This is a genomic window from Acidovorax cavernicola, assembly GCF_003581445.1.
Window position 1 is genome coordinate 1 of sequence record NZ_QXMN01000003.1, and the last position, 57,671, is coordinate 57,671.

Annotated in this window: 50 protein-coding genes and 1 tRNA gene (1 of these 51 running past the window's edge); 34 read left to right on the top strand and 17 right to left on the bottom strand. The window is 66.8% G+C overall.

Translation table 11 applies throughout. The annotated features are described in order from the left end of the window. On the bottom strand, positions 1-727 hold a 727-nt coding region (locus D3H34_RS04500; protein WP_205736671.1), incomplete at its 3' end, for an ESPR domain-containing protein. Positions 728-1,216: 489 nt separating this feature from the next. Here D3H34_RS04500 and D3H34_RS04505 point away from each other — a divergent pair. Both D3H34_RS04505 and D3H34_RS04510 read left to right on the top strand, forming a co-directional pair. Beyond that, complete coding sequence (locus D3H34_RS04505) at positions 1,217-1,795, top strand: DJ-1/PfpI family protein (protein ID WP_119552251.1); 579 nt, start codon at positions 1,217-1,219, stop codon at positions 1,793-1,795. 75 nt (positions 1,796-1,870) lie between these two features. Then, a complete protein-coding gene (locus D3H34_RS04510; protein ID WP_286185433.1) occupies positions 1,871-2,281 on the top strand; it encodes a ribbon-helix-helix domain-containing protein in 411 nt (136 codons plus the stop codon). 88 nt (positions 2,282-2,369) lie between these two features. On the opposite strand, the gene D3H34_RS04515 is transcribed toward D3H34_RS04510, so the two are convergent. From D3H34_RS04515 to D3H34_RS04535, 5 genes are all read right to left on the bottom strand, one after another. Further along, entirely contained in the window at positions 2,370-3,374 is a 1,005-nt protein-coding gene (locus tag D3H34_RS04515) for a Bug family tripartite tricarboxylate transporter substrate binding protein (RefSeq protein WP_119552252.1), read from the bottom strand. 110 nt (positions 3,375-3,484) lie between these two features. Further along, positions 3,485-4,462, bottom strand: coding sequence for a Bug family tripartite tricarboxylate transporter substrate binding protein (locus D3H34_RS04520; RefSeq protein ID WP_119552253.1), 978 nt, complete (start codon positions 4,460-4,462; stop codon positions 3,485-3,487). Beyond that, positions 4,462-5,667, bottom strand: a complete 1,206-nt coding sequence (pcaF, locus tag D3H34_RS04525) for a 3-oxoadipyl-CoA thiolase (protein ID WP_119552254.1) — start codon at positions 5,665-5,667, stop codon at positions 4,462-4,464. Before pcaF ends, D3H34_RS04520 begins: the two co-directional genes overlap by 1 nt. A 33-nt stretch (positions 5,668-5,700) precedes the next feature. Then, entirely contained in the window at positions 5,701-6,348 is a 648-nt protein-coding gene (locus D3H34_RS04530) for a 3-oxoacid CoA-transferase subunit B (RefSeq protein ID WP_119552255.1), read from the bottom strand. Further along, complete coding sequence (locus D3H34_RS04535; RefSeq protein ID WP_119552256.1) at positions 6,345-7,046, bottom strand: 3-oxoacid CoA-transferase subunit A; 702 nt, start codon at positions 7,044-7,046, stop codon at positions 6,345-6,347. Before D3H34_RS04535 ends, D3H34_RS04530 begins: the two co-directional genes overlap by 4 nt. 99 nt (positions 7,047-7,145) lie before the next feature. On the opposite strand from D3H34_RS04535, the gene D3H34_RS04540 reads away from it, so the two are divergent. Together D3H34_RS04540 and D3H34_RS04545 are read left to right on the top strand one after the other, a co-directional pair. Further along, entirely contained in the window at positions 7,146-7,949 is an 804-nt protein-coding gene (locus D3H34_RS04540) for an IclR family transcriptional regulator domain-containing protein (RefSeq protein ID WP_119552257.1), read from the top strand. Between the two features lie 76 nt (positions 7,950-8,025). Then, on the top strand, positions 8,026-9,486 hold the full coding sequence (locus D3H34_RS04545; RefSeq protein ID WP_119552258.1) for an esterase-like activity of phytase family protein: 1,461 nt from the start codon (positions 8,026-8,028) through the stop codon (positions 9,484-9,486). 36 nt (positions 9,487-9,522) lie between these two features. Here D3H34_RS04545 and D3H34_RS04550 read toward each other — a convergent pair whose 3' ends face one another. Continuing rightward, positions 9,523-10,524 carry a Bug family tripartite tricarboxylate transporter substrate binding protein gene (locus D3H34_RS04550; RefSeq protein ID WP_119552259.1) on the bottom strand — a complete coding sequence of 334 codons (1,002 nt, stop codon included), beginning with the start codon at positions 10,522-10,524 and terminating at the stop codon, positions 9,523-9,525. 216 nt (positions 10,525-10,740) lie between these two features. Between D3H34_RS04550 and D3H34_RS04555 the strand changes: the two genes are divergently transcribed. The 16 genes from D3H34_RS04555 (at position 10,741) to D3H34_RS04630 (ending at position 27,396) form a co-directional block, all read left to right on the top strand. Beyond that, positions 10,741-11,919 (top strand): nuclear transport factor 2 family protein, encoded by a 1,179-nt coding sequence (locus D3H34_RS04555; RefSeq protein WP_119552260.1) that lies wholly within the window; start codon positions 10,741-10,743, stop codon positions 11,917-11,919. Then, the gene (locus tag D3H34_RS04560) at positions 11,919-13,379 is read left to right on the top strand and encodes a L,D-transpeptidase family protein (RefSeq protein ID WP_286185434.1); all 1,461 of its coding nucleotides are present in this window, start codon (positions 11,919-11,921) and stop codon (positions 13,377-13,379) included. The genes D3H34_RS04555 and D3H34_RS04560 overlap by 1 nt, the downstream gene beginning before the upstream one ends. A 412-nt stretch (positions 13,380-13,791) precedes the next feature. Continuing rightward, positions 13,792-13,971: a Flp family type IVb pilin gene (locus D3H34_RS04565; RefSeq protein WP_119552262.1), complete on the top strand. Its 180-nt coding sequence runs from the start codon at positions 13,792-13,794 to the stop codon at positions 13,969-13,971. A gap of 17 nt (positions 13,972-13,988) precedes the next feature. Beyond that, positions 13,989-14,489 (top strand): A24 family peptidase, encoded by a 501-nt coding sequence (locus tag D3H34_RS04570; protein ID WP_119552263.1) that lies wholly within the window; start codon positions 13,989-13,991, stop codon positions 14,487-14,489. 66 nt (positions 14,490-14,555) lie between these two features. Continuing rightward, positions 14,556-15,539, top strand: coding sequence for a Flp pilus assembly protein CpaB (gene cpaB / locus D3H34_RS04575; RefSeq protein ID WP_119552264.1), 984 nt, complete (start codon positions 14,556-14,558; stop codon positions 15,537-15,539). Positions 15,540-15,591: 52 nt separating this feature from the next. Beyond that, positions 15,592-16,956, top strand: a complete 1,365-nt coding sequence (locus tag D3H34_RS04580; RefSeq protein WP_119552501.1) for a type II and III secretion system protein family protein — start codon at positions 15,592-15,594, stop codon at positions 16,954-16,956. Between the two features lie 22 nt (positions 16,957-16,978). Continuing rightward, entirely contained in the window at positions 16,979-18,265 is a 1,287-nt protein-coding gene (locus D3H34_RS04585) for a CpaE/TadZ family protein (RefSeq protein WP_119552265.1), read from the top strand. 7 nt (positions 18,266-18,272) lie between these two features. After that, complete coding sequence (locus D3H34_RS04590) at positions 18,273-19,586, top strand: TadA family conjugal transfer-associated ATPase (protein ID WP_119552266.1); 1,314 nt, start codon at positions 18,273-18,275, stop codon at positions 19,584-19,586. After that, positions 19,579-20,574 (top strand): type II secretion system F family protein, encoded by a 996-nt coding sequence (locus D3H34_RS04595; protein ID WP_119552267.1) that lies wholly within the window; start codon positions 19,579-19,581, stop codon positions 20,572-20,574. Before D3H34_RS04590 ends, D3H34_RS04595 begins: the two co-directional genes overlap by 8 nt. Continuing rightward, on the top strand, positions 20,571-21,536 hold the full coding sequence (locus D3H34_RS04600) for a type II secretion system F family protein (protein ID WP_119552268.1): 966 nt from the start codon (positions 20,571-20,573) through the stop codon (positions 21,534-21,536). Before D3H34_RS04595 ends, D3H34_RS04600 begins: the two co-directional genes overlap by 4 nt. After that, the gene (locus tag D3H34_RS04605; RefSeq protein WP_119552269.1) at positions 21,533-22,438 is read left to right on the top strand and encodes a tetratricopeptide repeat protein; all 906 of its coding nucleotides are present in this window, start codon (positions 21,533-21,535) and stop codon (positions 22,436-22,438) included. Before D3H34_RS04600 ends, D3H34_RS04605 begins: the two co-directional genes overlap by 4 nt. Further along, positions 22,435-22,899: a DUF3613 domain-containing protein gene (locus D3H34_RS04610; RefSeq protein ID WP_286185435.1), complete on the top strand. Its 465-nt coding sequence runs from the start codon at positions 22,435-22,437 to the stop codon at positions 22,897-22,899. Before D3H34_RS04605 ends, D3H34_RS04610 begins: the two co-directional genes overlap by 4 nt. Before the next feature lie 42 nt (positions 22,900-22,941). After that, positions 22,942-23,427 carry a TadE/TadG family type IV pilus assembly protein gene (locus tag D3H34_RS04615; RefSeq protein ID WP_119552271.1) on the top strand — a complete coding sequence of 162 codons (486 nt, stop codon included), beginning with the start codon at positions 22,942-22,944 and terminating at the stop codon, positions 23,425-23,427. Further along, positions 23,424-23,906, top strand: coding sequence for a TadE/TadG family type IV pilus assembly protein (locus D3H34_RS04620; RefSeq protein ID WP_119552272.1), 483 nt, complete (start codon positions 23,424-23,426; stop codon positions 23,904-23,906). Before D3H34_RS04615 ends, D3H34_RS04620 begins: the two co-directional genes overlap by 4 nt. A gap of 26 nt (positions 23,907-23,932) precedes the next feature. Continuing rightward, positions 23,933-25,972, top strand: coding sequence for a pilus assembly protein TadG-related protein (locus D3H34_RS04625; RefSeq protein ID WP_119552273.1), 2,040 nt, complete (start codon positions 23,933-23,935; stop codon positions 25,970-25,972). An 11-nt stretch (positions 25,973-25,983) separates the two neighbouring features. Next, on the top strand, positions 25,984-27,396 hold the full coding sequence (locus D3H34_RS04630) for a sigma 54-interacting transcriptional regulator (RefSeq protein ID WP_119552274.1): 1,413 nt from the start codon (positions 25,984-25,986) through the stop codon (positions 27,394-27,396). Positions 27,397-27,524: 128 nt separating this feature from the next. Here the strand turns inward: D3H34_RS04630 and D3H34_RS04635 are convergent, their stop codons facing one another. The 8 genes from D3H34_RS04635 to D3H34_RS34170 form a co-directional block, all read right to left on the bottom strand. Continuing rightward, positions 27,525-29,099 carry a TolC family protein gene (locus D3H34_RS04635; protein WP_119552275.1) on the bottom strand — a complete coding sequence of 525 codons (1,575 nt, stop codon included), beginning with the start codon at positions 29,097-29,099 and terminating at the stop codon, positions 27,525-27,527. Then, a complete protein-coding gene (locus D3H34_RS04640; protein WP_286185475.1) occupies positions 29,096-30,391 on the bottom strand; it encodes an HlyD family type I secretion periplasmic adaptor subunit in 1,296 nt (431 codons plus the stop codon). The genes D3H34_RS04635 and D3H34_RS04640 overlap by 4 nt, the downstream gene beginning before the upstream one ends. 83 nt (positions 30,392-30,474) lie before the next feature. After that, positions 30,475-32,304: a peptidase domain-containing ABC transporter gene (locus tag D3H34_RS04645; RefSeq protein WP_119552277.1), complete on the bottom strand. Its 1,830-nt coding sequence runs from the start codon at positions 32,302-32,304 to the stop codon at positions 30,475-30,477. A 91-nt stretch (positions 32,305-32,395) separates the two neighbouring features. Continuing rightward, positions 32,396-32,689, bottom strand: coding sequence for a hypothetical protein (locus D3H34_RS04650; RefSeq protein ID WP_119552278.1), 294 nt, complete (start codon positions 32,687-32,689; stop codon positions 32,396-32,398). Beyond that, positions 32,686-35,778 (bottom strand): glutamate ligase domain-containing protein, encoded by a 3,093-nt coding sequence (locus D3H34_RS04655; RefSeq protein ID WP_119552279.1) that lies wholly within the window; start codon positions 35,776-35,778, stop codon positions 32,686-32,688. Before D3H34_RS04655 ends, D3H34_RS04650 begins: the two co-directional genes overlap by 4 nt. Positions 35,779-35,889: 111 nt before the next feature. Further along, positions 35,890-36,390, bottom strand: a complete 501-nt coding sequence (locus D3H34_RS04660) for an OmpA family protein (RefSeq protein ID WP_119552280.1) — start codon at positions 36,388-36,390, stop codon at positions 35,890-35,892. A 90-nt stretch (positions 36,391-36,480) separates the two neighbouring features. Beyond that, entirely contained in the window at positions 36,481-41,166 is a 4,686-nt protein-coding gene (locus tag D3H34_RS04665; RefSeq protein WP_286185436.1) for a hypothetical protein, read from the bottom strand. Between the two features lie 26 nt (positions 41,167-41,192). Continuing rightward, positions 41,193-41,333 carry a hypothetical protein gene (locus D3H34_RS34170; RefSeq protein WP_167481121.1) on the bottom strand — a complete coding sequence of 47 codons (141 nt, stop codon included), beginning with the start codon at positions 41,331-41,333 and terminating at the stop codon, positions 41,193-41,195. Positions 41,334-41,475: 142 nt separating this feature from the next. Between D3H34_RS34170 and D3H34_RS04670 the strand changes: the two genes are divergently transcribed. Further along, complete coding sequence (locus tag D3H34_RS04670) at positions 41,476-41,907, top strand: DUF1841 family protein (protein ID WP_119552282.1); 432 nt, start codon at positions 41,476-41,478, stop codon at positions 41,905-41,907. 109 nt (positions 41,908-42,016) lie between these two features. Here D3H34_RS04670 and D3H34_RS04675 read toward each other — a convergent pair whose 3' ends face one another. Then, complete coding sequence (locus D3H34_RS04675) at positions 42,017-43,012, bottom strand: LysR substrate-binding domain-containing protein (RefSeq protein ID WP_286185437.1); 996 nt, start codon at positions 43,010-43,012, stop codon at positions 42,017-42,019. Between the two features lie 103 nt (positions 43,013-43,115). Here D3H34_RS04675 and pcaH point away from each other — a divergent pair, with 103 nt between their 5' ends. Both pcaH and pcaG read left to right on the top strand, forming a co-directional pair. After that, entirely contained in the window at positions 43,116-43,841 is a 726-nt protein-coding gene (gene pcaH / locus D3H34_RS04680; protein WP_119552283.1) for a protocatechuate 3,4-dioxygenase subunit beta, read from the top strand. Between the two features lie 11 nt (positions 43,842-43,852). Further along, complete coding sequence (pcaG, locus tag D3H34_RS04685) at positions 43,853-44,464, top strand: protocatechuate 3,4-dioxygenase subunit alpha (protein ID WP_119552284.1); 612 nt, start codon at positions 43,853-43,855, stop codon at positions 44,462-44,464. A 98-nt stretch (positions 44,465-44,562) separates the two neighbouring features. Here the strand turns inward: pcaG and D3H34_RS04690 are convergent, their stop codons facing one another. After that, a complete protein-coding gene (locus tag D3H34_RS04690) occupies positions 44,563-45,255 on the bottom strand; it encodes a c-type cytochrome (RefSeq protein WP_119552285.1) in 693 nt (230 codons plus the stop codon). 150 nt (positions 45,256-45,405) lie between these two features. Here D3H34_RS04690 and D3H34_RS04695 point away from each other — a divergent pair, with 150 nt between their 5' ends. The 11 genes from D3H34_RS04695 to D3H34_RS04740 form a co-directional block, all read left to right on the top strand. Beyond that, positions 45,406-46,260, top strand: coding sequence for an AAA family ATPase (locus D3H34_RS04695; RefSeq protein ID WP_119552286.1), 855 nt, complete (start codon positions 45,406-45,408; stop codon positions 46,258-46,260). 7 nt (positions 46,261-46,267) lie between these two features. Beyond that, on the top strand, positions 46,268-46,516 hold the full coding sequence (locus tag D3H34_RS04700; protein ID WP_119552287.1) for a hypothetical protein: 249 nt from the start codon (positions 46,268-46,270) through the stop codon (positions 46,514-46,516). A 60-nt stretch (positions 46,517-46,576) separates the two neighbouring features. Beyond that, on the top strand, positions 46,577-47,164 hold the full coding sequence (locus D3H34_RS04705; protein ID WP_119552288.1) for a GNAT family N-acetyltransferase: 588 nt from the start codon (positions 46,577-46,579) through the stop codon (positions 47,162-47,164). 34 nt (positions 47,165-47,198) lie between these two features. Next, on the top strand, positions 47,199-48,386 hold the full coding sequence (locus D3H34_RS04710) for a vWA domain-containing protein (protein WP_119552289.1): 1,188 nt from the start codon (positions 47,199-47,201) through the stop codon (positions 48,384-48,386). A gap of 60 nt (positions 48,387-48,446) precedes the next feature. After that, positions 48,447-50,384 (top strand): autotransporter assembly complex protein TamA, encoded by a 1,938-nt coding sequence (locus tag D3H34_RS04715; RefSeq protein ID WP_119552290.1) that lies wholly within the window; start codon positions 48,447-48,449, stop codon positions 50,382-50,384. Between the two features lie 8 nt (positions 50,385-50,392). Then, the gene (locus tag D3H34_RS04720; RefSeq protein WP_119552291.1) at positions 50,393-54,511 is read left to right on the top strand and encodes a translocation/assembly module TamB domain-containing protein; all 4,119 of its coding nucleotides are present in this window, start codon (positions 50,393-50,395) and stop codon (positions 54,509-54,511) included. A gap of 55 nt (positions 54,512-54,566) precedes the next feature. Further along, a tRNA-Arg gene (locus D3H34_RS04725) sits at positions 54,567-54,641 on the top strand. A 178-nt stretch (positions 54,642-54,819) separates the two neighbouring features. Then, positions 54,820-56,040, top strand: coding sequence for a tyrosine-type recombinase/integrase (locus D3H34_RS04730; RefSeq protein WP_119552292.1), 1,221 nt, complete (start codon positions 54,820-54,822; stop codon positions 56,038-56,040). Between the two features lie 88 nt (positions 56,041-56,128). Further along, positions 56,129-56,548, top strand: coding sequence for a surface-adhesin E family protein (locus D3H34_RS04735; RefSeq protein ID WP_119552293.1), 420 nt, complete (start codon positions 56,129-56,131; stop codon positions 56,546-56,548). A gap of 179 nt (positions 56,549-56,727) precedes the next feature. Next, complete coding sequence (locus D3H34_RS34175; protein ID WP_167481122.1) at positions 56,728-56,877, top strand: hypothetical protein; 150 nt, start codon at positions 56,728-56,730, stop codon at positions 56,875-56,877. 61 nt (positions 56,878-56,938) lie between these two features. Next, a protein-coding gene (locus D3H34_RS04740; RefSeq protein ID WP_119552294.1) for a hypothetical protein crosses the window boundary here: on the top strand, positions 56,939-57,671 show its 5' portion. It continues 2 nt past the right edge of the window; the window shows 733 of its 735 coding nt (coding positions 1-733); it begins with the start codon at positions 56,939-56,941; the stop codon is cut by the window's right edge — 1 of its three bases falls inside, at position 57,671.

Below are 57,671 nucleotides of genomic sequence, written 5' to 3' on the forward strand. Positions count from 1 at the left end.
CGCCTCCACCGCCCTGCGAGAAGGCGTCCCCGCCCTTGCCGCCCGCGCCGCCCGTGGAAGACCCCGTGGCCGTGTAGCTGCCGAGCGGCCCGTTGAGGATCGAGCCGTAGCCGCCGGCACCACCGCCGCCGGCCGCCCAGTACCCGTTGCCGCCCGCGCCACCGATGCCGCCGGTGTAGCTGTCGGACGAGCTGGAAATGTTGTTGGCGATCGACGCGCCCTGGAAGCCTGCGCCGCCACCACCGCCATAGCCGTTGCCATTGCTGAAGTCCCCGGTCTGGGCCTGGCCCGCGCCACCGGCGTCGCCCTGGAACGCACCGGGACCGGTGGGCGTGCTGGTGGTGCCGGCCGCGCCGCCGGTGCCCGGCGTGGCACCGGCGAAGCTGCCGATGCTGGCGTTGGCCCCGGCCGTGACGCCGCCCGGCGTCGACGATCCGCCCGCGCCGCCGAATGCATTGACCGAGGTGTCGTTGAGCCCGCCGCTGCCTCCCGTGCCGTCGCTGCCGCCGGCGCCCGCGTTCAGCGTCGCGTCACCGACCGGCTGACCGCCCGCACCGCCGGCCGCGAGCACCGGCACGACACAGACCCACAGCGCCGCCGCCGCTGCTGCCGCCACCGCGCGCGCGCCGCCCCCGCTGCATGATCGCGCAGGGCCGCGCGCGATTTCCGGCGCGGCCACCCAGGTGCCGGCACTGGGACTCCACAGGGTTCGGAAGATCTTGTTCATGACTTCAACTCCCTCTTCGTTCACTGACTGAGCAGGTTGGAATCCGTGTGCAGCAGCAATGGTTGGCTCCTTCACGCGGCGACGATTTCGGATTTGCAAGTCAAAAATGTAAGAACGCGTGCCAGTGACGCGTATCCCTGCAAGGGGGTACCCTGAACTTGGAGCAACCTGACGAAAGCGAGGCCGTGTCGCCTCTGTCATGGCGTGCGGTAGACGGTCTACCCCGCCGCGTGTCCGTGCGTAACATGTGACTTTTGGACAGCACAATCATTCGTGCCTGACCCGGCACGAGCAGCGACGCGCGGTGCGGAAGCGGGCTCCGGCTGGCGCCCCAAGAAACGGCCCGAAAGACGGCCTGGCGTTCTTCTACGGCAGCATCACAGCCCGCTGCTACCCGCTGCGGCGTCCCCCTTCGAATAATTCAGCGACGGCCTGAGCGCAATCGCGCCAGCCGGTTCCGCCACACCCAATTTGAAGGAGACAAACCCGATGGCTCGCAAGATCCTGATGCTCTGCGGCGACTACGCCGAAGACTACGAAACCATGGTGCCGTTCCAGACCCTGCTGGCCGTCGGCCACACCGTGCACGCGGTGGCGCCCGACAAGAAGGCCGGCGACTGGGTGCACACCGCCATCCACGACTTCGAAGGCGCGCAGACCTACAGCGAGAAGCCGGGCCATCGCTTCACGCTGAACGCGAACTTCGACGACGTGCGCCCGGAAACCTATGACGCGCTCGTGATTCCCGGCGGCCGCGCGCCCGAGTACCTGCGCATGCACAGCCGCGTGGTCGAGATCGCGCGCCACTTCCTTGCAGCCGACAAGCCGGTGGCCGCCGTCTGCCACGGCGCGCAGCTGCTCGCGGCCACGGGCCTCATCAAGGGCCGCAAGGTCTCGGCCTACCCGGCCTGCCAGGTCGAGGTGGAACTGGCCGGCGCGGAGTACATGGGCATCCCGGTCGACCAGGCCGTGACCGATCGCAACCTCGTCACCGCACCGGCCTGGCCGGCGCATCCGGCGTGGCTGTCGCAGTTCCTCGTGGTGCTCGGTACACGCATCGAACACTGACGACCGGGCGCGCGCGGACGACGCTACAGTGCGGCGTCGCCCCCCACACCCTCCAGCCCCCCAAGGAGATGGCCCATGTGCGAAGTCTTCATCAGCGCCGATCCGCAAAGCTACGACGCACGCACGCGCTCGGTGCGGCTGCACGGCGTGGTCACCAGCATCCGGCTCGAGAACCTGTTCTGGCAGGTGCTCGAGGAAATCGCGCAGCGCGACGGCATGGCCGTGGTGCAGCTCATCGAGCGGCTGTACGACGAGCTGGTCGCAGCGCGCGGCGAGGTCGGCAACTTCGCGTCGTTCCTGCGCGTGAGCGCGCTGCGCTACGAAGCGCTGGTGGCGCACGGCCGCATTCCGGCCGACACCTCGGTGGCGATCCGCTCGCTCGATGCGAAGGCGGTGCTGCATGCGCTGCCGCAGGGCTGGGGCGGCGCGCAATCGGGTGATGCGCGCGTGCACACGCTGCACGTGGCCGCGCGACGACAGGCCTGAGCGCGCCGCACCACACCACACACCCCAAAAGAAAAGGCACCCTCGCGGGTGCCTTGTTCGTTGCGGACGCTGCGCCGAGCGCGATCCGTCAGTCCAGCGATACGTTCGCCTTGCGGATCACGTCCGTGAAGCGCTTCGTTTCCGTCGCCACGAACTGGTCGAACTGCGGGCGCGTGGTCGGGAAGGGTTCGTAGCCGAAGCTCTTGAACTTCTCCAGCACATCGGGTTCGGCCAGGCCCTTCTCGATGTCGCGCTTGATCTTGTCCGTCACCGAAGCAGGCAGGCCCTTCGGCACGGCAATGGCGTTCCAGCCGATCACCTCGAAGCCCTTCGGGCCGCCCGATTCGCCCACGGTCGGCACATCGGGGAAAGCGGCCACGCGCTGGGGCGCGGCGGCGGCCAGGAAGCGCAGCTTGTTGGCGCGCTGCAGCGGGCCGGCGGTGGCGCTGCTGCCCAGTGCGAAGGCCAGTTCACCGGTGGCGACCGAGGTGTACAGCTGCGTGGTCTCCTTGTAGATCACGTGCTCCATCTGCGTGCCGGTGGCCGACTCGAACAGCTCCGAGCCCAGGTGCACCGGATTGCCCACCGACCACGAACCGTAGTCGAGCTTGCCGGGGTTGGCCTTGGCGTCGGCAATGAGGTCGCCCACGGTCTTGTACTTGCTGTTGGTGGCAACGGTGAAGAAGAAGTAGGTCTTGAACAGCGGCAGCAGCGCGTCGAAGTCCTTCGACGCGTCGTAGGGCAGCTTCTTGAACAGCGCCGGATACGCGGCCAGGTGCACGTTGTCGAGCACGATGATGTCGTGGCCGTCCTTGGCGCCGCGCTTGAACGCGTCGATGGCGATGAAGCCGTTGCCGCCCGGGCGGTTCTCGACCACCACCGGCTGGCCCCAGGCGCGCGAGAGCTTGTCGGCCACGAGGCGGGCCACGCCGTCCGGACCACCGCCGACCGGGAACGGCGTGATGATGCGCACGGGCTTGGTGGGAAAGGCCGCAGGCTGCTGCGCCGATGCGGTGGCTGGCACCAGCGCGGCGGTGGCGAGCGCGAGTGCGGCCAGGGTGACGTTGCGGCGCGCTGCGTTTGTCTTCTTCATTCTCTGGTCCTCTTGTTTCGGTTCTCTGGGTTTTAAAACTCTCTGGGCCTGCCCGATGTGCGCTGGGGCACCTCTTCAGGCAATTCCTTGGCGGCTGCCAGTGGCCGCGGCTACTCCGCCACCGCGCCCGAACTCTTGACGATCCGCGCCCATTTCTCGCTCTCCCGCGAAATGAGCGCTGCATAGTCGGAAGGCCCGCCCAGCAAGGGCACAGCGCCTTCCACATCCAGCCGCGACTGGAATTCCTTCTCTCCCGCCACCTGCAGCATCTGCGCCGACAGCGTCTTCACGAACGCGTCGGGCGTGCCGCGCGGCGCGAGGATCCCGTAGGTGAGCGTGCTCTCGAAGCCCGCGAGTTCGCGCAGGCCCGACTCGGCCACGGTGGGCACGTCGGGCAGCGACGGCAGGCGCTGGACGCCGGTGACGGCAATGGCGCGCAGCCGTCCGCCCTTGACCAGCGCGAGCGCGGGCGGGATGACGCTGAACATCATCTGCACCTGGCCACCGGCAAGGTCGGTGAGCGCCGGGTTGGTGCCCTTGTAGGGGATGTGATTGATCTTCGTGCCGGTGCGCTGCGCGAAGAGTTCGCCCGTGAGGTGGCCGCCGGTGCCGCTGCCGCTCGACGCGTAGTCGAGCAGGCCGGCGCGCGCCTTCGCCTCGTTGACGAGGTCGCGCACGGTGCGCACCTTCGAGGCTGCAGGCACCACGAGCACGAGCGCGGACGACGCGAACATGGCCACGGGCAGCAGGTCCTTGCGCGCGTCGAACTTCAGGCCCTTGTACAGCGCCGGGTTGATCGACACGGTGCCCGTGTGGCCCAGCAGCAGCGTGCTGCCGTCAGGCGTGCTGCGCACCACCTGCTCGGTGCCGAGGTTGCCGCCCGCGCCGGGCTTGTTGTCGACGATGACGCCCGACTGGCGCACCTCGCCCAGGCCCTTGGCCATCTGGCGCGCGAATACGTCGTTGCCGCCGCCGGCCGCGAAGGGCACGACGATGCGGATCGGCTTGCCGCCGGCCTGCTGCGCATGCGCGGGCAGGCCTGCTGCAGCGAGCATGCCCAGCAGCAGTTCGCGTCGGGCGAGACCCATCAGACGCGTTCCAGGATCACGGCAATGCCCTGCCCCACGCCGATGCACATCGTGCACAGCGCGTAGCGGCCGCCGCCCTTGTGCAGCTGGTTCACCGCGGTGGTGGCCAGGCGTGCGCCGCTGGCACCGAGCGGGTGGCCCAGCGCGATGGCGCCGCCGTTGATGTTCACGCGCGCGTCGTCGTCCTTCAGGCCCAGCAGGCGCAGCACGGCGAGACCTTGCGCGGCGAAGGCTTCGTTGAGTTCGATGACGTCGATCTGGTCGAGCGTCAGGCCGGTGAGCGCCAGCACCTTCTGCGTGGCGGGCGCCGGGCCGATGCCCATGATGCGCGGCGCGACGCCGGCCGTGGCCATGCCGACCACGCGGGCGCGCGGCGTGAGGCCATGCTTGGCGGCGCTGGCTTCGTCGGCCAGCAGCAGCGCGCAGGCGCCGTCGTTCACGCCGCTGGCATTGCCGGCGGTGACGGTGCCGTCGGGACGCACCACGCCCTTGAGCTTGGCGAGCGACTCAAGGCTGGTCTCGCGCGGATGCTCGTCCTTGTTGACGATGATCGCGTCGCCCTTCTTCTGCGGCACGCTCACGGGCACGATCTCGGCGTCGAAGAAGCCGGACTTCTGCGAGGCCACGGCGCGCAGCTGCGAGTTCAGCGCCATCAGGTCCTGCGCCTCGCGCTCGATCTTGTAGTCGGTGGCGACGTTCTCGGCCGTCTCGGGCATGGAGTCGACGCCGTATTGCGCCTTCATCAGCTTGTTGACGAAGCGCCAGCCGATGGTGGTGTCGTACACCGCGTTGTTGCGGCTGAAGGCGCTCTCGGCCTTGGGCATCACGAAGGGCGCGCGGCTCATGCTCTCGACGCCACCGGCGATCATCAAGCCGGCTTCACCCGCGCGGATGGCGCGTGCAGCGGTGCCCACGGCATCGAGGCCCGAACCGCACAGGCGGTTGATGGTGCCACCACCCACTTCGATCGGCAGGCCGGCCAGCAGCGCCGACATGCGCGCGACGTTGCGGTTGTCTTCACCGGCCTGGTTGGCGCAGCCGTAGAGCACGTCGCTCACCGCCTGCCAGTCGACGTTCTTGTTGCGCTCGATCAGTGCGCGCAGGGGTACGGCGCCGAGGTCGTCGGTGCGCACGCTGCTGAGCGAACCGCCGTAGCGGCCGAAGGGGGTACGGACAGCGTCGCAGATGAAGGCTTGATTGGTCATGTGATGTCTCTCTCTCTGATTACTTGAATGGGATCAGGCAGCGATCGGAAGACCGACCAGCTTCTCGAGTTCTTCGCGGCTCAGGCCCTCGACGGTGTCGACGAGCTTCAGGCCCTGCGGCGTGCATTCGAGCGTGGCGAGGTCGGAGTACACGCGCTTGACGCAGCCGATGCCGGTGAGCGGATAGGTGCACTCTTTCACCAGCTTGCTCGCGCCCTGCTTGGTGAGCAGGTCCATCATGACCCACGTCTGTTTCGCGCCGATGGCAAGGTCCATCGCGCCGCCGACGGCGGGAATCGCGTCTTTCTCGCCCGTGTGCCAGTTGGCGAGGTCGCCGGTGGCCGACACCTGGAACGCACCGAGCACGCAGATATCGAGGTGGCCGCCGCGCATCATCGCGAAGCTGTCGGCGTGATGAAAGAACGAGCCGCCCGGCAGCAGCGTGACGGGCTGCTTGCCGGCGTTGATGAGGTCGTAGTCTTCCTCGCCGGCCTCGGGCGCGGGGCCCATGCCGAGGATGCCGTTCTCGCTTTGCAGGATGACCTCGCGGCCCTGCGGCAGGTGGTTGGCCACCAGCGTGGGCTGGCCGATGCCGAGGTTGACGACGGCGCCGTCGAAGATGTCCTGCGCGACGCGGGCTGCCAGCTGGTCTTTGGTGCGACGGGTGTAGCTCATGGTCATGCTGCCTTCTTGAAGCCGCCGGCCTGCGTGGCCACGCGTTCGATGCGCACCACCTGGTGCACGAAGATGCCCGGGGTGACGATGGTCTCGGGGTCGAGGGTGCCGAGCTCGGCGATATCGTGCACGGTGGCGATGGTCTTCTTCGACGCCATGGCCATCACCGGGCCGAAGTTGCGTGCGGCCTTGCGATAGACCAGGTTGCCCCAGCGGTCGCCGCGCTCGGCCTTGATGAGCGCCACGTCACCGTGGATGGGGTACTCGAGCACGTACTGCTTGCCGTCGATCTCGCGGGTCTCGCGGTTGCCGGCCAGCTGCGTGCCGTAGCCCGTGGGGCAGAAGAAGGCACCGATACCGGCGCCCGCGGCGCGGATGCGCTCGGCGAGGTTGCCCTGGGGCACGAGTTCGAGTTCGAGCTTGCCGCTGCGGTACAGGCCGTCGAACACCTGGCTGTCGGCCTGACGCGGAAAGCTGCAGATGATCTTGCGCACGCGGCCGGCCTTGAGCAGCGCGGCCAGGCCAGTCTCTCCATTGCCTGCGTTGTTGTTGACGACCGTGAGGTCCTTGGCGCCCTGCTCGACGAGGCCGTCGATGAGTTCGCCTGGGATGCCGGCGGTGCCAAAGCCGCCGATGAGCACCGTGGCGCCGTCCTGGATGCCAGCGAGGGCATCGGCGACCGAGCGCGCGATCTTGTTGATCATGAATCTTGTCTCCGGGGTGGGTAAGAATTCGGTCGAACTCAAGATGTTCGTCTAAAGAACATTTGTTCGTATAATGAATTCTAAAGAGGATCGCGCACCATGGCAACCCAGCCCCCAAAACCCGAGAAGCCCGAACAGCCCGACACGCCCGCCCCCGGTGACAGCTACGTACAGTCCTTTGCGCGCGGCCTGCAGGTGATCCGTTCGTTCAGCGCGAGCGCGCCGCACCAGACGCTGAGCGAAGTGGCGGCCGGCAGCGGCCTCACGCGCGCAGGGGCGCGGCGCATTCTTCTCACGCTGCAGACATTGGGCTATGTGGTGACCGACGGCAAGCTCTTCACGCTCACGCCGCGCATCCTCGACCTGGGCTTTGCATACCTGTCGTCGATGCCGATCTGGAACCGCGCCGAACCCGTGATGGAAGCGCTGGTGCAGCAGGTGCAGGAGTCATGCTCGGCCGCCGTGCTCGACGCGACCGACATCGTCTACGTGCTGCGCGTGCCCACGCAGAAGATCATGCGCATCAGCCTGGGCGTGGGCTCGCGGCTGCCGGCGTACTGCACGTCGCTGGGCCGCCTGCTGCTGGCCGACCTGGGCGACGACGAAGTGCGCGCGCGCCTCGAGGCCTCGAACCTCGAAGCACTGACCAAGCACACCGTGACCGACATCGACGCGCTCATGGCCAAGGTGGCGCAGGCGCGCAAGCAGCAGTGGTGCCTGGTGAACCAGGAGCTGGAAGAAGGCCTGATCTCCGTGGCCGCGCCCATCGTGAACCGGCAGGGCCGCATGGTGGCCGCGCTCAACATCAGCGGGCAGGCGAATCGCACGAGTGCGAAGGTGATGCAGGAGACGATGCTGCCGGCGCTGATCGATGCGGCAGACAGGATCTCGCGCATGCTCTGACCGACGGACAGTCACGGACCGGTCACACCGGTTTTCTAGATTGCGCCCCTCACAACAAAAGACGGAGGGTCCCATCATGTCCAGTCGCTTCATCGCGTTCACCTTGCCGCGCCACCTGGCCATCGCGGCGGTTGCATCGGCCGTCCTCGCCGCATGCGGCGGCGGCGGCAGTGCCAACGGCATCGTCTTTCCGCCCGTGGCGGGCACGCCGGCACCTTCGCCGGCCCCCGCGCCCGCGCCACCACCGCCGCAGGACGGCGCCGAAGGGCTGCCGCACAAGCTCGCGGGCTGGGCTTCGTTGCCCGCCAGCTTTCGCTGGCCCGGGCCGACCACGGGTCAATTCATCACCAGCGCACTCGGCGTGACGCCGCCCTTCGTCGACGGCCAGCCGCTCCCCGGCTTCTCGGCGCTGTTGAAGAACGACGACGGCACCTGGACCGCCATGCCCGACAACGGCTACGGCAGCAAGGGCAACTCCGGGGACTTCGTGGTCGGCATCTACAACGTCAGCATCGACTTTCGCACCGTGTCGGACGGCACGGCGGTGCCTGGCACCGTGAAGGTGAACAGCCATGTCGCCTTCAACGACGCCAAGGGCTTCCTGAAGGACGGCAAGGGCGTGGACCTGAAGATCACCGCCGACTTCGCCAACTACCAGACGCTCTCGGGCAACAACCTCGTCGACAGCGGCAAGCCCGTGGACGCGCGCATCGCCAGCGGCCGGCTGCTGACGGGCTTCGATCTCGACGTCGAGTCGATCGCCCGCGCCAAGGACGGCTCTTATTTCGTGGGTGAGGAGTTCGGCCCGTACATCCTGCACTTCGACAAGAACGGCACGCTGATGGGCGACCCGGTGCCGCATCCCTTCCTGCGCAGCCCGTTCAACCCGCTGGTGATGAATGAAGGCGCCACCGCGACATCGCTGTCGAGCCGCGGCTTCGAGAGCCTCGCCTTCAATGGCGACGGCACCCGTCTCTACGCGGTGCCCGAGGCGGCGCCTTCGCTGGCCTCGCTGCGGCCGGTGGCCGACGACGAGCGCTACCTGAACTTCTTCGAGTTCGACCCCGCATCGATGCTCTACACCGGCAAGAACCCGGTCTACAGGAAGGACGGGCCGGCCAAGGACAACCAGATCGTCATCGGCGACATGACCCACATCGGCGGCAACAGGTTCGTGCTGATCGAGCGCGACAGCCTGTTCGGCGCGAAGGCGGTGGTCAAGCGCCTGTACATGGTGGACCTGGACGTCAAGGACGCCGATGGCGTGCTGAAGAAGACGCTGCTGGTCGACCTGCTGAACATCTCCGACCCGGCCGACATCGGCGGCCCGCTGGCCGGCGTCGCCAGCGGCAAGTTCAGCATGCCTTTCGACTCTGTCGAAAGCGTCGAAGTGGTGGACGAACACACGCTCGCCGTCGCGATCGACACCAACTTCCCGACCGAAGACGGCCGCGCGCCCGGCAAGCCGGACGACACCGAGGTCATCACGATCCGCTTCGAGCAGGCGCTGTTCAAGCGCAGCGCGCCGAAGAGCTGAAGCTCTCGGCGCGGGCCTCTTCAATCAACGAGGCACTCAAGCCTCGGAGTGAATGCCCTTCATGATGATCACGCCGCCCAGACGCGTGGTGTCGGCGCGCATGCGCTTGGCCAGTGCGTCCGGCGAGCCGGGCTGCGCCTGCCAGCCGGTCTTCAGCAGTTCGCCGCTCACTTCGGGCGAACTGATCACCTCGACCAGCGCGGCATTGAGCCTGGTCACGGCCGCCGGCTTCATGCTCGCCGGCGCAGCGAGCGCGGTCCAGATCTCGAGGTCGGCGCCGCGCACGTCGGCGTCGCGGATCGTCGGCAGCTCATTGACCAGCGGGCTGCGCTCGGGCGAGGTCACGCCGATGGCCTTGAGCTTGCCCGACTTCACGTGCGGCATCGCCAGGCCCGGCGGCAGCAGCGCCAGCTGGATCTCGCCCGCGAGGATGCCTGCGATCACCTGCGGATTGCCGGTGTAGGGCTTGTGCTGCGCGGTGATGGCCGCGCGGCTCTTGAGCAGTTCCATGCCCAGGTGGCCGACCGTGCCCACGCCCGGCGTGCCGTACTTGCCTGCGCTGCCCAGGTTGCGCACCCACAGCAGCAGGTCGGCCGCGGACTTGCCGGTGGCGGCGCCCGACACCACCAGCACCAGCGGCGCGGTGCCGATCAGGCCGATGGGCGCGAAGTCTTTTTCAGGATCGAAGCCGAGCGACGGATTCAGCAACTTGGCGATCGTGAGGTTGCCGTTGATCAGCGCGCCGATGGTGTGGTCGTCCGTGGCCTTGGCCACCTCGGCGGCCACGAGGTTGCCGCTCGCGCCGGGCTTGTTCTCCACCGTCACGGGCTGGCGCAGGATCTTCGAGAGCGGCTCCGCGATAGCGCGTGCCGCCAGGTCGGGCGAGGCACCGGCCGGGAAGCCCACGAGGATGCGCACGGGCTTGGTCGGCCAGGCGGCGTCGCCACCGGTGCGCTGGGCCCACGCGCCCGGGGCGAACAGCGAAGTGGCAATGGCGGCGGCGCCGCCTTCGAGCAGGCGGCGTTTGGTGATCTTCAAGGGAGACTCCAGAGGGATGGAAAAATCAGGGTAAACACGTGCGTTTTGCTTACGAGACGTTACATGATGATGCTGCGTCGCACAAGTTCAGCACAACTGTGAACAGGGCCATCGCACACCCTGTCAGCTTGGTATCCAGAGGTGACGGGCCGCATTTACAATGCCTGCCGCGTTTCTCCTTCCCTCACCACGTCCCACCACGAGGTCTTGTCCGCAATGCCCAAGAGCCCCCAGCCGCGCGCCCGCTTCAGCTTCTCCCCCACCGTGCGCGCCCTGTTCCTGGCCGCTGCGGCCTGCGGCGCCGCGCTTCCCGCGCTGGCCGCCACCGAGCACGAGGACGTCGACCGCCTGATGCAGGCCGGCAAGCTCGACGAGGCCATGACCAAGGCCGAGGCCTTCCTCAAGGACAAGCCGCGCGATCCGCAGATGCGCTTCCTCAAGGGCGTGATCCAGCTCGATACCGGCAAGCGCGCCGAGGCCATCGCCGCCTTCACCCAGCTCACGCAGGACGCGCCCGAGCTGCCCGAACCGTTCAACAACCTCGCCGTCATCTACGCGAGCCAGAACCAGTTCGACAAGGCCCGCAACGCCCTCGAAAGCGCCATTCGCACCAATCCCAGCTACGCCACCGCCCAGGAAAACCTCGGCGACGTGTACGCGCGGCTGGCCAGCCAGGCCTACAGCAAGGCGCTGCAACTCGACCAGAACAACACCGCGGTGCAGCCCAAGCTGGCCGTGATCCGCACGCTCTTCACCGCACCGCCCTCGGCCGGCTCGAAGGGCTCGACCTTGGTGGCCTCTGCCACGACGACGCCTGCACCGGCCCCGGCGGCGAAGGCACCTGCTCCGGCGCCAGCGCCTGCTCCCGCACCGGTCGCCAAGGCGCCTGCCCCGGCACCCGCGCCTGCCCCCGTCGCCAAGGCTCCCTCACCCGCCCCGGCGCCAGCACCCGCTGCCGCGCCTGTCGCACCGCCGGTCAAGGTGGCCGCAGCGCCCGCGCCGGCAGCCAAGACACCTGAACCCGCGCCCGCACCGGCACCTGCCGCGGCCCCGGCTTCCACCGCGGAGATCGAATCCGTCGTTCGCGGCTGGGCTGCAGCCTGGGCCAGCCAGGACATGGACCGCTACCTCGCCGCCTACGGCAGCGACTTCGTGCCCGCCGGCGGACAGAACCGCAAGGCCTGGGAAGAAGACCGCCGTGCCCGCATCGCCGGCAAGTCCAGCATCAGCGTGAACCTCGAGAACCTCGCGATCAAGGTCGACGGACAGACCGCCACCGCCAGGTTCCGCCAGATCTACCGCGCCGACAACCTCAACATCGCGAGCCGCAAGACGCTCGAACTGCAACGCTCTGGCAACCAGTGGCACATTCGCAAGGAAAGCGTCGGCGGCTAGTGGCAGACATCGTCCGGCGCAGCCGGCTTCAGAACTTCCCGCTCCAGCCGCGCAGCGGGAAGCTGCTCGCGGCGTTGATGGCCGCCTCCGCGCTCATGCTGGCCACGCCCGGCGCCGCGCTCGCAGCCAACAACAGCGGCACCAGCAAGACAGCCAGCACCAAGACCGGGGGCTCAAAGGCCGCCAAGGCCGGCAGCCGTGCGTCCGCCAAGGAAACCAAGAGCGGCAAAGCCGGCACCGGCAAGACACAGCTGCAGGCGAAGAGCAGCAAGCGGACCGCCGTTGCGGACAACCAGAGCGCCACTCGCCCGGCCCGCAAGACCGCAAGAACAGCCGCGCCGCTCCAGGAAGCCAACGGCGCCGAGGCACGCCTCATCGGCGTCTACGAACTGTTCGGCCGCGGCAAGACCCGCGAGGCGCTGGCCAAGGCCCGCGACCTCGTGCGCGACCATCCGAACTTCCAGCTCGCGCAGCTCGTGTACGGCGACCTGCTCGCGGCGCAAGTGCCGCCGTCGAACGCCATGCCCGACAGCGCCGGCATCGCGCGCCTGCGCGGCAACCCGGCCATGGTCGAGCTGCACGAGGAATCGCGCCGCCGCCTGCAGGCCCTGCGCGAACGGCCGCCCGCCGGCACCGTGCCCTCGCAGTTCCTCACCCTCTCGACCCGCAGCCGCTTCGCCATTGCCGTCGACGCCTCGCGCTCGCGGCTGTACCTGCTCGAGAACTCCGACAAGGGCCTGAAGCTCGTCGCCGACTACTACATCTCGGTCGGCAAGGCCGGCACCGACAAGTCCATCGAAGGCGACGCGCGCACCCCGCTGGGCGTGTACTACATCACCAGCAGCCTCGACCCGCGCTCGCTGAAAGACTTCTACGGCGCCGGCGCCCTGCCCATCAATTACCCCAACCCGTACGACCTGCGGCGCGGCAAGACCGGCAGCGGCATCTGGCTGCACGGCACCCCGCCCCAGCAGTTCGCACGGGCGCCGCTGGCCAGCGACGGCTGCGTGGTCATGGCCAACCCCGACCTCAAGCAGCTGCTGCGCAAGGTGCAGATCGGCGCCACGCCGGTCGTGACCGCGCGCAGCCTGCAATGGATTGCCGCACCGCAGGCCGAAAAAGAAACAAAGAAATTCGCCGATTCAATTACCGCCTGGAAAGATGCACGAGCCAGCGGCAATGAAGCGCAATTGAAAAAGTTCTATTTACCGGATTTCCAGCGCGCCAGCAGGAAGCCCGTCGATGCCAATTCGGTACTCCGCGACGAGTTGACCTACGCACAAGGTAAACGAGTGCAAATCAAGGACACGTCCTACCTGCACTGGCGCGACACCGAGGACACCATGATCGCCACCTTCGGCGAGGTGTTCGAGGGTGAGAAGAACGGCCGCACCCGCCGCCAGTACTGGCTCCGCCAGGCCGGCGAGTGGAAGCTCTTCCACGAAGAAATCCTCGGCTGAAGCCACGTCACCGACGGGGTCTATGCCCCAAAAGTGTGACTTATTACCCAAACGAAGCCGTCTTGTCGAGTGTTACAAATTGCACTCCAAGGCACCGTGCTACGTAACGCGTAACGGGCATGTTCCCGTAACACTCCACAAACGGACGTTCCCAAGTCCGTAACGTGTTCCCCTCGTCCATGCCAAGCTGCATGCGGTTTACAGAGGGAAACCGTCCTTTCAAGACTGTGAATAAGTGACCTTTTCTGCCCTGCTGTGGGGGCCGAACGGGGCTGGCCGTCTTCCTGCTTTACCCCTTCAGTTAGCACATCCGGGACACGATCCAGTGCGTTTCCACGGTTGATACACGGAGTTACGCTGTATAACATCCACCGTGCCAGCCTTTGTTAACACTTCCTTTCAGGAGATCACCATGCTCAGTTCTATTACTCGTTTTCTGCGCGACGAAGAAGGTGCGACCGCAATTGAATATGGAATTATTGCGGGTCTGATTTCGGTCGCAATGATCACCGCAATCATTGGCAACGATGGCATCGGCGCAAAGATCACGGCCATCTGGGGCGATATCAAGACCTCCCTGTCCTCCGTCTGAAAGCGTCGATGCGGGCAATGGCATCGATTTTCCTCGTGTGGTTGCTCTTCATCACCGTCTATGACTTCAGACAGCGCCGCGCCCCCAACTGGCTGGTGCTCGCGGGTGCTCTCTCGGCACTTGCAGCACTCGCGTTGGGCGCGGCGCCATTCGGTCAGGACTGGCCGAGCGCCCTGCTTGGCGCGGGAATCGGTTTTGGTTGCCTACTGCTTTTCTATGCTCTGGGCCTCATGGGAGCGGGTGACGTGAAATTCGCAGGCGCTCTCGGACTGTGGGTGGGCCCATGGGCCCTCCTGCCCATCTGGATTGGCGGGAGCGTCCTCGGCGCCTTGCACGCCCTTCTTTGGGTGCTTCTTCAGCGATGGCCCGTGTTCCCTCGGCTCTCGCTCATGCTCTTTGGATCACCGCCCTCCGCCGGCAGCAATCCTTCAATTACTCGGGTGCGCTTCATTCCCTATGCGGCCTATCTTGCACTGGCGGCTGCGGTATGGATGGTTTGGGGTCGACAGCGCGGGTAGTTCTTCTTTCCCGTCACCACGAGTTGTTCATCGATAGCTCCTTGATTGCCCCCTGAAACGCCACCCATGATCAACCTAACCAAAATCATCGCCGCCATCCTCGTGCTTCTGGCGCTTGCGCTCGGTGGCTATGCATGGATGCTCAGCCGCAAGGCCCCACCGCCGCCCACACAGACACCTGCTGCGATGGCAGCGCCGGGCAAGGTCAATCAGGCACAGACCTTTCCTGTCGTTGTTGCAGCGAAGGCCCTGCCAGCGGGTCAACCCATCCCGGTGGATGCACTTCGCGTCGAACGCCTGACGATCAACCCTGCGGGAGCCTTCCAGGAAACAGCGCCACTCGCCGGTCGCGTCCCGGTAATCGACCTGGGAGAAGGATCCCCCCTTCTGCAAGGGCAGCTGGTTTCAGGGCTCGCACTGCGCGTCACGGAGGGTGAGCGCGCCGTGGCAGTCAAGGCCGACGAAACCATGGGAGTGGGCAATCGCGTCCAACCCGGCGACTTCGTCGACGTGTTCCTGATGCTCAAGTCAGACGGCAAGGATATCGATCGCAGCCAGGCGCGGCTCCTGCTCTCCCGCAAACGCGTTCTCGCTTACGGCGGCGCTTCCGTCGACGGCCTGCCATCCAAGACTGACAAGAATGCCGGCTCGCAGTCACAGCAACGCCCTGAGACGGCCCGTACCGCCGTGCTAGCAATACCAGTGGAAGACGTCAACCGGCTGACACTGGCCGAGAACAGCGGACGCCTGCTGCTGGCGCTTCGCAATCCCACCGACATGTCCGAACCAGACCCGAAGCTGTTCGCGGATCTGCCGACAGCGCTGCAACCGGCCTCGCTCAAAGGCCGCGATCCGCGCCGTCCTCCGCTTGAAGGCCTGGATCGCGCACAAGCCGGCATGACCACAGTCGACTTCGTGACCGGCGGGAAACCCGGTGCCTTGCGGACCGCAACGGGAACGCCTCGTCCAGCTCCCCCCACCGAAAGGACGGGTGGCGGACTCAAGGTCGAGGTCATTCGCGGCGACCGCAGTGAAACCATCAACTACTGATTGCCCAGCAATGCGCGCAAAGCACATGCATGCCATGCCGAAAACGAACCTCATGACGACCGCCCCCCGCGCGAAGACACGCCATCCGGCGCAGCCCCTTCGCCTCGTCCTCGCGGGACTCTGCCTGCTGGCACCCAGTGCCTGGCCTATAGCCTCCACAGCTGCAGATGTTGAAACGGGATCGTCGCGGCCGGCACTTCAACTCAGACTGGACGCGGGCGCCCAGAGGGAACTGCTGATCGCCAAGGGCATCGACCGCATGGCCATCGCCGATGAGACAGTGGCTGGTGTTGCCCTGACGCGGCAGTCGCCCAACTCGCCCGCCGCGCGCTTGATCATCACGGGCAAGGCAGCCGGCAAGACCACACTCATGGTCTGGGAAAAGGGTCAGTCGAACGCAACGGTCTACGCGCTCGAAATAAGACGCCGCGCATCCGTGGTCACGGGTTCACTGAACAGCATGGATGCCCACCAGGAAGCACGCGAGACGGCCATGGCCAGCAATGGCGAGAAATCGACGCTGGTCGATCGATCCGTGGTCAATGTTCGCAGTAACACCGTGCAGGTCGAAGTCAAGATTGTCGAGTTCAATCGCAGCGTCCTCAAGCAGGCGGGGCTGAACATCTTCAGCACGCGCGCCAATTCGAATGGCTTCAGCTTCGGCGTATTCACGCCGGCGTCGCTGCGATCGGTTTCGTTTGCTCCCACCGGTGCCATCAGCGGCGAATACAACAATCCGCTGGCTCAGGCGTTCAGTCTCCTGTTCAACTTCGGCAAGGCAGGCATCGGTCTCAATGTTGGCTTCCTCGAAGGCAACGGCATGGCGCGCGTGCTTGCAGAGCCGACGCTGGTGGCACTCTCTGGCCAGAGTGCCAGCTTCCTGGCAGGTGGCGAATTGCCCGTTCCCTCCCCTCAGGGCCTGGGCACCACAAGCATCGAATACAAGCCTTTCGGGATCGGCCTGACACTGACGCCCACCGTATTGTCGAATGATCGCATCGTGTTGAAGGTGGCGCCAGAAGCCAGCGACCTGGACTACGCCAATTCACTGAGCATCAGCGGTGTCGCGGTTCCGGCCATCAGCACACGCCGTGCCGACACCACCGTTGAACTCGGCGATGGAGAGAGCTTCATCATTGGCGGACTGGTGAGCCGCACGACCACATCGAATGCCGACAAGATTCCCTTGTTGGGAGACATTCCCGTGCTCGGCACCTTCTTCAAGCAGAGCAAGTATCAGATGAGCGAGAAGGAGCTCGTCATCGTCGTCACGCCGCATCTTGTGAAGCCCATCGCGCGCGGCACCGATCTCGGCCCCTATCTTCCTGGCGGCGCCGAACAACGCGACGGTCCAGTCTGGCGCACGCACTTGCTCGGTCCGGCGTCTGGAACGGCTGTTCCGGGCTTCTCGCGTTGACGCACGCACAGTGAGCGACAAGATGAACGCCCCCCGCGAGAACCTTCCGGAGATGGGGGTCGAGACCTATCTCTTTGCCTCACCCCATGGCAGTCACATCACGTGGCTGACGGATGCGCTCGGACGCCTGGGAACCGTGGTGATGCTCTCGCCCGATGTCAAATCGCTCGACGAGAAGATTGCCTTGCTGGGGCCCGCCGCGATTTTTCTCGACTTCTCCGGCGACCATGCGGGCATGGCCGGCGAACTTCACCAGCGGCTGAAACGCGATTGGCCCGTGCTCCCAGTCCTGGCAGCAGGCGTGTCGACGGAACCCGCATCCATGTTGGCTGCGCTGCGCGCCGGTGTGGACGATTTCGTCGACTTGAGCGCTCCTCCAGCGGAGGCTGTCACCACACTGCGCAAGCTGCTTGATCAACGCAGCACCAATCCGCTGGATGGCAAGCGTGGACACGCGCTGGCGTTGCTCGGAGCCCGCGCCGGCTTGGGCGTGACCACACTCGCGACCAGCCTGTCCGTACTACTCAACGATCAGATGGCCGCGGCGCCGAGGCCCGGTGGGTCCCGCGAATCCCGGCATGGCGTCGCGCTGCTCGACCTCGGCCTGCCCTCGCGCGACGGCCTGCTCTACCTCGACACCCAGAGCAGTTTCAGCTTCGTCGACGGCGTGCACAATCTGCGCCGCCTCGACCAAACGCTGCTGCAGACCGCGTTGGCCCATCACGCAAGCGGTGTGGCCATCCTGCCTCTGCCAGCCAATCTCGCTCAAGTGCGCGAAATCTCTCACGCCGACTCGGTGGCACTGATCAAGCGGCTCGGAGACTTCTTCGACTTCCAGATCGCCGATCTCGGTGGCTTCTCGACTATCGACTTCGTTGCCCAGACGGTGAAATCCGCCCAGCGCAGCTGGGTGGTCTGCGACCAAAGCATCGGAGCCATCGTCTCCACAGCGAACATGCTGAAGGAACTGCACGCCCGCGGCATCGCAACAGACGGACTGTCGCTCGTTGTCAACAAGTTCGACGCTCACGTCGGGCTACCCGCAAAGGACATCGCGGATCGACTCGAACTGCCCCTCCTCCATGTGCTGCCTGCTCGCAGCACACAGTTGCTGGCAGCGGCGAGCCGCGGCGAAATGCTGGTGCGCACCGCGCGCAGCGACGCCTACTCGCAGGCAGTCGCCAGCCTGGCTCGGAGTCTGCAGCAGGATTGCATGCCCACCCCGGGCCACGTGCCCCTCAAGGAGTCCGGCTGGACGGCCCGGATCTCGCAGATCGTCGGCTTCCGTAAGAGCTCTAGCGAAGGTTGAAATTTCCATGTCCACCGATCTCGAATTTGCCGACGACGACCAGACGTTCATCAACTCGCAGCAATTCCAGGACATCAAGAGCTGGACACATGACCACCTCCTGAGCCGTATCGAAGAACTTGGCGCGGAATTCGGTCGCTGGTCGCGCGCGTCCATCCAGCAGTTCGTCGAACTGGAAGTCGACAGTTTCGTTCGCCTGCGCCGCGTGCCGATCAACGATCGCGAGATGCAACTCATCTCCGATGCGCTGACCAAGGAGCTCGCAGGGTTCGGACCACTGGAAGACCTGCTCAACGACCCGGCGGTCGAAGACATTCTGATCAACGGGTACCAGAACGTGTATGTGTCCCGTCACGGCATCCTGGAACGGGAAACCGTGCGCTTCGCAGACTCGGAGCACGTGATGCGCATCGTGCGCCGCATCCTTGCGCCACTGGGCCGTCGACTGGACGAGTCGAATCCGATGGTTGACGCACGCCTGCCGGACGGCGGGCGCATCAACGTCATCATCGAACCCCTTGCGATCGACGGGCTGTCGGTCTCGATCCGCAAGTTCCGCAAGGAGCCGCTCACTCCCGCCGACCTTGTCAAGCTTGGCACCTTCGATGCGGGCATGGCGCAGTTGCTCGAGATCGCCGTGCGTGCGCGCTGCAACATCCTCGTGAGCGGAGGGACCAGTTCGGGCAAGACCTCGCTGCTAAATGCACTTGCGAGCTTCATTCCCGCACGGGAGCGTGTGATCACCATCGAAGACACGGCCGAACTCTCGCTCGGCACCAGCCACGTGGTGCGACTGGAAAGCCGGCCCGGGGGCTTCGACGGGCAGGGCGTGGTCTCGATCCGTGACTTGCTACGCAACAGCCTGCGCATGCGGCCCGACCGCATCATCGTTGGTGAAGTACGCGGCGCCGAGGTCATCGAGATGATGCAGGCCATGAACACCGGCCACGAAGGCTCGATGGGCACCATTCACGCCAGTTCGCCTCGGGAGTGCCTCTACCGCCTGGAGATGCTCGCAGGTTTCGCGGGCTACCAGGGCAGCGAGGTGAGCTTGCGTCGACAGATCGCCAATGCCATCGACTTCATTGTGCAGATCGGGCGGCTTTCGAATGGGCAGCGCAGGATCATCTCGTTGAGCGAAGTGACCGGCGTCAACGACAACGTGGTAGCAATGCAGGAGCTCTACCGCTACGAACCGATCGCTTCGCCCGACGGTGAGGAACGCGATCGCTGGGTGTCCCTGGGGATCGCCCCCCACTCTCCCAAGATCACGCGCTTCCGCCAATCGCTCGCCCGGGCACAGGGAGATCACCGTGCGTGAAGCCTTACTGGTCTTGGCCTGCGTCGCGCTGCTCTTCGCTGCGGCGGGGTTGCTCCTGTGGCAATGGGCCAGGAAGCGGCAGTCCCGGAAGGCCGCCGAGCGGCATCTGAATCAGCAGATACAGGCCAGCACGGCCGCACCAACGCCATCCTCGATGCCCTTGCGGGAGTCGCCCACTGAAAGCTTGACGACCGGCATCATCAAGGATCCATGGCTGGAAACGGAGAACGCTGCCGCAACGGCCATGGCACCAGCTGGACCGCTAGAAAGCGCCCTCCCCGGCTGGCTGGTTGGCGTGATTTCTCCGCGGTCTGCGCTTCTGGCCTTGCTGATCATCGCGATTCTCGCCAGTGCCGCAGGCTTTTTCGGTGGGTGGATCACGGCCTTGAGCGCCCTCGCCCTGCTGGTTCTCCTCGCGGTATTCGCTGTGTGGTGGCTCCTGCAGAAATTCCGTCGAAAGCTGATCAGCCAGATGCCGGCCTATATCGATGCGATGGTTCGATTGATCACCATCGGCAACTCCACGCAAGCGGCCTTCCAATTGGCAATCGCCACCACCGAGACACCGCTGCGCGGGCATTTGGAACGCTCTGCATCGCTGGTGCGCGCCGGCATGGATCTGGATCGCGCGCTCCATCAGACAGCAAGCAATGTCCGCATCGAAGAGATGTATTTGCTGGCCTCCATTCTCGGGCTGGGCGTGCGCTACGGCGGGCGCTCTGACCTGCTGCTGGAACGCGTCGCCAACTTCATGCGCGACCGCGAACAGGCAGAGCACGAGCTCGCAGCCATGTCTTCGGAAACCCGGCTTTCCGCCTGGATCCTCGGACTGCTTCCCATGAGTGTGGCGACCTTCTTCATCCTGACCAATCCCAGTTACTTCATGGGCATGTGGAACGACGGCACCGGTCGGACCATGGTGGTCTTCGCCGCGGGGTTCCAGTTGCTCGGTGCCGCCCTGCTCTATCGGCTGGCGAGGCTGACATGACGTTCACATCCGATCAATTGACGATCTTCAGCCTTGCCTTGCTGGCGCTGGGATTGATGGCCGGCGCGGGGGCATTGATCGCCACGGAATTGCGACGGGCCCGAAGCGGCCACGTCATTGGTCGAGCCATCGATCAGGCCGCCAGAGACCCGGGGCTGGTGCCGCCTCCCTCGCTCGACACAGAAGATCCAGCGGCCACGGCCAGATCTGACATCGAACTTCCATTCCATTGGCTGGACTCGCGATTCGGTCGCGCGCTGGTGGCGGACGAGGACCGGGACCTCATCGACCAGTGCGGCCTCTCGTCGAAACGGGCGCAGCTGATCTTTCTTGTAGCGCGCGTCCTGCTCGCCCTCCTGCTCCCCATCCTTGCATATGTGCTCTGGAGTGCGGGCCATTCGCAACGCACGGTGATCATCGGGCTCGCTGCTGCGTTCGTCCTGGGCTTCATGGCCCCCAAGTGGGTGCTTGGCCGGTTTGCCGCATCGCGGCGCCAACGCGTAAACCAGGAACTTCCTCTTTTTATCGACCTGCTTCGCCTTCTCCAAGGCGTCGGCCTCAGTCTCGACCAAAGCCTGCAGATCATGGCAAGCGACTTCTCTCATGTGCTGCGCGTGCTCGGCTACGAGCTGAATCTGGCCAACAACCAATACAGCCGTGGACGCAGCCGGGAACACTCGCTGAACCGCCTGGCAACCCTACACAGGAACGAAAACCTTCGCGGGCTGGTTTCCCTGCTGGTACAGGTCGACAAGCATGGTGGCGCCGTGCAAGAGCCGCTGCGCATCTTCAGCGACCGCCTGCGCGAGCATCGGCGTTCCGAAATGAAGGAGCGGATCGGGAAGATCACCGTGAAGATGACAGCGGTCATGGTGACGACGCTGCTCCCCGCGCTGGTCATCGTCACGGCGGGGCCGGCCTTCCTCGCGATATTCCGCTCACTGGGAGCCGCTGCCAAATGAACAAGCCCTCCAACGCACGCGTGCTGCGCCGCGCCGGCACGCTCGCCCTGAGCGCACTCATCGCGTGGACCATCGCCGGCTGCGCCAGCGTGAAGGACCAGTACGCAGCCAGCGCAGACGCACAACAGCGCGCAGCCGCTGAGCTTGCCGCAGACGCCAAGGCGGGCGCTACGGTCGACACCCAGGCCACCTACCTGAAGCTCGTCGACCAGATGCAGAAGGAAGACCTCTGGTTCGCTTCGCTCGCACACATCGATGCACTCGAGCAGCGCTGGGGCATCTCACCGGAATCCACGCGCGTACGTGCCGACGCGCTGCGTCAGACCGGACAGGCCGTACTCGCAGAGGCCGCCTACAAGCATCTCCTGACTACCCCCCTGGAAAGCGCTGGCTATCGGGGCCTAGGCCTGCTGGCCGGGGCCCGCGGCAGCTATGCCGAAGCGGCCCAGTTGCTCGGCCAGGCACAGCGCCGCAGTCCGACCGACGCGTTGCTTCTCAGTGATCTGGGCTACGCGAACCTCAAGGCCGGCCGCCTGGAAGATGCACGCCTTCCTCTCATGCAGGCGCTGCAACTTCGCCCCGACAGCGCGCAGGCACAAGCCAATCTCGCGCTCTATCTGGAGGTAACCAATCAACAAGACCAGGCACGCGCCTTGATGGACGCGAATCGCATGCCCGAAGCCACGCGACGCGCCGTCCGTGAGGCGGCACAGCAGATTCGCGTCTTGCCCCCTTCTCCCGGTCCCATCGCGGTGTTCCCCTCCGCGATTGCAGAGCCCGCGACGACGCCGCTGACGTTGAAGCGATCGCGCTGGTCTGGCACCGGAGGCCCGATGCAGGCGACAGCCTCCGTCGTTGAAGCACCTTTGACATTGAACTCGCCCTCACGAGGTACACCATGAATCACACAACCGCCCGACGAGGCATGCCATGGAGCGTAGCCCCCTTGGTTGCGACACTTTTCCTCGTGACCTCTGTGGCCTTCGCCCAGGACAACAAGGTGGATGCCAAGACTGCAGCAGCCACCGTGGTGACCACGGATCCGGCAAGGCTTGGCAGTGCCTCCACATCCGTCGTGGCGCCCAAGCCGGCACAGCCCGCCGAAGACACAACAGCAAGCGAACCCGAAGAGGCCTACCAGCCCGCACTGGCGGTCGGTGATGCAACGCAAGGCCTGCTCGCTTGGCAGCGAAGCGGGGACGTGGCGTCACGCGTCCCGCGTCCGATTGCCGGCAACGTCGCGAGCCGGAGCTACGAGCGCTACATCAAGAGCTTCGAACACCCGATTCCCGAACGCCTGGGATCAACCGTTGCCAACCCCAACAACGGTGCCGGCGGGAATTCCACCTCGAAGTCACGCTAGGCGGCGATAGGTCAACTTCCTCCACGACGAGCAGGCAAGGCGATGCGTATCTGCAGCAACACGAAAGCCCAACATGCCCAAAGCGGTGTGTATGCGATCGAGTTCGCCTTTGTCTTCCTGATTGTTTTTGCGCTTCTCTACGCAGTGGCCTGCTATGGCTTCCTTCTGACCATGCGGATGAGCCTGCAGAATGCAGCGGAAGACGGAGCGCGGGCCGGTCTTCGTTATCAGAGCAACCTGAACGACAGGAAGACACAGGCCGGCGACGTGGCCGAGGATCGTACGGATTGGCTTCCTCCAGCGCTCAAGGCCAACCGAAGCGTAGCTGCCAATATTTGCGTCGCCGGCTCGGACGATTGCGCGCAAGCCAACCCGACTTGCGGGCCTGCCTGGAACAATCGCTGCCAGATGGTCGTGACCGTGACGGTCAGCGGCATCGACACGCTGTTTCCCGCATTGCCCAGCTTTGCAATGCCCGACCGTATCGCGGGCAAGGCCAGCATGCTGCTCGACGGAAGGTCATCATGAAGCCCGGCCCGTCACTTCAAGGGCAGGCGCGGCGCCAACAGCGCGGCGTCGCGGCCATCGAGTTTGCGCTGGTGTTCAGCGTTCTGTTCGTCGGCATCTATGGCCTGGTGGCCTTCTGCGGCGTACTTTATGTTCAGCAGGTCGTCTCGCGGGCCGCGGAAGACGGCGCTCGGGCAGCACAGATCCTGGGAAGCAATACAGTCCCCGCGGACCTGCAGACGAACGTGCGGACTGCAATCTACCGTTCGTTGGCCCTGTCTGCGATCACTCCCGCAGCGGCGGGCGCAACCCCATCGACCCGAGAGACATGGATTCGGACCCAGATGGCAACGACCCCACCTACCGTCAATCTGCTTGCCACAGAGGTCGAGGTCCGGGTGAGCTATCCCTATCGCGCCAATCCGCTGGTGCCGGTGCTTCCTTTCACCGCAAGCTGGATGCCTGACCGCCTGTCCGGCAAGGCGACGGCGACCCGATAGTTCTTCCTCTTACCCGGGGTAACGCCATGCAGCCAATCAATCGAGGATCCACCCGACGCCAGAAAGGGTCGGTGGTCATCAACGCAGCCATCGCGCTCAGCCTGCTCGTCATCGTGCTGGTGGGCACCGAACTTGGCTACCTTTTTTTCCTGAAGCGCGAGCTCCAGAAGACCGTCGACCTCGCGGCGCTTGCGGGTGCTCAGGCACTGCGCCCCTCCGCGTGTGACGTCGCGCGACGAGCGGCGCAGGACAATGCGACGAAGAACTTCCCGGGAGGCATCGCCCCCCTGGCAGACGCGGAAGTAGTGTGTGGCAACTGGGATCCCGTGTTCAACGCCCCGCCACAGCACTTCGCCTCGCCAGTGGCAGGCGAGAAACTCAATGCCGTACGGATCTCGATCACGCGTAATCCGACGCTCCTTCCCTTTTCCTTCACAGGCACATCCGACCGGACCATTGCAGTCTCTGCACTCGCTTATCAGTCCATTCCGCAGGCGATGCTGAGCATTCGAAGCACCCTGCTCACACTGGATCAGGTCCAGTCGCCGCTGCTGGACGCAGTGTTCGGGAAACTGCTCGGCGGGAGCGTGGCACTCACTGTGGCGGGCTGGCAAGGCCTGGTCACGACCCAGGTCAATCTTCTTTCATTCCTGGATGCTCTGGCATTGCAGGTCGGGCTGCAGGCAGGCCAGTATGAACAGGTTCTCGGTACAAAGGTCACGGCAGGGAAGATGCTGCAGGCATTGGCCTCTGTCCTGGAAAAGAATGGTTCCCTTGCACAAGCCGCGCTCACCGGTTTCAACAACATGGTGGGACTGACGACTCAAGTTTCCAACGTGGAACTCACCGTTGCCGAGATCCTTGGAATTGCAACAGGCACACCCAGCAGTGCCTTGGACCTGAGCCTCCAGGCGTTCCAGCTGACCCAGGCCTTCGTGCAACTCGCCAACAGCCAGCACGCCGCGACCGTCAGCGCCCCGTCGGATCTTCTCGGCCTCGCCAATGTGCGTACGACGGTCAAGGTCATCGAGCCACCGCAGCTGTCTGCCATCGGCAGCCCCGAACTCGCCATGCAAGACCCGTTGGGGCCCAACGGGATTCGCGTCCGCACGGCCCAGGTGCGCGCACTGATCTCCGTGGATTTCACCAAGGCACTGAACAGCCTCACCGATCTGGTCAACCAGGTGCTTGCCCTCACCCAGCCCGTGACTGACCTTCTCAACAGCCTCCTGCATCTGGACCTCGTCGGAGCGCTGAGCAATGTCCTGTGCATCGGATGCGAATACAAGACCACCGATCTGCGCCTGGTTTCCTCGCCGTTCCGAATCGACGTGAACATCGATGTGGCAGCCGGCAAGGCACGTGTCGACAGGTACAGCTGTGCATCCGGCGGCAGCAGTAAGACGCTTTCGGTCATTGCAGATACATCCGCCGTGAATCTGCGCGTTGGAAAGATCGGCAACACTCCGGAAGACGCTGCGGCACAGGCTTTCTCCAGCAAGGACCCTCCGAACGTCGAGCCGATTCCTCTGGTCGACATCGGTGCGATGACCGTCCGAAAGACCTGCATTGCCTTTATCTGCGGCTACTCCTGGAAAAAGGGCGCCGGCTGGACTGACGACAAGACCAAGGCGGACCGGGAAGCCTTTGCCGGTGGAGGTATCGGCCTGATGACCAACGCCCCTGTACTCGGTGCGACAGACACTCTTGACTTCGCGGCCCCAGCAGATTCGGGCTTGCCTAATATTTCAGCGTCCCAGATTCCGACACCATATCAACCCGTTGTTGCCGGCGATATCGTTGCCAGTCTCAGTCAAACGCTGGCGAACATCGATATCCACATGTACAAGCCCTCAGTCGATAGTGCGTTGGGCGATCTTTTGTTCGGTGTCGGAAGCACCATCGACGCAGTGGTCAACCTGCTGCGCCAAACCATTTCCTCCGTACTTTCGCCCCTGCTGGATCCCTTGGTCAATACACTGATCGGCGCGTTGGGCATCGACCTCGCAAAGACGGAGGTAGGTGCCAGGCTTTCGTGTCAGGGTGGCGCGCAACTGGTCTATTGAACCCTTCTTAAATGAGTGCCTCCAACTTCGACGAACTCGACCTCTTTGTCTGGGAAGGCAAAGCCGACATCCTCGACCGCATTGCGCGGTGCATGGCGAGCTTCGATGTGGAAGTCATCCGGGCCGATGGCCTGCCGCCTCCGCCGCAGGATCGCGGTGTCGCGTTGCGTCCTTCCGTCGCGATCATCAGCGTCACGGTCATCGATGGCGGGGGGCTTCCTCATGCCACGGAGCTGCTGCAAGGCATGCCGGTGATCTGGGTGGCGGCGGCTTCGCGCGAGCGTGACTCACGCACGTATCCGCCCGAGTACCTGCACGTCCTGCCCTACGACTTCACTTGCGCCGAGTTGCGCACGATGGTGGCCAAGCTGGTTCGGCAGTTGCGGGCGCGCGATGTCGCGCCGCAGGCGCCCGATGTGCTGGTGGCGCATTCCGATGCGATGAAGGGGCTGCTGGCCGAAGTGGGCGCCTTTGCGGACTGCAACCATCCGGTGCTGGTGCGTGGCGAGACCGGCGTGGGCAAGGAGCGCATTGCGCAGCAGCTTCACATCGGGCATCAGCAGTACGGCAAGGGTGCGTTCGTGGCGGTGAACTGCGGGGCGATTCCCGATGGGCTCTTCGAGTCGCTGTTCTTCGGTCACACGAAGGGCTCGTTCACCGGTGCCGTGCATGCGCATCGCGGCTACTTCGAGCAGGCCACGGGCGGTACGTTGTTTCTTGACGAGATCGGTGACCTGCCGCGCTACCAGCAGGTGAAGCTGCTGCGCGTGCTGGAAGACAACGCGGTGACGCGGCTGGGGGCGACCTCGCCGATTCGCGTGGACTTCCGGCTGGTGGCGGCGACGAACCGCAACCTGCGCGAGATGGTGGCGAGCGGCGAGTTTCGCGCCGATCTGTTCTATCGACTCGCGGTCATCGAGCTGCATGTGCCCAGCCTGGAAGAGCGTGGCGAGATCGACAAGATCGCGATCTTCAAGGCGCTGCTGACGAACGTGCTCGGCGACGAGCTCGAAGCCTTGGGTGAAACGCCGCACTGGCTCAGCGATGCGGTGGCCGAGACTTACTTTCCGGGCAACGTGCGGCAGCTGCGCAATCTCGCGGAGCGCGTGGGCGTGATCGCGCGGCAGTTGCACGGCTGGGACCAGAACCTGATCCAGCGCGCGATCGCGCTCACGCGCGGCACGCCGGCGCCGGCTGCGCTGGCGACCGATCGCAACGGTACAGGGGTCGCGCTCGATGCGAATGGAGACCGCAAGGGCTGGAACAGCAGCGAGCGCAACCGCATCATCGCGGCGCTCGAGATCAACGACTGGAAGCGCCAGGACACGGCGCAGCATCTGGGCATCAGCCGCAAGGTGCTGTGGGAGAAGATGCGCAAGTACCAGATCCTCGACGGCGAGCCCGGCATCCCAGAAGAAACTTAGCTCGCCCCCAGGCTGCGCGGCACTTCGTGTCCGCTTCGCCTACCCCCTACCGGGGGCAACACCTGAGGCCCGGCAAAGCCGGTTCCTCGGTGTTTCGCGAAGGGGCCTCGCTTCGCTTGCCTCGTGGACTAGTTGGTGCCGAGCCTTGTGGTTCTGCGCAGCGGCGGGTTCGCGAACGATGCACCTGGCGAGCGGTCGACCGTGGGCTCGCTGGCGCAGGTCGTGTTGCTCGAGATGCACAGCGCGCCCAGCAGGCCATCCTCGGTCAGCGGGGTGCGGCTGGGAGGTCCGAAGATGCGGTCGATCCAGCCGTTGCTGCCGATGGGGTCGATGCGCAGTTCGCCGGTGGTGCGGGCCAGGCGCAGTTCGGAGATGCGCAGGTCGAACACGCCGTCGATGTAGTCGAACAGCAGGGTGTAGTAGTCGAGCTGGGCATCGAGCACCTGGGGCAGGGTCTCTCGGCCGAACTCCATGAGGCGGCGGCGGCCGCGGAAGGCCTGGCCGGAGGTGCTGACGGCTTCCATCAACTGGCGCTCGCGTTCGCGGCCGGCCACGGTACGGGACCACGACGACGCGGTGAGCTCCAGCAGGTTGAGCTTCACGCCCTCCATCTTGGCTTCCTGGTTCGCGACTTCGGCCAGGGCGCCCTTGAGCTTGAGCTGACGGTCGAAGCCGTTGCCGAAGTTCCAGTTGAGTTCGAACGCGGCGCGCGTGGGGTCTTGCGGCGACACGCCGCGCGGATCCTTGCTCTTCACGACGACGGCATCGAGCGTGGGGTAGAGGCTGGCTTCCGTCTGTTCGACCAGGGCCCGGGCGCGCGCGACGCGGCCCTGGGCTTCGGCGAGTTCGGTGCTGCGCGCTTCGGCGCGGCGCAGCGCTTCTTCCTGCGAGCCGATGCGCCATTGCGGCGGCGCGGCGAGCACGGGCAGCGACGAGGGGTTGGGCGAGAACTTGAAGTAGTTGCGGAACTTGGCCATGGCCTCGTCGCGCTGAGCCTCGAAGTCGGACTCGCGCGCGGCCACGAGGGCCCGCCGAGAAGCCGCCATGTTCAGGTCGTTGTCACCGCTCACTCCGAGCGCGACGCGGCGTGCCTCGGCCTTCGACAGCTCGGCCACGACCTCGGTGGCGCGGTGCGCGATCTGCTTCTTCAGGTCGAAGCGTTGCACCTGCAGGTAGGCGGTGAGCGCGTCCAGCACCACCTTCTGCGAGGTGGTGATGACCGCCTCGTCGTCGGCCTGGTTGGCCAGCTCGGCGGCGCGCTGCGCGGCGCTCATGGCGCCGCCGTCGATCAGACTCACGCGCGCTTCGGCAGTGAGCACGGTGTAGTTCTCGCTCTTCGCGTCCTTGGCGCCGCTGTTGTAGGTACCTGACGAGGTGCCGATCTTGAAGCGCGGGTAGCGCGCCATGCGGGCCGCGTCCACACCGAAGCTGCTGGTGGTGGCCGCGGCCTGCGCGGTCTGCACCTCGGGGTATTCCTGCGACAGCGTGATGAGCGCCTGCTTCACGCGCTGCGCGGAGCTCGCGGCACCGACGGAAGGCGACGACAGGCGACGCGACAACGCGAGCGTCGCGGGTGGCCCGTCCGCCTCCAATGACTGTTGGGCATAGGCGGTGGGCGGCAGCGCCATGCTGACGCACAGGGTGGCACAGACCACGCCGGGGGCGATGCGCCCGCGCCGTCCCGGCAAGACGGGCGTCCTCATGGCTCGCGGAAGGCTTCGCGCCGAAGTTTGAGCACAGGCCGCAGGATGTACCAGATGAACGGATCGGTCCCCACACGCAGATCGACTTCAGACTCCATGCCGGCGGTGATGCGGTTCTCCTTGCGACCCACATGCGACTGCGACATGCTGATGAGCAGCCGGTAGTACGGCGCGCCCTGGGAGATGGCCGCATCGCGGTCGGCGTCGGCCGCCACGAGCTTGACCTTGCCGTCCACGGCACCGTAGCGCAGGTAGTCGTAGGCGGTGATCTTCACGCGCGCCAGCTGCCCCACTTCGACAAAGCCGCGGTCGTTCGGGTTGAGGCGCGCCTCGACCATGATCTCGTCCTCGTCGGGCACGACCTCCAGGATGGCTTCGCCGGGCTTCACGACCCAGCCGGGGCTGCTGCTGCGCAGGCCCTTCACGATGCCTTCCGCCGGCGCTTTCACGACGGTGCGCGAGCGTTGCGTGCGTGCGCGTGCGAGGTCTTCGCTCAGGCTGGCGAACTGGCGCTCGACGGTGGCGAGTTCGTCCGACGCGCGGCGACGGAAACGCCCTTCGGCCTCGGCCATCTTGGCCTGTGCCTCGGTGATGGCGGCCTGCGCCGAGATCACGCCCTGGCGCGTCACGGCGAGTTCGCTGCGCACGCCTTCGACCTGGCGGCGCTTCTCGAGCACCTCGACCTGGCCAACGAGTTTTTCGCTGAGCAGCTGCTCGGAAATCTCGAGTTCCTTCTGCGACAGCTCCAGCCGGTCGCCCAGGCCCTTGGCCTTGGCCTGCTGTTCGAGCTGCTTGCTGCGCGCCTGCTCCAGGCCCGACACGGCACCGGCCATGACGCCGCGCTGTTCGAGCGCGCGCGCCTGGTAGGCGCCGACCTCGCCTTCGAGCACGGCTTCGTCGATGTCGGGGTCGAAGGCATCGCGCTTGAGCGGCTGGCCGCGGCTCTCGGCAATGAGCCGCACGCGGGTGGCCTGCGTGGCGGCGTAGCGCGCGGTGAGCTCCTCGAAGTTCAGGCCGCTGCCGCCCAGGTCGATCTCGACCAGCGACTGGCCCTGCTTGACCTTGTCGCCCTCTTTCACGAGCACGTTGCTGACGATGCCGCCTTCCAGATGCTGGATCGACTTGACGCGGTCGGAGGGGATCACGCGGCCCGGTGCGACGACCACGGTTTCCATCGGGAAACCCAGCCCCACCATCGCCAGCAGCGCCACGGCACCGCCGATGATCCACTGGCGCCGCCGGCCTTGCGGCGTGGTCTGCGCCGCCTGTTTCTCGCTCTCGCCCTGAAGCACCTGCGGCAAGTCTGGTTTCAAAATCCCGTACCCCTGTCTCTGTCTGTCAGTCGGTCAATCGATCGCTCAATTGATCAAGTCACTCAGGCCATCGAGCGCGACGCGGCGGAGACGCCGGCATTGCCGCCGCCTTCGTCCGCATCGCCCAGCGCCACCAGCGGCTTCTTCACGCCGAACAGCTTGGGCACCATGACGGCGGCGGAGCCGATCTCCACGTTGCCCTGGCCGGTGACGTGATAGACGGCGGTGGCCGCCGACACGATGCGCAGCGAATGCGTGACCACGACCACGGTGCGCACCTTGGCGACCGCGAGCATGGTGGCGAGCAGGTTGCGCTCGCTTTGAAAGTCGAGGTCGTTGCTCGGCTCGTCGAGCACCAGCACCGACGGCTTGCGCAGGAAGCTCATGGCGAGCGCGAGCTTGCGCCGCTCGCCCACCGAGAAGCCGGTGCCGCCCTCGCCCACCACGGTGCGGTAGCCGTCGGGCAGGCGCGAGATGAAGTCGTGCGCGCCCGAGAGCTTGCAGGCCGCGACGATCTGCTCGTCGCTCTGGCCCGGCGCGCCGCGGCGCATGGTGTCGACCAGCGGGCCGCCGAACCAGTAGACCTCCTGCGAGAGGTAGCTGATCCAGCGCGACAGTTCTTCGCGGCCGAACTGCGAGAGGTCGTACTCGCCGATGCTCACCACGCCGTGCGTGGGCGTGTACAGGCCCGACAGCAGCTTCACGAGCGTCGACTTGCCCGCGCCGTTGCGCCCGACGATCACATGCAGGCCGCCGGGGCCGATGTCGAGGTCGACGTTCTCCAGCACGGGCTGCGGGGCGTCCTCGGTGAAGCTGAAGCTCACGTCCTTCAGCGTGACGCGGCCCAGCGGCTGCGGCAGCGCCATGCCGGTGGGCGCTTTCTCGACCGGCTCGCCGAGCACGGTTTCCAGGCGTTTGGCGGCTTCCTTGGCGGTGGCCAGCGCGCGCCAGTTCGAGACCAGCCCGGCCACCGGCTGCAGCGCCTTCAGCGCGAGCATGTTGGAGGCAACGAGGCCGCCCACCGTCATCCACTGCTGCATGACGGAGACGGCGCCCACGGTGACGACGATCACCGAGAACACGGTGAGCAGCACGGTGGTGCCGTCGCGCGCGGTTTCGATCTGGCCGTTCTTGCCGAAGCTCTCGCTGAGCCAGGCGTTGTAGGTCTGCTGCCAGACGTCGATGGTGGGGCCGTCGTTCGACTGCGCCTTGAGCGTCTCGCGCGCATGACAGATCTCGGAGGTGATGCGGTCGAGCCCGCGCCCGCGCTGCACTTCTTCGACGCGGCCGGCGCGCACTTCGTCGGCCCACCACCAGGCCAGGAACGACATGATGGCCAGGAAGGCCGCCACCACAGGCAGCACCGGCAGCGCAACGATGCCGATCACCACCAGCGCGAAGATCGCCATCGGCAGATCGAAGATCGATTGCGCGAGCCCGCCGGTGACGGTGCCGCGCACGGCGCCCACATCGCGGAAGAACAGCTGCCAGGCCGAGGCCGGCCGCGCTTCCAATGCGCGCAGCGGGCGACCGAGCATGGAGTGCAGCAGCGCGCTCGACACGCCGTGATCGACGGTCGCACCCGCGTTGCGCAGCAGGCGCGAGCGCCGCGTGCGCAGCCAGAACTCGATGCACAGGAAGAACAGGATGCCGCACACCAGCGCAGCGAGCGTCGAGACGCCGCTGCGCGAGAGCACGCGGTCATACACCTGGAGCAGGAAGATCGAAGGCAGCAGGCCGAACAGGCTGATGGGCAGCGAGAGCCACGCCGCGCTCTTGACGAGGGGGTAGGCCGCGCGGAACGCATCGTTCAACGCGCCGGCATACGGACTGGCACCGGGAGTGTCCGGCCTGTCGGCAACCAGCTGACTGGGCAAGAGGAACTTGATCATGGAGAAACACCGATCCGTCGGGCAACGACGCCTGCACCATTATCAACTGTTACCCGTCTGTTACAAGGCAAAAATTCGCCTCTGATGCCTCTCAGCATCGGTGTGCGCGAACCTGCGCCGGACCGGTCGATTCCATGTCGCGCGTTCCTTGCGGCGCGGCGCTTTCCCTGAGCGTGCAATTCATCGTCTTGTGGTTGTAACTGTGGCTGGCAGTGCGCGCGGATGTGCCCGGCAGGCCTTCGGCAAAAACGAGCGCGATGTTGGCGCACAGCAGCATGAGCAGCACCCAGGCGCACAGCAGCTGCAGCCAGCCCAGCCACCAGCGCCGCGGCGGTGCCTCGCGTTCGGATTCATAGGGAATGTGGACCAGTGCGTTCCATCTCATGGCAGTGCTTTCAAGACCCGGGCAAGCCGGGAAAGACCGACACCCGCGGAGCTCTTGGCCAGCACCCAGTCGCCTGGTTGCAGCAGCCCGCCGAGTGCGGTGGAGAGGTCGGACACATCGACAAACCAATGGGAGCGGACCTTGGTGCGGATGCGCGTGTGAAGCGCCCGCATCAAGGGACCGCAAAGCAGCACGCGATCGGGCTGCGATGCCAGCAACTCGGCCTCCAGATCGAGGTGATGGCGCTGGGCCGCGGGGCCCAGCTCCTGCATGTCGCCCAGGATGGCCACCCGGCGCGCAGGCTCGCAGGGGGCTTGTGACAGCAACTCAAGCGCCGCCCGCATCGAACTCGGGTTGGCGTCGTAGGTTTCATCGATCAGCTTGAAGCTTCCGCCGCCGATGTGAATGGTGTGCAGCGCACCGCGTCCGCCCGGCGGCTCGAAGTGCGCAAAGGGCTCGACCGCCGCCGCCAGCGGCAGGCGCAGCGCCTGCAATGCGGCCAGCGCGGCCACGGCGCTCGCGCCCATGTGGCGGCCCGGCGCGTTCAGACGCAGCTGGAAAGGCTCGCCGGCCACCTCCGCCTGCACCTCGCCGTGGTCGAAGGCGAGCAGGCGCACGTCGGCGTCCTTGTGCTCGCCGTAGGTCACGATCTGCAGCTGGTGCGCCATCGCCGCTTCGGCGAAGGTCGCGAACTCGGGCATGTCGCGGTTGAGCACCACGCGGTCGCCCGCGGCCATGGCCTGGAACATGCGGCAGTCCAGCCGCGCAGCGGCCTCCGACGGGCCGCGGTGTTTCTGCGACGCCGCCGAGATCCCGGTCACCACGATGAGCGAGGGCCGCATGAGCTGCGCCGAAGCCGGCATGTGCGATGAGCCCATCTCGAGCACCCAGTACGCGGCATGGCGGGGCATGCAGGTGAGGTTCCAGGCGATGCCCGACGGCAGGCTGATGTTGCCTTCGGGCTGCGCCACTTCGCCCCATACGGTGAGCGCGCCGGCCAGCATGGCGGCCACGGTGCTGCTGCCCGCGCCGCTGCCGAGCACGCCGCAGACGCGGCCGGTGAACTCGGTGCGCGCATGGTCGCCCAGCTCGAGCACGGCCTGCAGCACGTTCGCCACCTGCAGCACGGGCACGCGCTTGTCCAGGTGCGGCTTGGGGTCGGTGCACAGCACGGCGGCAGCGGGCTGCAGCACGCCCTTGAGCGTGACGGCGGCCAGCGGCGTCTTCGACGGCCGGGCCTGGTGGTCGAACACGACACGGCCCTTGCGCATGAAGGTGCGCTGCGCCACGCCGGTGGCGCGCCAGCCGTCCTCGGGCTTGACCACCCATTCGCCGCCGGTGACGCGTGCCATCTCGCTGGCGGTCCACACCGCACCGTCGTCGCGCGAACCGCTGCCACCGCCGCCGGGGCCCGCGCCGCCGGGCTGGCTGCGCCGGTCCAGCAGGTAGCGGTGGTAGGCCGCGAAGCCCGTCACGTACTGCTCGACGTCGTCGATGCGCACGCGGAACGAGTGGTGCCGCACGAAGAAGGCGCCGACGACCGTGGACGGCCGGCGGAAGTACATCGCCATCTCGGGCCAGAAGAAGCCGTTGAGCAGGTAGTGCGCGCGGTAGTCGAGCGCGCGGTAGAACTTCTCGGTGTCCAGCTCGTCGAGCAGGTGCCGCATGGCGGGCATGCTTTCCAGGCGCTGCAGCATCTGCTGCGCGGCCAGCATGAGGCTGAGCAGCGTGGGGAAGGTGGTCTTGCGATCGAGCACGAAGTCCAGGTAGCCCGCCACGTTCTGCAGCCCGAAGCGGAAGTAGCGCTCCTGCGGGCTCCACTGCGTGAGCTCGTTCACGCAGCCGCTGAGCCAGTGATCGTGCGACTGCCAGTGCTGGCTCGCAATGAAATGGTCGAAGGCCTTTTCGACAGCCGCCAGCCAGCGCGGATCGCGCGTGAGGCCGTACAGCCGCATCAGGCCAAAGGCCGCCTCGCCGTCGTAGAAGATGACGCGCGAGGCCTGCTTGAGCGTCAGGTCGGCCGCGTGCAGCACGTGGTCGAAGCGCCCGCTCGCCGGGTCTTGCAACGCCACGATGCCCAGCGCGAGCTTCTCGAGCAGCGGCAGCCAGTGGCGCGTTTCCATCAGCTCGCAGTAGCGAACGAACATGCGCACGCAGGCGGCGTTGCCGCCCAGGCGGATCTCGCCGCCGGTGTCGACCAGGTACGCGACCTCGCGGCCGTCGGGCAGCGTGTAGTCGCGGATCAGCGCGTCGGTCAGGTGGTCGATGGCACGGTCGATGGCCGCGCGCAGCGTGTCGTCGCGCGTGAGCTCCCAGGCCTCGAGCATGGCGTGCACGGTGCCTGCATGGCGCATCGCGTCGTAGGTCGGGATGCGGCGGTCGAAGCACGGAAAGTAGCCGTACACGAAGAGGCCGTCGCTCTGCATCTGGCGCGCCAGGTACGACGAACCGCTGCGCACCAGGTCGAGCACCGACTGCGGGTTGAGCGCCGGCAACTGGCGGCGGCCCGCGTCGAGCCCCGTGCCCACGAGCTTGTGCACCACGCCGTCGGGCTGGCAGAACACGCCGACCGTGGCCAGCAGGTAGACGGTGCGCTCCGTCGGCGTTTCCAGCGGCAGCGTGCGCTCGAAGCGGGCCTGCGCGTAGACGTCGAAGTTGCGCGCGTTCACCACCGAATGCGCGACGGTCGAGTCGCCGCACAGCATGGCGTTGGCATTGAGTTCCTGCTCGGTGAAGGCGAAGTCGAAGTCCTGGTCGAAAGCCAGGCCGAGCCGGAAGTAGTTGCGCTTGACCGCAGTGAGCTGGGTCTTGAACTGCGTCCAGTCCATGGGACTGGCGCCCTCGACCCAGTCGATGCGCAGCCAGGGCGAGACGATGCCGCGCTCGCGCACCCATCGCTCGACCAGCGCGGCGCCTTCGCGCCAGGCGGTTTCGAAGTCGTCGGCCCGCGCATGCACGACGTGCGCACGCTGGGAGCCGTCGCTCACCGAGAAGAAGAGCGTGAAGGCCGGGTACGGGGCGGGCAACGCCGCGCACACGGACACCAGGCGCTCGTGGCAGGCGTGGAGCTGGTCTGAGAAGGACATCATTCGGCCCCGGTCGAATGCGGGCGAAGGCCGGTCGCGTCCGTCATCTGCTCTCGCCTGGATGACGTGATCGCGGACCGGAAGCCGCCCGTTGAATCATCGCGTGCTCCCGATTCAGCGGTAGCTGAATTCGGCGCGACGATTGAGCTGATGGCCCTCCTCGGTGGTGGCAAGCGATGCGGGCTTTTCAATGCCCCAGCTGATGGCTTCGATGCGTTCGCCCGGCACGCCCATTTGCGTGAGCATGCGTTGCACGGCTTCGGCGCGGCGCTGGCCGAGCGCGAGGTTGTACTCGCGGCCGCCGCGCAGGTCGGTGTGCCCTTCGATCACGACCCGGCTCGCCGGCCGGTTGCGCATGAAGCCCGCGTGCGCCTCGACGATGCTGCGGTCGCCGGGCCGGACGTCGTACCTGTCGAAGTCGAAGTAGACGATCTTCGCCAGTGTGTTCGTCACCGGCGGTGGTGGCGGTGCCGGCTCCACCTTGGGCACTTCGCGCACGCTCTTGTTGGAGTAGTAGTAGGTCGCGTCGTCGCGACCGCCCTTGGGAGGCACACCGCAGGCGGCGAGGCTGGCACCCATGGCCACGAGGGCCAGTATCCGGAAATTCTTGTTCATGACGGTCCTTTCGTGGGACAGGCCGCGAACGGCCTGTCCCTTTCTGCTTGCTATCGAGGTTTCCCTTCCTCCTTCTTCGTGTCCCTTGGATCAGCCCAGCAGGCCGTGCAGGATGTTGGTCACGGGGGCCAGGGCGCCACCGGCCGGGCTGCTGTGGTCGAGCAGGCTGGTGATCGGGGTGAGCACGTTGTCGAGCACCGGGGCCACCGTGTGTTCGACCGTGTCCACCACACCGCTCACGACCGCGGCCACCGGGGCCGTCGCCGGCGTGCCGGCGAGGATGTCGGTCACCGGAGCTGCCACGCTGGTCACGGTGTCGACCACCGTCGAGACCAGCGAGCCGCCGGAGCCAGCCGCGCCCGTCACGCTGTCGAGGATGCTGGTGACCGGCTCCAGGATGCCGGCGACCGGTTCGCTGCCACCCGTCAGGCCGCCGAGCAGGCCACCCACGAGTCCGTCCGCGCCGAGCAGGCTGCCGACCAGGCCGTCGTCACCGAGCACGCCGCCGAGCAGGCCGCCGGCGTCGCCACCCGTCACGCCGCCCAGGACACCACCCAGCAGGCCGTCGTCGCCGAGGATGCCGCCGAGCAAGCCGCCAGCGTCGCCGCCGGTCACGCCGCCCAGGACACCACCCAGCAGGCCGTCGTCACCGAGGACGCCGTCGAGCAGACCGCCAGCGTCGCCACCGGTCACGCCACCCAGGACACCACCCAGCAGGCCGTCGTCGCCGAGGATGCCGTCGAGCAAGCCGCCAGCGTCACCACCGGTCACGCCACCGAGGACACCACCGAGCAGGCCGTCGTCACCGAGGATGCCGTCGAGCAGGCCGCCGGCGTCGCCACCGGTCCCGCCACCGAGGACGCCACCCAGCAGGCCGTCGTCGCCGAGGATGCCGTCGAGCAGGCCGCCGGCGTCGCCACCGGTCACACCACCGAGGACACCACCCAGCAGGCCGTCGTCGCCGAGGATGCCGTCGAGGAGACCGCCAGCGTCGCCACCGGTCACGCCGCCGAGGACACCGCCCAGGAGGCCGTCGTCACCCAGCACGCCGCCGAGCAAACCACCGTCACCGCCGAGGACACCGCCCAAGAGGCCGTCGTCACCCAGCACGCCGCCGAGCAGGCCACCGTCACCGCCGAGGACGCCGCCCAGGAGGCCATCGTCACCCAACACGCCACCGAGCAGGCCGCCGTCGCCGCCGAGGACGCCACCCAGAAGGCCGTCGTCACCCAGCACGCCACCGAGCAGACCGCCTTCGCCGCCGAGGACGCCACCCAGAAGGCCGTCGTCACCCAGCACGCCGCCGAGCAGGCCGCCGTCGCCGCCGAGCAAGCCACCCAGCAGACCGTCATCGCCCAGCACACCGCCAAGCAGACCACCGTCGCCGCCGAGGACGCCGCCCAGGAGGCCATCGTCACCCAGCACGCCGCCGAGCAGACCACCGTCGCCGCCGAGGACGCCGCCCAGGAGGCCGTCGTCACCCAGCACGCCGCCGAGCAGACCGCCTTCGCCGCCGAGGACGCCGCCCAGCAGGCCGTCGTCACCCAGCACGCCACCGAGCAGACCGCCTTCGCCGCCGAGCAAGCCACCCAGCAGACCGTCGTCACCCAGCACGCCACCGAGCAGACCGCCTTCGCCGCCGAGCAAGCCACCCAGCAGACCGTCGTCACCCAGCACGCCGCCGAGCAGACCGCCTTCACCGCCGAGCAAGCCGCCCAGCAGACCGTCGTCACCCAGCACACCGCCAAGCAGGCCACCGTCGCCTCCGAGCAAGCCGCCCAGGAGGCCATCGTCACCCAGCACACCGCCGAGCAGGCCACCGTCGCCGCCGAGGACGCCGCCCAGGAGGCCGTCGTCACCCAGCACACCGCCGAGCAGGCCGTCGCCACCGATCAGGTGGGCCACGCCGTCGGTCACGAAGTCGACCTGGGTGTCCACCGCGTTCAGCAGGCCGTTCGTCGCGCCGGCGCCGAGCAGCTGGTCCACCAGCGGGCTGGCCAGGCCACCCACGCCGTCCGTCACGTTGTCGACCAGGCCGTCGGCCGGATCGAGCACGTTCGGGTTGTTCGGCGTGAAGCTGGAACCGAGCACCGGCGCCAGCAGGCCGTCGACCGTGTCGGTCAGGCTGTCGGTCAGTTGCGAGACCGGGGCCAGCACGTCGCCCAGGCCGAGGTCGCCGAGCACGCCGTTGTTCAAGCCGTCCACCAGGCCGGCAACCACGCTGTCGGTCGGGTCGAGCAGGGCCGCGCCGGTGCCGGGGGTGCCGCCACCGATGCCGCCGAGCACACCGCCCAGCAGGCCGCCGACGAGGCCGTCTTCGCCGAGCAGGCCACCCACGGGGCCGTCTTCACCCAGCAGACCGCCGACCACGCCGTCCGGTCCGAGCAGGCCGCCGACGCCGTCGCCGCCGAGCAGGCCACCCAGCGGGCCGTTCTCGCCCAGCAGGCCGCCGAGCAGGCCGTCGTCACCGAGCAGACCGCCGATGGGGCCGGTGCCGCCGAGCAGACCGCCGACCAGGCCGTTGTCACCCAGCACGCCGCCGAGCACACCGTCTTCGCCGAGCAGGCCGCCGATGGGGCCAGCGTCGCCGAGCAGGCCGCCCAGGAGGCCGTCGTCACCCAGCACGCCGCCGAGCGGGCCGTCGCTGCCCAGCACACCGCCCAGCAGGCCGTCGTCGCTCAGCAGGCCGCCGAGCAGACCGTCGTCACCGAGCAGGCCGCCCAGAGGCCCGTCTTCGCCGATGACGCCGCCGAGCAGGCCGCCCAGCAGACCGTCGTCACCGCCGAGCAGACCACCCAGCGGGCTGTCCGCGAGCAGGCCGGAGAGCGCGCCGTCCTGACCGAGCAGGTTGTCGACGAGGCCGCCCTGGCCGAGCAGTTCGCCGGTGAGGCCGTCGGAACCCAGCACGTTGGACAGCACGCCGTCGCCGCCGAGCAGGCCGCCCACGAGGCCGTCTTCACCCAGCAGGCCGCCCAGGGCGCTGTCGTCGCCGAGCAGGCCGCCCAGCAGGCCGTCCGCACCGAGCAGGCCGCCAGTGAGGTCGCCCAGCGCGCCGTCGCCGAGCAGGCCACCGACGAGGCCGTCGTCGCCCAGCACGGTGTCCAGCAGGCCGCCGACCGCGCTGCCTTCGCCGATGAGGCCGCCCACGACGCCGTCCGGTGCCAGCAGGCCGCCGACCAGGCCGTCTTCGGCCAGCAGGCCTTGCACGAGGCTGCCTTCGCCGACCACGTTCTCGAGCAGGCCGCCGAGGGCGCCGTCGTCACCCAGCAGCTGGTCGGTCACGCCGCCCAGGCCGAGCGCATCGGTCAGGCCGCTGACGATGCCGTTGTCGCCGACGAGGTTGCCCAGTGCGTTGTCGAGCGCGTCGGTCACGTAGTCGACCTGGCCGAGCAGGCCGGCCGTGATGGCCCCGGCCGCGCCGGCACCCAGCAGCGGATCGAGCAGCGGGCTCAGCGTGCCGCCCAGCGGATCGGTGATGCTGCCGACGAGGTCGTCCACCGGGTCGAACTGGTTCGGGTTGTTCGCCTGGAACTCTTCGCCGAGCAGCGGGGCGAGCACGTCGTCGACGACGTCGGTCAGGTTGTCCGCCACATCGGTCACCGGGGCCAGCGCACCGCCCAGGCCGAGCGCGTCGTCCAGGCCGTCGAGCACCTCACCCACGACACCGTCGGCGGGGTCGAGCAGGTGGTCGGCGTCTGCGTCGGAGTCGCTGTCCGAATCGCTGTCCGAATCGCTGTCAGAGTCAGAGTCGGAGTCCGAGTCGCTGTCAGAGTCCGAATCAGAGTCGCTGTCCGAATCGCTGTCCGAGTCAGAGTCGCTGTCAGAGTCGGAGTCACTGTCTGAATCCGAGTCGCTATCTGAATCGCTATCCGAGTCGGAGTCCGAGTCCGAGTCGCTGTCAGAGTCCGAATCAGAGTCGCTGTCCGAATCGCTGTCAGAGTCACTGTCCGAATCCGAGTCGCTATCCGAGTCAGAGTCCGAGTCCGAATCGCTATCCGAATCCGAGTCGCTATCCGAATCCGAGTCGCTATCCGAATCCGAGTCGCTATCCGAATCCGAATCCGAATCCGAATCGCTGTCGCTGTCGCTGTCAGAGTCCGAGTCACTGTCCGAGTCGGAATCGGAGTCCGAATCCGAATCGGCGTCCGCATCGGAGTCGCCGCCCGGGCCGCCCACGAACAGCGGGAAGCCGGTGGTGCCACCGTCGCCGCCACCACCACTGAGCGCGGCACCCAGCGCCGCGGCGCCCAGGGCGCCCAGCGCGAATTCGCCGAGGCCGATGCCGCTGCCGGCCGCGGTCTTCTTGGTCACTGCCAGAGCGGCTGCGTCAGCATCGCTGTCCGGCGGGGTCACCTGCAGATCGCCCGAGGCGACATCCACATTCACTTGCTCGAGGCCACCGGGCAGCTTGGTCGAACCGATGGTCGCATCGGTGCCGCTGGTGAAGACGCCGGCCAGCGGCGCCTTGTTGGTGGCCGATCCGGGGAACAGCACGTTGGCCTGACCGCCGTCCGGCACGATCACGCGGTCACCGGCCATCAGGGTCTGATTGCCGTCCACCGGAATGCGGACACCCTCGCGCATCACGGCAACGCCGGGCGTAGCATTGGACAATGTGCCCACGCTGGAAGACGCCACGGCCGCAGGCGCGGCGGAAGCGCCAGCGCTCATGCCCGGCGTGCCTAGCGGCGTGACGGTGGCTTGGGCGAGAACCACGGGCGCGCCAGTGGCGGCGAGCCCTTCGGTCGAAACGGTCGATGCTTGTGGAGCGGTCATGGCAGCCTCTGTGACAAAAGATGCCTTCACAGGGGCAACTTGCGTGCCGCTTTTTCGCCGCCTTGCCAACGGCGCGCCATCGGCGCTTCAAGTGTTTGATTTGTATGGGTATTTTTTTGAAAACAGCAGTACACATCGCCGTTCGAAACAGCCCGCGCAGAGGTCATTTCGCGATTCGTTACGTAACGATGTAACGCCTCGTACCCGGAACGCCGGCGGTATCCCGCGCACCCTCCACCGTCCTTGCGCCCCCGCTGCAGCGCCCGCTTCTTCTCTTTCTTTTCCCTCTTCTCTTCCTCTCTTCTATATATGTTCAATCCCTCCCAGGAAGACGTGCGCCGCTTCTTCTGCGACGTGTACGCCAAGCACCGGCAGGGCCTGCCGATGGAGCCGCTGGAAACCATCGCGGCCGGCTGGATCGACGAGCACCCCGAGTACCACGAAGACCTGATCGACGCCGACGCAGCCGTGGCGCGGGTCTACGACGGCGCCAACGGGCGCGAGAACCCGTTCCTGCATCTGTCGATGCACCTGTCGATCAGCGAGCAGTGCTCGATCGATCAGCCGCGCGGCATCCGCCAGGCCGTCGAGCTGCTGGCTGCGCGCCGCGGCTCGCTGCTGCATGCGCATCACGACGCCATGGAATGCCTGGGCCAGATGATGTGGGAGGCTCAGCGCGCCGGGCGCCCGCCCGATGGCGAGGGCTACGTCGCGTGCGTGCAGCGCCGCGCAACCAAATAAGCTCGCCCCCAGTCTTCGCGCACTTCGTGTCGCTTCGCCAACCCCCTACCGGGGGCAACACCGACGGCCCGGCAAAGCCGGTTCCGTGGTGTTCCGCGAAGAGACCGCGCTACTTCAATCGCCTCGGAGATATCTGAGGCAAGGCCCCTTGCTGCTTCGCCGCTTCGCGCAGCAGCCCGGCCATCGCGGCGCGCAACGGTGACGGCTCGGCCTCGCTGCGCTGCAGGAGGCCGACCGGCTCCTCGGTGCCTGCGGTCTCGATGGGCAGGCGCACCAGACGGCCGTCGGCCAGCTCGCTGCGCGCGGCGCCCAGCGGCGTGATCCACACCGCATCCGACACCCCGACCAGCGCGCGCGCCACCGCCACGTCGAGCGTCTGCAATGCGTTGCGCGGCAACGCAAGGCCGCGCGCCGACAGGAAGCTCTCGGTGTTGTGGCGCGGGATCGTGCCCTCGCCGTACACCACCAGCGGATAGCCCAGCACTTCGAGCACCGACGCGGCCTTGGGGTCGCGCGCGAGCGGATGGCCCGCGCGCACGGCGAACACCAGCGGCTCGGTGTGCAGCAGCTCGAAGCTCAGGCCACCCATGAGGCGCGGATCGCTCATGCGGCCCACGACAAGGTCGAGCTCGCCGGCGCGCAGCTCGTCGAGCAGCACGGCGTTGGCCGCGCTCTTCACCAGGATCTGCACCGCCGGCCAGCCCTCGCGCAGCCGCGCCAGCGCCACCGGCAAGAGCGCGGGCGCCACGCTCGGCAAGGCGCCGATGCGCAGGCGCTCGATGCGTCCGCCCTCCGAGGGCGCCACGGCCTGGGCACTGGCGTCGAGCGCTTCGAGCACGCGCAGGGCGTGGGCCAGCAGTTGTTCGCCGGCCGGCGTGAGGCCCTGCACGCCGCGGCGGCCGGCCTGGCTGCGCTCCACGAGGCGCGTGCCGACCACGGCCTCGAGCTCCGACAGCGTCTTCGACACCGCCGGCTGGCTCAGCGCCAGCCGCTCGGCCGCGCGCGCCAGGTGGCGCTCCTGCGCGACCGCGACGAAGGCGCGCAGGTGCCGCAGCTGCACGTTGCGCACGAAATCCTGGCGAAGCTCGGCGGGAGACTTTTTCAATGCCTTCTGGTTATTAAAACTGGAACAATCTTCAATTTACATCATTGATTGCGACTTCTACAGTGCGGGCTTCGGATTCGTCCCACGACAGGAGACAACGTACATGTCAACCAAGACCAGCGGCGCCCAGCCCACCCTCACCCCGCGCGACTGGGCGGCCCACCCCAGCTACATCTACCCCGGCTACAAGTCGACCGGCAAGCGCGGCCCGCAGAAGCCGCTGATCCCGCTCAAGGCCTCGCTCGGCGAGCTGCAGCAGCCCGTGTACGGGCACGACAGCATCGGCGAGTTCGACCACGACCTCACGCGCAACGCGCGCGTCAACGGCGAGCCGCTGGGCGAACGCATGATCCTCACGGGCCAGGTGCTCGACGAGCGCCGCCGCCCGGTGGCCAACACGCTGGTCGAGCTCTGGCAGGCCAACGCCTCGGGCCGCTACGTGCACAAGGTCGACCAGCACGACGCACCGCTCGATCCCAACTTCCTGGGCGCAGGCCGCTGCCTGACCGACAGCGAAGGCCGCTACCGCTTCCTCACCATCAAGCCCGGCGCCTACCCCTGGGGCAACCACCCGAACGCCTGGCGCCCGCAGCACATCCACCTGTCGCTGTTCGGCCAGAGCTTCGCCAGCCGCCTCGTGACGCAGATGTACTTCCCCGGCGACCCGCTGCTGCAGTACGACCCGATGGTCACCGGCACGCCCGAGCGCTACCGCAACCGCCTGATCGCCGACTTCAGCCTCGACATCACCGAGGAAGGCTACGCGCTGGGCTACCAGTTCGACATGGTGCTGCGCGGCGCCGACGAGACGCCGTTCGAGAACCGTTGAAAGGATTCCCCATGCCATTGATGACCGCCCAGGAAGCCGACTTCGGCCAGACCCCCTCCCAGACCGTCGGCCCCTACTTCGCCTACGGCCTCACCGCCACGCAGTACGGCTACAACTTCAACCAGCCCTTCGACGCCGTGGTGGCGCTGGACACCGCCAGCGGCCAGCGCATCCGCCTCGAAGGCCGGGTGCTCGACGGCGACGGCAACCCGATCAACGACGCGCTGGTCGAGATCAGCCAGCCCGACGGCGAAGGCCGCTACCCGCAGACGCCCGACGAGGCGCGCGCGCTGGGCTTTCGCGCCTTCGGCCGTGTGGGCACGGGCACCGACGCGCAGAACCGCTTCGTGTTCCACACCGTCAAGCCCGGCGCCGAATCGCCCGGCGAAGCGCCGCACATCAACGTGATCGTGCTGATGCGCGGCCTGCTGCTGCATGCGTTCACCCGCGTGTACTTCAGCGACGAGGCCGAAGCCAACGCCAAGGACGCCGTGCTGCAGAGCGTGCCGGCCGAGCGCCGCCACACGCTGATCGCCGAGCGCATCGAACAAGGCGGCGCGGTGACGTATCGCTTCGACATCCGCATGCAAGGTGCGGACGAGACGGCCTTCTTCGACGTCTAGGAAGGTGTGACCCCCGGGAAAGTCCCGACGAAAAAAAGCCCGCATCAGCGGGCTTTTTCTTTGGGGCAGCGGGTCGAAACCCGTCTTGCGCTGTCTGTTTACTGGGGCGCGTGATGCAGGCGCGACTCCGGCACGACCTTCAGTTCACCGGGCAGCGAGCTGATGTAGGTGGCCAGGGTCTTGAGTTCGGCGTTGGTGAACTTCTTGGGTTCGACCTGCGCGGCCATCACGGCGTTCGAGCGGCCCAGGTGGGGGTTGTTCTTCACGCGGTACGACTTCAGCGCCACGAACAGGTAGTCGGCGTGCTGGCCGGCCAGCTTGGGCACGGTGCCGTCGTTCGGCGTGTTGAAGTTGGCGCCGTGGCACTTGGTGCAGCTGTTGTCCTTGTCGCGCGCGATGAGCGCCTGGACGTTCTCGGAAGCGGCCTTGGCGGGCGTGGCCGCAGGCGCGTCGCCTTCCTTGATGCCCAGCTGGCTGTAATAGGCCGAGAGGTCGGCGATGTCCTGTTCGGTGAGGGTGTCGGCGATGGCGCGCATCGTCGGGTGCTTGCGGTCACCGCCCTTGTACGCGGTGAGCGCGGCCGAGATGTAGGTGGCGCTCTGGCCCGCGATCATCGGCACCTTGTGGATCTCGGGGAAGCTGGCCTGGTAGCCGATGATGCCGTGGCAGCCCACGCACATCTGGACCTTCTTGGCTCCGTCCTGGGCCTTGCCAGTGACTTGTTGGGCTTGGGCCGAGACCGTCACGCAAGCGACAGCAAGGGCAAACATCGTGGTCAACAACTTGTTCATTTTGCGCGCACAATCTCGTGGAGATACAGTTTTTCGAATCAACTTTCGATTATATGCAAGGGTCCCCCGGGAACCTCGCACAGGCTGCACAAGAGACTGCGCAATGCCGATCGAGTGTGTTCTTTTCTCCACCCTGCCTCCGCTCCACTCATGAAATTCAAGGGCTCAGACAACTACGTCGCCACTCAGGACCTGATGCTGGCGGTCAATGCGGCCATCACACTCCAGCGCCCGCTGCTCGTCAAGGGCGAACCCGGCACCGGCAAGACGATGCTGGCCGAAGAAGTGGCACAGGCGCTCGACATGCCGCTGCTGCAGTGGCACATCAAGTCGACCACCAAGGCGCAACAGGGCCTGTATGAGTACGACGCCGTGAGCCGCCTGCGCGACTCGCAACTGTCCGACGTGGACGGCGGCGAGCGCGTGAAGGACATCCAGAACTACATCGTCAAGGGCGTGCTCTGGCAGGCCTTCACGGCCGACAAGCCGGTCGCGCTGCTGATCGACGAGATCGACAAGGCCGACATCGAATTCCCGAACGACCTGCTGCGCGAAATCGACCGCATGGAGTTCTACTGCTACGAGACGCGCGAGCTCATCCGCGCCAAGCACCGTCCGCTGGTGTTCATCACCTCGAACAACGAGAAGGAACTGCCCGACGCCTTCCTGCGCCGCTGCTTCTTCCACTACATCAAGTTCCCCGATGCCGAGACGATGAAGCACATCGTCGCCGTGCACTTCCCGGGCCTGAAGCAGGAACTGCTCACGTCCGCGATGAAGACCTTCTACGACGTGCGCAACCTGCCCGGCCTGAAGAAGAAGCCCTCGACCTCCGAACTGCTCGACTGGCTCAAGCTGCTGGTGGCCGAAGACATTCCGCTCGAAGCCCTGCAGAGCAAGGACGACAAGGTCGCCGTGCCGCCGCTGGTGGGCGCGCTGCTCAAGAACGAGCAGGACGTGACGCTGTTCGAGAAGCTCGTCTTCATGCAGCGCAACAACCGCTGAGCCACGCATGAGCGGGCAACGTCATCCCACCAAACAACTGATGAAGCTGGGCATCGCCCAGGCGGTGCTGTTCGTGCTGGGCGCACTGCTCGGGCGTGGGCTGGGCCTGCTGCTGGGGCTCGACGCCTTCGGCACCGACAGCAAGTACGGCACGCGCGAGATCATCGGCATCGCGTTGATCGGCATCGGTGGCGGCGCGGGCGCACAGGCGGCACGCGTCTGGTACACCGGCAAGTACGGCGACCCGCGCGGCTGAGTTCGCACGCAGGCGCGCACGAGCCCCTCACACCACCCCGAACAGAGAGCCGGAGAAAAGATGGCGTTCGTCGAACCAGTCACGCTGAAGGCCCGCGGCATCGCGCTGGTGCCGCTCGCACTCACTCACGAAGAAGGCCTGCGCGCCGCGGCCGCCGACGGCGAGCTGTGGAAGCTGCGCGTCACCTCCGTGCCCGAGCCGAAAGACACGCGCGCGTACATCGAGACCGCACTGAAGACCGCCGACCGCTTCGCCTTCGCCGTCACCGACGAGGCCACCGGCACGGTGCTGGGCAGCACGAGCTTTCACGACATCCTGCCGGGCGTGAAGCGCGTGGAGATCGGCTACACGTGGTACGCCGAGCGCTGCCAGCGCACCCACGTCAACACCACCTGCAAGCTGCTGATGCTCACGCACGCGTTCGATACGCTGGGCTGCAACGTGGTGGGCTGGCGCACCGACAACTTCAACTTCGCCTCGCAGCGCGCCATCGAGCGCCTGGGCGCGAAGAAGGACGGCGTGATCCGCGGCCACGTGATGCGCCGCGACGGCACCATCCGCGACACCGTCATGTACAGCCTGCGCTCGGGCGAATGGCCCGAAGTGAAGGCCCAGCTGCAGTACCTGCTCGACAGGCCGCGCGGCTGACGCTGACGGCGACGACACACAAGGAGCGCTCCCCATGCTCATCGACTTCTTCTACACGCTGCGTTCGGCCAAGCTGCCGGTATCGGTCAAGGAATACCTCACGCTGCTCGAGGCCCTGAAGTCCGACGTGGTGGGCCCGAACTCCGACGGCGCCTACGGCATCGACGACTTCTACTACCTCTCGCGCACCGCGCTCGTGAAGGACGAGAAGCACTACGACAAGTTCGACCGCGCCTTCGCCGCCTACTTCAAGGGCGTCGAGATGCTGACCGACTTCACGAAGGAAGTGCCGCTCGACTGGCTCAAGAAGACGCTGGAGCGCGAGTTCACCGCCGAAGAAAAAGCCAAGATCGAGAAGATGGGCTGGGACGAGCTCATGGAAACGCTCAAGAAGCGCTTCGAGGAGCAGAAGGAGCGCCACGAGGGCGGCAGCAAGTGGATCGGCACCGGCGGCACTTCGCCCTTCGGCAACGGTGGCTACAACCCGCAGGGCATCCGCATCGGCGGCGCCGGCAAGAACAGGAGCGCCGTGAAGGTGTGGGACCAGCGCGCCTACAAGGACTACGACGACACGCAGGAACTGGGCACGCGCAACATCAAGGTCGCGCTGCGGCGCCTGCGCAAGTTCGCGCGCGAAGGCCACGACGAAGAGCTCGACCTGGACAACACCATCCACTCGACCGCCGCCAACGCCGGCTACCTCGACATCAAGATGCGGCCCGAGCGCCACAACAACGTCAAGGTGCTGCTGCTGATGGACGTGGGCGGCACGATGGACGAGCACATCCAGCGCGTCGAAGAACTGTTCTCGGCCGTGAAGACCGAGTTCAAGCACCTGGAGTTCTATTACTTCCACAACTGCGTCTACGACTTCATGTGGAAGAACAACAAGCGCCGCTTCTCCGAGAAGTTCGCGACCTGGGACATCCTGCGCAAGTACAACAAGGACTACAAACTGATCTTCGTGGGCGACGCCACGATGAGTCCTTACGAAATATTGCAACCTGGCGGCAGCGTCGAATACAACAACGAAGAGGCCGGCGCCGAGTGGATCCAGCGCCTCACGCACACCTTCCCGAAGTTCGCGTGGATCAACCCCGAGCCCCAGGGCGTGTGGCAGTACCGCCAGAGCATCGCGGTGATGCAGCAGCTCATGTCCAACCGCATGTACCCGCTCACCCTGCGTGGCCTCGAAGAGGCGATGCGCATGCTGTCCAAATAACCCGGGCCCGGCACGCGGGTGACGGGGAGCCGGTCACACGTGTGCTGTCAGAATGCCCCCATGGTCAGGGTGGCATCCGTTCTTTCGCCGGCGTTGTGGCCGGCTTTGCTTTTTTCAGGCGTCCTGCTTTTGCAAGGCTGCAGCCTGCTGCCGAAGAAAGAGGCGGCGGACACCGGCGCGTCCAAGGTGGGCGTGGTGCGCAGCGCCGATGCCGACAGCAACGACGACAGCGCCAAGGACGACAAGAAGACCCAGGCCGACGGCCGGCGCAACGCCTTCACCGTCGATGTGCGCGGCCCCGAGACCGAGCGCGACTACCTGGCGCGCCACCTTGAAATCCAGCGCTACCGCGAGCTCGACGACCTGGGCGTGACCGAGGTCTCGCGCCTCATGGTCGCGGCCGAGGCCAACGCGCGCGAGCTGCTGGGCACGCTGGGCTACTTCACGCCCACGCTCACGCTCGAACTCAAGGAAACGCCCGACAGCACCGAGGCCCCGCGCGAGGTCGTCATCACGGTGGCGCCCGGCGAGCGCACCAAGGTGTCGACGGTGCAGATCCGCTACGCCGGCCAGATCGCCGACGACCCCACCGCCGAAGCGCAGCGCGACGCCATCCGCACCGGCTGGGCGCTGCGTGCCGGCGAGCCCTTCACCCAGCAGGCCTGGGACGACGCCAAGACCGTCGCGCTGCGCAGCCTCACGGCCAAGCGCTTTCTCACCGGCAGCGTCGAGATCAGCCGCGCCGAGATCGACGCCGACCGCCATGAGGCCCGGCTCGGCGTGACCTACCAGTCGGGCCCGGCCTACAAGTTTGGCCCGCTGGTGCTGCGCGGCGTGGAGCGCTACGACGCCGACGCCGCGCGCCGCATCGCGCGCCTGCCCACCGGCACCGACTACGACCAGCAGAAGCTGCTCGACGCCCAGCAGCGCCTGGCCAGCAGCGGCTACTACGACTCGGTGTTCCTCACGCTCGACACCGACAGCGGCACCCCGCTGGCCGCGCCGGTGATCGCCCAGCTGCGCGAGGCGCCGCTGCAGAAGGTGGTGATGGGCGTGGGCTTCACCACCGACAACGGCCCGCGCCTGTCGATCGACCACACCCACAACCGGATGCCGCTGCTCGGCTGGCGCGCGGTGTCGCGGCTCTCGCTGGACAACGACATCCAGTCGCTCGGCACCGAGTGGAACGCCATCCCCGACGACCGCGGCTGGCGCTGGTTCGCTGGCGGCGAGGTCAAGAGCGAGCAGTCGGGCAGCTATGTGGTCGACAGCGGCCGGCTGCGCGGCGGGCGCAACAAGTCGAGCGACCACATCGACCGCAGCTACTTCCTGCAGTACGACTACGCCCACAACCGCGGCACCGACGCGCCGCCCTCGGCCTCGGCCGTCACCGCCAACTGGGGTTGGACCGGACGCTACTTCGACGACAACTCGGCGCCCTCGCGCGGCTACGGCCTGGCGCTCGAGCTGGCCGCGGGCTACACGCTCACCGGAGAGCAAGTGCCCTTCACCCGCACCTACGCGCGCTGGCTCGGCGTGCTGCCGCTGGGCAGGGCCGAGGACAAGGACGCCCGCGCACGCCGCAGCCGGCTGCAGATGCGGCTCGAAGCCGGCGCCGTCTCCGCCAAGGACAGCGCACAGATTCCCTCGACCCTGATGTTCCTGACCGGCGGCGACACCACCGTGCGCGGCTACAGCTACAAGCAGATCGGCACCGTGCGCGCCGACGGCAAGACCGTCGCGGGTCGCTACCTCGGCGTGGCCAGCCTCGAATGGCAGCGCCCCTTCGTCTACCAGGACAAGCTCACGGCCTGGGAGAGCGTGGTGTTCGTCGATGCCGGCGCCGTGGCCGACAAGCCCGGCGAACTCAAGCCCAAGGTGGGCGTGGGCGTCGGCGCGCGCTGGCGCAGCCCGGTCGGCCCGGTGCAGGCCGACCTCGCCTACGGCGTCGATTCGAAGAAATTCCGCCTGCACTTCCGTCTCGGCTTCACCTTCTGACCCGCTTCATGCCGACCACGCCCACCGCAGCCCCGACCAGCGCCAGCCCCGGCCCTCGCCCCCGTTCGTTCACCCGCCGCGCGCTGCGCGCGCTGGGCTGGACCCTGGCGGGCCTGCTGCTGGCCGTGCTGCTGCTCGCCGTGGGCGCGTGGTGGTGGCTGGGCTCGAACACCTCGCTGGCCTTCGCGCTCGCCCAGGCCGCGCAACGCCTGCCCGCGGGCCAGACGCTCGAGAGCCGCGACGTGACCGGCTCGCTGCGCACCGGCGGGCGCATCGGCTGGCTCAAGTGGCAAAGCGACAGCCTCGCGGTCGAGGTGAACGACGCCACGCTCGGCTGGCAACTCGCGCCACTCCTTCAGCGCAAGGTGCAGCTCGGCGAGATCCACGCCGCCCGCGTGTCCGTCGAACGCCGCGGACCGCCCAGCGACACGCCCACCGAGCCGCTGACGCAGCTCGCGCTGCCCGTCGAAGTGGCCGAGGTGCCCTTCCGCATCGACGAGTTGCGCTGGGCCGGCCCGCCCGCGCTGCAGGCCACGGGCCTGGCCGGCCGCTACAGCTACCTCGGCGCGCAGCACGCGCTGGACATCGAGGGCGTCGACATTGCCGACGGCCACTACAGTGCCCGCGTGCGCCTGCAGGGCCCCGCGCCGATGGCGCTCGACGCCACGCTCGACGGCCGCGTGAAGGCCCCGCTCGCCGAAGACCGCCACATCGAGGTGCAGGCCAAGGCCTCGGTGAAGGGCACGCTGGCCGGCCCCGAAGCGCGCCTGCAGGTCGCCGCCGACCTTCAGCCCACCGAGCCCGATGCCGAAGCACCGATGGAAGCCCAACTGCGCGCACAGATCGCGCCCTGGCTGCCACAGCCCGTGATCGAGGCCAAGGCCGACCTGCGCAACGTCGATGCCGCCAGCCTCTGGCCCGGCGCGCCGAAGACCCGGCTCACCGGCACCGTCGAACTCGCCCCCGACGCCGCCACCGGCCCCGCCGCGTGGAAGGCCTCGGCCGACATCCGCAACGCCGTCGCCGGCCCGTGGGACGAGCAGAAGCTGCCCGTTGAGCAGGTCGAGGCCCAGGTCGGTTTCGACGGCACGACCTGGACCGTGCCCGAGGCCACCGTGCGCGCCGGCGGTGGCCGCATCGACGCCGAAGGCAGCTGGAGCCCCGCGCCCTCGCCCTGGCAGGTGCGCGCCACCGTGCGCGGCGTGCGGCCGGGTGCGCTGTACAGCGAGCTGTCGGGCGCGCCTGTCGGCGGAACGATCAGCGCACGCCAGGCCGAAGATTCCGACACCCTCGCCTTCGACGTAGCCCTCAGGTCCGAAGGCAACGGCGGCGCCGGCAGCAAGGCCCTGCCCGGCTTCGGCCTCGACCGCGCGCTGGCGCAGGGCCAGTGGAAAGACCAGGTGCTCGACCTGCGCACCCTGCGCGTCGAAGCCATGCGCGCCAGCCTCGACGGCAAGCTGCAGGTGCGCGTGGCCGACCAGGCCGCCAGCGGCAAGCTCGACCTCTCGCTGCCGGGCGGCAGCGCCCAACTCGATGGCCGCATCGCGCCCGCCACCGGCGGCGGCGACATCAAGGCGCGCATCGACGACGCCGACGCGCTGCAGCGCTGGGTGCAAGGTCTGCCGGGTCTGTCGGGCGTGCTTGCGAACGCCAGCGCCAAGGGCAGCGCCCGGCTCGACGCCAGTTGGCAAGGTGGATGGCAGACCATCCAGCGCCGCATCGAGAACCCCGGTGCCCCGGCCGTACGCGGCAGCGCCGAGCCCAGCCTCAAGGCCGTGCTCGCCGTGCCGCGCCTCGACCTGAACCTGCCCGCCGCACAGTCCGGCGGCACGGCCACCTCCGTGCAACTGCGTGAGCTGCAGGCCGACCTCGCCGGCAGCATCGCCCAGGCCACGCTCACGCTGAAGGGCGAAGCCACCACCGGCACGCAGAAGCTCGCGCTCGACACCCGCGCCAGCGGCGGCCTCGCGGGTGCCAACCAGTGGCGCGCCACCCTCGCCAGCCTGCGCCTGCAGGCACAGGACACCACCACCGCGCGCCCCGGCCAGGGCCCGTGGGTGCTGACGCTGGGCCGTGAAGTCACGGCCACCGTGCGCGCCGCCGACAACCGCCTCGACGTCGAAGCCTCCGCCGCCGACGCCACCCTGCGCGGCCCGGTGCCCGGCACCGTGCGCATCGACTGGCAGCCGCTGCGTTTCAACCAGAGCGGCGCCGCGCCCAACCGCGTGTTCCGCCTGCAGTCCAAGGGCCAGATGCAGGGCCTGCCGATGGCCTGGGCCGGCGCGTTCGGCGCCAACGCCACGCTGAGCGAACTCGGCATCAGCGGCGACCTGCTGTTCAACGGCGACTGGGACATCGACGCCGGCGACACCCTGCGCGCCAAGGCCCGCCTCGCGCGCCAGAGCGGCGACATCCGCGTGCAGGCCGGCGAGGCTGCGCTCGTCACCCGCATCACCAGCACCGGGACCGGCACCGCGAGCGAACGCACCATGAGCTCGGCCAGCGGCAAGAACGACGTCAACGGCATCGATGCCACGGCCACCCCCGCCGGCCTGCGCCGCGCCGAACTGCAGCTCGACGCGCAGGGCGACGCCGTGCGCGCCACCCTGGCCTGGGACAGCGAACGCGCCGGCCGCCTCGACGCCGAACTCGGCACCCGCATGCAGCAGCGCAGCGGCGGCTGGCAGTGGGCGCCCGACGCGCCGCTCAACGGCACCCTGCGCGCCGCGCTGCCCAACCTGGGCGTGTGGTCGATGCTCGCGCCGCCCGGCTGGCGCATCGCCGGCACGCTCGACGCCAACGCCACCCTGTCGGGCAACCGCACCGCGCCGCGCTGGAACGGCACGCTCGGCGCCGACCAGCTCGCGCTGCGCGCACCGGTCGAAGGCCTCGACCTGCGCGACGGCCGCCTGCGCGCCTCGCTCACTGGCGATCGCCTCGAGATCTCCGAATTCACGCTCAAGGGCGGCGCCGGCAGCAACGCACGCATCGGCGGCCAGAGCGGCAACCGCAGCACCGCCGCCAGCGAGGCGCGCACCGACGGCGGTTCGCTCACCGCGCGCGGCGACGTGAGCTGGGGTGGCGGCACCGGCGGCGGCACGCCCCCGCCGATCCGCATGGCCCTGCAGGCCGAACTGCGCGCCCTGCGCGTGCTGGTGCGCACCGACCGCCAGGTGTCGCTGTCGGGCAACCTGCAGGCGCGGCTGGACAACGGCCAGTTCAACGTGCGCGGCAAGCTCAGGACCGACCGTGCCGTCATCATCCTGCCCGACGAGACCGCGCCCAGCCTGGGCAGCGATGTCGTCGTGCGCTCGGCCGCCAAGGACAAGGCCGCCGCCGAGGCCGCGCAGCGCGAATCCGCCAAGGCCGAGGCCCAGGCGGCCAAGGCCGCCAAGCCCCAGACCGCCAAGCCGCCCGACATCGTCGTCACCTTCGACCTCGGCGACGACTTCGCCGTGCAGGGGCGCGGCATCACCACCCGGCTCGAGGGCGAACTCGAAATCCGCAGCACCCGCCTGGACGCTCCGCCCCGCATCACCGGCGAAGTGAAGACCGTGAAGGGCCAGTACCGCGCCTATGGGCAGCAGCTCGATGTCGAGACCGGCATCGCGCGCTTCAACGGCCCCTTTGACAACCCTGCGCTCGACATCCTGGCGATCCGCCCGAACATCTCGCAGCGCGCCGGCGTGCAGATCACCGGCTCCGCACAGTCACCGCGCGTGAAGCTCTATGCGGAACCCGCGCTGTCCGACGCCGAAACGCTGTCATGGGTCATTTTGGGCCGCGCCTCGGCCACCAGCGGCGGCGAATCTGCGCTGCTGCAGCAGGCCGCCCTGTCGCTGCTCGGCAAGATCGGCGGCACCAGCTCGGGCGGCAGCCTGGCCAGCCGCTTCGGCCTGGACGAACTCGGCTTCAAGGGCCCCGGCAACGGCGGCGACCTGCGCGAATCGGCCGTCACGCTCGGCAAGCGGCTGTCGAAGGACTTCTACATCACCTACGAACGCAGCATCGGCGGCACCTTCGGCACCTTGTTCATCTTCTACGACCTGACGAAGCGCCTCACCCTGCGGGGGCAGGCAGGGCAGACGAGCGGGTTGGACCTGATCTATACGGTGAAGTACGACTGAGGGGCGGCGCTCCCCAAGCTGGTAAAGTGCGGGCCGCGCCGCAGCAGCGCGCACCGTCTTCGTAGTTCAATGGATAGAACGGGGTCCTCCTAAGACTCAGATACAGGTTCGATTCCTGTCGAAGGCACCACAGACCCGGATCACGGCGTCTCACCCCACATCAGAAACCCGTATGCTCCAAGGCGTAGCGGGCTTTTCTTTGCCTCGTCCCGTCTCACGGCGTAGCATCCCATGTCGGTACTTTGTCGGTATCTCTGTCGGTATCAGCCAGATACCGACACCTCAAGTACCGACAGATCGGAACAGCGATGGCACTCACGGACACATTCGTCAGGCAGGTGAAGCACAAGGGCGCCGAGATCGGCGAGCGATACGCCGATGGCGGCGGTATGTATCTGCGGGTCAAGGCGGCTGGCAAGTACTGGCGGCTGGACTACCGCATCGACGGGAAGCCCAAGACCATGGGGCTGGGCGTCTATCCCGATGTCTCGCTTCTTCAGGCACGCGAGCGCCGGGACGCCGCCCGCAAACTGCTCGCCACCGGCACAGACCCCAGCGCAGCCAAGCGGGAGGAAAAGAAAGCCAGGGCCGACGCTGCCGCAAACACATTCGAGGCAGTGGCCCGCGAATGGCTGACAAAGACGGCGGCAAAGCGAGCGGAAGGGACGCAACTCAAGGTCAAGACCTGGCTGGAGAAAGACGTGCTCCCCTTCATCGGCAAGATGCCCATGTCCACCATCGGTCCACGGGACATCCTGGAGCGAGTTGTGCGCAAGCTGGAAGCACGAGGGGCCATCGATACCGCCCATCGCGTGAAGCAGCTCTGCGGACAGGTGTTTCGCTTCGCGGTGGTGTCAGGACTGGCAGAGCGGGACGTTACCGCCGATCTGAGCGAAGCCCTGGCATCGAAAGCGAGCAGGCACTTCGCGGCCATTACCGAGCCCAAACGAGTTGGCGATCTGATCCGATCCATCCATGCCTACAGCGGCCATCCCAGTACCGTCGCCGCACTGAAGCTCTCCCCCCTGGTATTTGTCCGGCCTGGCGAGTTGCGCACAGCCGAATGGGCAGAGATCGATCTGGACGCAGCCGAGTGGCGCATCGCCCGTGCAAAGATGAAGATGAAGGTCGATCACATCGTTCCTTTGGCTACGCAGGCGATAGAAATCCTGCGCGATCTCCACCGCATCACAGGCCACGGACGCTATGTCTTCCCCAGCATTCGAACGGGTGAGCGCCCCATGAGCGAAAACACGATCAATGCAGCTCTACGGGGTATGGGCTACAGCGCCGAGATCCACACGGCCCACGGCTTCAGAGCAACCGCGCGGACCATCATGGACGAGGTGCTCGGCGAGCGCGTGGACTTCATCGAGCATCAGCTCGCTCACATGGTCAAGGATGCCAATGGTCGTGCATACAACCGCACCGCCCACTTACCCGCGCGACGGGAAATGATGCAGCGCTGGGCTGACTACCTGGACAAGCTCGCCGCTGGGGCTGAGATCATCCAGTTCAAAGCGGCCTGACAACCCAAAACACAAGATCTCCACATCGCTGTCGGCCGCGCAATCGTGGCCGCGCGTTACGGGGCGAGGTTCAAAACGAGGAGAAGAATTGATCAAGCACCTACTGATGGCAACTGCTCTTGTTCTTTCAGCGACAGCATCAAAGGCTGAGTGGAGGGCGATTTACAAGGAGAGCGACTTCACAATCTACCTTGATGTCGAGTCGGTTCGAATGCCTGCGGACGATGTCTATCGCATGTGGACACTCTGGTCGTTCGCGCAAATGCAAAAGCGCGGGTATCGGTCGTACAAGTCCTTCTACGAGATTGATTGCAAACAAGAGAGCGTGCAAACGCTTTCCAATATCCAGTTTTCGGGTGCGATGGGTGGCGGCCGAGTGACTTTTACTCATCCAGAGCCACAAAGTCCTTCCTACTTCCCTCCAGGCAGCATCATGGCTGTTGTATCGGATCTGTTTTGCAAGGAAGTCTCGGAGAAGGTCGAGCAACTCCGCGCCAACCAAAAGTGACTACTGTTGGCTCGCATAGTGCAGCCAGCGTCCCGCGCAAGGCGTCGAGCACTAGCTTCCGAAAGCACCCCACCGACCGGGCCGGCGTCTCCTGCATTTAGGACCCCAGGACTGAGCGCGCTTCGCTCAAGTTCGTGGGAGCCGATGCCGAGCCGGCAGTGAGAGCGTTGGTGGAGTACTTGGCCGAGATCGCCGCTCAGCAACGGCCGACCCTTCGAAAGAACTTGGCCAACCCGCTGGTCGATCTGGTCGAGCACCCAGAGGATACGGCGCTCATCGAGCAGACTGTTGCGGGCATTGAAAGGTTCTTCACGCCACCTGCCAGATAGTCGTACCTCGCTCATCGCTGCAACGGAAAGCTATAGTTGCCGGCAATAAAGGAGAGAGGGAATGAAGGCATTAGTGATCTTGGCCATGTCCGCAGCCTTGACGGCATGCACCACGCCGTTGCGCCCGGAGGGGGTACGGCATCTTGGCAATAGGCATGTGCTGAAGAGCAACTACGCCGTCGGCACGCCGCTTACTGTGAACGTGGGCGACCCCATGGTGAAGGTCCAAGATTATTGGGAAGACTCCTTCGAGGAACCATCTGCCACACCCAACAAGTCATTCACGATGACAGGCGGCCCAGTGAATGTTGCGTTCCAAGAAGGGCAGAACTATCAAGTAAAGGGGCGTATTGCGGTTGATGGAAAAGACTACCAAGTAGTCGCGAACCAACCCAACCCAGTGCAATACCAAGCAGCCCTTCTCGGGGATGACGGAAAGCTGTTTCCGCGAATCGTTGCCACCAATCCCGGGATGAACGGGGACCACGTCCTGGTGATCTACACACTGCAGATCTCTCCGCCAGACGGCACGCTCATCCGCCAGCCCAAGACGAAGGTGAACACCAGCAAGGGCTTCGTCAACTACGAAATACTGTTCACGGGCATAACGGACAGCGCAATCACCCTTACTTATCGCGAATTCAGCCCTGATGGCCTTGCGCGCGTGGCGTTTTTTCAGAACCTCACTTACCCGCGCAATGCCCCAACCATCACATTCCGGAACCTGAAGATGTCGATTGACCAGGTGTCGAGCGAAAACATCACCTTTCGAGTCACGGAGGACAAGCGTAGTT

What these genes read in the sequence shown, in the direction of transcription:
- D3H34_RS04505 (WP_119552251.1), top strand. Translation starts at nt 1,217, where the DNA reads ATGGCTCGCAAGATCCTGATGCTCTGCGGCGACTACGCCGAAGACTAC.
- D3H34_RS04510 (WP_286185433.1), top strand. Translation starts at nt 1,871, where the DNA reads ATGTGCGAAGTCTTCATCAGCGCCGATCCGCAAAGCTACGACGCACGC.
- D3H34_RS04515 (WP_119552252.1), bottom strand. Translation starts at nt 3,374, where the DNA reads ATGAAGAAGACAAACGCAGCGCGCCGCAACGTCACCCTGGCCGCACTC.
- D3H34_RS04520 (WP_119552253.1), bottom strand. Translation starts at nt 4,462, where the DNA reads ATGGGTCTCGCCCGACGCGAACTGCTGCTGGGCATGCTCGCTGCAGCA.
- pcaF (WP_119552254.1), bottom strand. Translation starts at nt 5,667, where the DNA reads ATGACCAATCAAGCCTTCATCTGCGACGCTGTCCGTACCCCCTTCGGC.
- D3H34_RS04530 (WP_119552255.1), bottom strand. Translation starts at nt 6,348, where the DNA reads ATGACCATGAGCTACACCCGTCGCACCAAAGACCAGCTGGCAGCCCGC.
- D3H34_RS04535 (WP_119552256.1), bottom strand. Translation starts at nt 7,046, where the DNA reads ATGATCAACAAGATCGCGCGCTCGGTCGCCGATGCCCTCGCTGGCATC.
- D3H34_RS04540 (WP_119552257.1), top strand. Translation starts at nt 7,146, where the DNA reads ATGGCAACCCAGCCCCCAAAACCCGAGAAGCCCGAACAGCCCGACACG.
- D3H34_RS04545 (WP_119552258.1), top strand. Translation starts at nt 8,026, where the DNA reads ATGTCCAGTCGCTTCATCGCGTTCACCTTGCCGCGCCACCTGGCCATC.
- D3H34_RS04555 (WP_119552260.1), top strand. Translation starts at nt 10,741, where the DNA reads ATGCCCAAGAGCCCCCAGCCGCGCGCCCGCTTCAGCTTCTCCCCCACC.
- D3H34_RS04565 (WP_119552262.1), top strand. Translation starts at nt 13,792, where the DNA reads ATGCTCAGTTCTATTACTCGTTTTCTGCGCGACGAAGAAGGTGCGACC.
- D3H34_RS04570 (WP_119552263.1), top strand. Translation starts at nt 13,989, where the DNA reads ATGGCATCGATTTTCCTCGTGTGGTTGCTCTTCATCACCGTCTATGAC.
- cpaB (WP_119552264.1), top strand. Translation starts at nt 14,556, where the DNA reads ATGATCAACCTAACCAAAATCATCGCCGCCATCCTCGTGCTTCTGGCG.
- D3H34_RS04580 (WP_119552501.1), top strand. Translation starts at nt 15,592, where the DNA reads ATGACGACCGCCCCCCGCGCGAAGACACGCCATCCGGCGCAGCCCCTT.
- D3H34_RS04585 (WP_119552265.1), top strand. Translation starts at nt 16,979, where the DNA reads ATGAACGCCCCCCGCGAGAACCTTCCGGAGATGGGGGTCGAGACCTAT.
- D3H34_RS04590 (WP_119552266.1), top strand. Translation starts at nt 18,273, where the DNA reads ATGTCCACCGATCTCGAATTTGCCGACGACGACCAGACGTTCATCAAC.
- D3H34_RS04600 (WP_119552268.1), top strand. Translation starts at nt 20,571, where the DNA reads ATGACGTTCACATCCGATCAATTGACGATCTTCAGCCTTGCCTTGCTG.
- D3H34_RS04605 (WP_119552269.1), top strand. Translation starts at nt 21,533, where the DNA reads ATGAACAAGCCCTCCAACGCACGCGTGCTGCGCCGCGCCGGCACGCTC.
- D3H34_RS04610 (WP_286185435.1), top strand. Translation starts at nt 22,435, where the DNA reads ATGAATCACACAACCGCCCGACGAGGCATGCCATGGAGCGTAGCCCCC.
- D3H34_RS04615 (WP_119552271.1), top strand. Translation starts at nt 22,942, where the DNA reads ATGCGTATCTGCAGCAACACGAAAGCCCAACATGCCCAAAGCGGTGTG.
- D3H34_RS04620 (WP_119552272.1), top strand. Translation starts at nt 23,424, where the DNA reads ATGAAGCCCGGCCCGTCACTTCAAGGGCAGGCGCGGCGCCAACAGCGC.
- D3H34_RS04625 (WP_119552273.1), top strand. Translation starts at nt 23,933, where the DNA reads ATGCAGCCAATCAATCGAGGATCCACCCGACGCCAGAAAGGGTCGGTG.
- D3H34_RS04630 (WP_119552274.1), top strand. Translation starts at nt 25,984, where the DNA reads ATGAGTGCCTCCAACTTCGACGAACTCGACCTCTTTGTCTGGGAAGGC.
- D3H34_RS04635 (WP_119552275.1), bottom strand. Translation starts at nt 29,099, where the DNA reads ATGAGGACGCCCGTCTTGCCGGGACGGCGCGGGCGCATCGCCCCCGGC.
- D3H34_RS04645 (WP_119552277.1), bottom strand. Translation starts at nt 32,304, where the DNA reads ATGATCAAGTTCCTCTTGCCCAGTCAGCTGGTTGCCGACAGGCCGGAC.
- D3H34_RS04650 (WP_119552278.1), bottom strand. Translation starts at nt 32,689, where the DNA reads ATGAGATGGAACGCACTGGTCCACATTCCCTATGAATCCGAACGCGAG.
- D3H34_RS04655 (WP_119552279.1), bottom strand. Translation starts at nt 35,778, where the DNA reads ATGATGTCCTTCTCAGACCAGCTCCACGCCTGCCACGAGCGCCTGGTG.
- D3H34_RS04660 (WP_119552280.1), bottom strand. Translation starts at nt 36,390, where the DNA reads ATGAACAAGAATTTCCGGATACTGGCCCTCGTGGCCATGGGTGCCAGC.
- D3H34_RS04665 (WP_286185436.1), bottom strand. Translation starts at nt 41,166, where the DNA reads ATGACCGCTCCACAAGCATCGACCGTTTCGACCGAAGGGCTCGCCGCC.
- D3H34_RS34170 (WP_167481121.1), bottom strand. Translation starts at nt 41,333, where the DNA reads ATGACCTCTGCGCGGGCTGTTTCGAACGGCGATGTGTACTGCTGTTTT.
- D3H34_RS04670 (WP_119552282.1), top strand. Translation starts at nt 41,476, where the DNA reads ATGTTCAATCCCTCCCAGGAAGACGTGCGCCGCTTCTTCTGCGACGTG.
- pcaH (WP_119552283.1), top strand. Translation starts at nt 43,116, where the DNA reads ATGTCAACCAAGACCAGCGGCGCCCAGCCCACCCTCACCCCGCGCGAC.
- pcaG (WP_119552284.1), top strand. Translation starts at nt 43,853, where the DNA reads ATGCCATTGATGACCGCCCAGGAAGCCGACTTCGGCCAGACCCCCTCC.
- D3H34_RS04690 (WP_119552285.1), bottom strand. Translation starts at nt 45,255, where the DNA reads ATGAACAAGTTGTTGACCACGATGTTTGCCCTTGCTGTCGCTTGCGTG.
- D3H34_RS04695 (WP_119552286.1), top strand. Translation starts at nt 45,406, where the DNA reads ATGAAATTCAAGGGCTCAGACAACTACGTCGCCACTCAGGACCTGATG.
- D3H34_RS04700 (WP_119552287.1), top strand. Translation starts at nt 46,268, where the DNA reads ATGAGCGGGCAACGTCATCCCACCAAACAACTGATGAAGCTGGGCATC.
- D3H34_RS04705 (WP_119552288.1), top strand. Translation starts at nt 46,577, where the DNA reads ATGGCGTTCGTCGAACCAGTCACGCTGAAGGCCCGCGGCATCGCGCTG.
- D3H34_RS04710 (WP_119552289.1), top strand. Translation starts at nt 47,199, where the DNA reads ATGCTCATCGACTTCTTCTACACGCTGCGTTCGGCCAAGCTGCCGGTA.
- D3H34_RS04715 (WP_119552290.1), top strand. Translation starts at nt 48,447, where the DNA reads ATGGTCAGGGTGGCATCCGTTCTTTCGCCGGCGTTGTGGCCGGCTTTG.
- D3H34_RS04720 (WP_119552291.1), top strand. Translation starts at nt 50,393, where the DNA reads ATGCCGACCACGCCCACCGCAGCCCCGACCAGCGCCAGCCCCGGCCCT.
- D3H34_RS04730 (WP_119552292.1), top strand. Translation starts at nt 54,820, where the DNA reads ATGGCACTCACGGACACATTCGTCAGGCAGGTGAAGCACAAGGGCGCC.